This window comes from Stappia sp. G46H5W (assembly GCF_058448995.1).
In genome coordinates, this window is the sequence record NZ_JBZFLL010000001.1 from 1,188,423 (window position 1) to 1,244,626 (window position 56,204).

Here is a 56,204-nt window from a genome sequence, read left to right on the forward strand (position 1 = left end):
TCTCGGTCTTGGATTCGGCCGTGACCATGATGAACGGCGTCTTGCAGAGGCCGGCATCGGCGCGGACCTGCTTCAGCAGCTCGTAGCCGGTCATCGGCTCCATGTTCCAGTCGGAGATCACCAGTCCGTAACGACGCTGCTTCATCTTCTCCAGCGCTTCGGTGCCGTCGGCGGCGTCATCGATATCTTCGAAGCCGAGCTGCTTGAGCAGGTTGCGGATGATGCGGATCATGGTCTTGTAGTCGTCCACCACGAGGACCGGCATCTGAACATCCAGGGCCATTGTCTACTCCATACTGTCAATCTGCCCGACCCGCTTGAGCGGGCGTCTGATGCTTCTTCAAGTGTCCAGGAGGAAGACACTTGGCTGTGTCCCCGCCTCCCCACGCCTTGCCACACTACCCGGCTCCCCTGAAAACTCCGTTAATGCGGCCTGCCATATCTGACACGAAAGCTTAATTGCCGCGCCCGCCGCGAGCGTCTAGCGTCCCCTCCTGCCGAGGGAGCAAGGACGGAGGAGACCGATGCTGGCGTTGCAGACGCTCTATTACGAAGATCTCGCACCGGGACTCAGCGAGACCCTGACGAAGACTGTCAGTTCTTCCGATGTCATTGGCTTCGCGGAGGTTTCCGGCGACCGAAATCCGATCCACCTGTCGGAGCATTTCGCCGCGCGCACGCCGTTCCGCACCCGCATCGCCCATGGCCTGTACACCGCCAGCCTGATCTCCGCGGTGCTGGGAACACGGCTGCCCGGGCCGGGGGCGATCTACCTGTCTCAGACGCTGAATTTCCGCGCTCCGGTGCGAATCGGCGACGAGGTGACCGTGACGGTCACCGTCAGCGAGCTGATGGAGAAGGGCAACCGGGCCCGGCTCGACTGCCGCTGCGCCGTCGGCGACACGGTGGTCCTGGAGGGCGAGGCGGTGGTCAAGGTGCCGAGCCGGGCCGAGCAGGAGGCGGGCGACCCGCGCGGCTGAACCGGCGCGCCGACCACCGTGCCGGGACCTTGCGGAACGCTCGCGGCGCTTGACCTTTTTCGGGCGAATGGGCAGGGTCCGCCGGCAGTTTCGTGCCGCCTTGAGGGCGGCGCGCCCGTTCAGCCTCAGGCCGCGCGCCATCCAGCGTGTCCGGCAAGCCCTCGACGCCGATGACAGATCTCGTTTCCGAAGCCTTTCCCGTCGTCAGCGATCTGGCGGACTTTCCGGCCGCCCTTGCCGACGGCGTGGTGGCGATCGGCAATTTCGACGGCGTGCATCGCGGTCACCAGGCCGTGCTCGGCGAGGCGCTGGAGATTGCCCGCGCCCAGTCGGTGCCGGCCTTCGCGCTGACGTTCGAGCCGCATCCGCGCACCGTGTTCAATCCCGACAAGCCGGTCTTTCGCCTGACGCCGGAGCCGATGAAGGCGCGCGTGATGGCAGCGACCGGGCTCGACGGCATGGTGAGCCTGCCCTTCACCCGCGCCTTTGCCGGACTGGAGGCGGAAGCCTTCGTCCACGAGATCCTGCGGGACAAGCTGCATATCCGCCACGCGGTGACCGGATACGACTTCCATTTCGGCCGGGGTCGGCGTGGCACGCCGGACTTCCTGCGTGCCGCCGGCCGCTCCGACGGTTTCGGCGTCACCATCGTCACGGCGGCAACGGACGAAGCGGGCGAGGCCGTCTCCTCCAGCCGGGTGCGCGCAGCTCTTTCCGCCGGCGACATTGTGCTGGCCAATGCGCTGCTCGGCTATCGCTGGTCGGTTGAGGCGGAGGTGCGCCACGGCGAGAAGCGCGGCCGCGACCTCGGCTACCCGACCGCCAACCTGGCGCTGCCGGCCGAGACCGAGCTGGCCCACGGCATCTATGCGGTGCGGGCCCGCGCCAATGGCGGGGAATGGATCGACGGCGTCGCCAGCTTCGGCCGGCGGCCGACCTTCGACAATGGCGCGCCGCTGCTTGAGGTCTTCCTCTTCGATTTTTCCGGCGATCTTTACGGGCAAAAGCTCCAGGTCATGCTGGCCGCCCGGCTGCGCGCTGAAGAGCGGTTCGACAGCATCGAGGCGCTGATCGCACAGATGGACCAGGACAGCGCCGAGGCGCGCTCTGTGCTGGCGAGCCTTGCCCCGCTCGGCGCCATCGACCTTGCCGTGAACGGCCCGCCCAGATGAGCGACAGCGCGGGCAGCGTGCCTGCCGCCGAGGTCATGCGCGGCATCGCCCTGATGAGCGTTGCCATGCTGCTCGTGCCGATGATGGACGTCACGGCCAAATACCTGACGACGACCCAGCCGCCGCTGCAGATCGCGCTGGCCCGTTTCGGCTTCCAGATGGTGTTTGCGCTGCTGACCGCGGCCATCGGCCCTGGCCTGTCGGTGCTGCGCGCGCCGCGTCTGTGGCCGCACCTTTTGCGCGGCTTCTTCCTGTCGGGGGCCACGGTCTGCTTCTTCACCGCCGTGGCGACAATGCCGGTGACCGACGCCATCGCGATCTTCTTCGTCGAGCCGATGATCCTCACCGTCCTGTCGGCACTGGTGCTCAAGGAACAGGTCGGCCCGCGCCGCTGGGCCGCCGTGCTGGTCGGCCTTGCCGGTGTCGCCATCATCATGCGCCCGGGTTTTGCAACCTTCGGTCTGACCGCGTTGCTGCCCCTGTGTGCTGCCCTTCTCTTCGCGCTCTACCTGCTGATCACCCGCAAGCTGTCGGGCGAAGGCGGCATGCTGTGCGTGCAGTTCACCGCAGGCCTTGGCGGCGTGATGCTGCTCGGCGTGCTGTTCGTTTCCGCCAATATCGCCGGTTACGAGCCGGCCGCGGCGGTGATGCCCGACCTGCCCGGCTGGGGGCTTCTGGCACTCGTCGGCGCGCTGTCCTTCTTCGCGCACGGGCTGATCGTGAAGGCCTTCGCGGCCGCGCCCGCCTCCGTGCTGGCACCGTTCAATTATCTTGAGATCGTCAGCGCGACCGTGTTCGGCTATCTGGTCTTCGGGGATTTTCCCGATGGACCGACCTGGATCGGCATTGCCCTGATCGTCGGCAGCGGCATCTATATCGCCCATCGCGAGAACCGCCGCAGCCAGGAGGAACTGGCCGCCCTCATCAACCGTACCGGCCCGCCCGACTGAGCGAGACGAGAACCAGATGATCAAACGCCGCCTGTGGGGGCCCTCCAGCGCCCTGATCCTGACCGTTGCCGCGCTCGGCATGGCGATCGACCAAGGTTTCAAGCTGTGGATGCTCTTCGGCTTCGACATTGCCGCGCGCGGCCGTGTCGCCCTCACCCCGTTCTTCGATCTGGTGATGGTGTGGAACTACGGCATTTCCTACGGCCTGCTGCAGCAGGAGGAAGGCCTCGGCCGCTGGCTGCTGGTCGGATTGACCGTTGTGATCACCGTCCTGTTCTGGATCTGGGGCGCCCAGGCGACGCGCTGGCTGCAGGCCGCGGGCTTTGCGCTGGTCATCGCCGGGGCGCTCGGAAACGGCATCGACCGGATCGCCTATGGCGCGGTTGCCGATTTCTTCCATTTCCATGTCGGCGACTTCTCCTGGTACGTCTTCAACCTCGCCGATGTCTGGATCGTTGCCGGGGTGGCGGCTCTGCTGTATGACAGTTTCGCTGGCGGCCCTAATGATGCCGCAAAAACCTCGTCTGAGTAGCCGCAGCATCTGATGCGCCGGCTTGCCCGGACCCAAGCCGACGCAGGTTGTCCCAAGGACGACCGCACCGGCAAGACCGCCCGACCCGGCCAGTCCCACCCGGACAGTCCGGGTCCGAACTGCCGGAGAGGCGTTTTCGCCCCCGGGCCGCGGGTTTTCCGCGCAAGAGCCTTGAAGGATAGCTGACGTGTCGCGTCGACCCTGGACCGCAACCACCCTTCGTCATGCCGGCCGGCGCGGCCGCGCCCTGCTGCTCGCCAGCGCCGCTGCGCTCGTGCTCGCCGGTTGCCAGCACGGCGCCGACGGGTTCAACGACGGCTCGAGCAACGACGAGGCGCCGGACGTCGCGATGGTCCGCAAGCTCATGGAAGGCCTCGGCGCCGTCGATGCGCGCTCCGAACAGAAGATCGAATACGCTCCCCGCGCGCCGCTGGCCATGCCGACCAAGATGACCGAGCTGCCGCAGCCGGAGGAGAAGAAGGAGGTCGCCAACTGGCCCGAGCAGGGCGAGACCGATCTCCAGCGCATCCAGCAGGCCTATCGCGAGACCCGCGACATCGACGAGCGCGGCCGCAGCGACATCTACCAGTCGCGCGGCATCAAGGAGCTCGCCACCGGCAGCCAGAACCGCAATATCCAGCAGGAAATCCAGCTGGAGAACCGGCTCGAGGACGCGCGCATGAAGCCGAACGAGCTGCACCAGCGCGTCGGCGTCGCCCGCAAGGAGACAGCCGTTCTCGACGAGAACGGAAATCCGGTGCGCCGCTACCTGATCGAGCCGCCGGTCGCCTACTCGACCCCGGCCGCAGGCGCGCCGCTGCCGGAAGTTGGCAAGGTCGACGACCAGCCGAAAGTCACCGACATGGAGCGCCTGATGAGCGGCCAGTCGGCGCGTACCCTGCGCTGATCAGTCGGTCGCGACGGCGACACGTTTTTCCAAGGCCGGAGCCCCGCTCCGGCCTTTTTGTTTTTGCTGCGCGCGCGTCGCGGCGCGGCCTTGTTGTCGCCGCACGCACATGCGCTATCTCACGCGCCATCACCTGCAGCGGACCTTACGAAAAGTTCACGGGTCCTTTGCGGTCAGCCTGCCTATAAGTCATCGGCAGGGACAAACATTTCCGGAGATCGAACCTTGTCGCCTCTCTCAGGACAAACCCGCCAGATCCTGCAAGACACCCCGCTGGCCCGCCGCCTGCTGCGCGGCGTCTCGCTGTGCGCGGGTACGCTTGCCATCGCCGCCGTCCTCGCTGTCAGCCCGCCTGCCGGTGGCAGCGCCCGGGCCGAGGCCACGCAGGCCGCCGATGCCGCCGCCTTCGCCGACATCCGGATCGGCGGCGACATGAGCGCCTTCACCCTCGACAACGGGCTGGAAGTCGTGGTCATTCCCGACCGCCGCGCGCCGGTGGTCACCCACATGGTCTGGTACAAGGTTGGCGCAGCCGATGAGCCAGAAGGCATGTCGGGCATCGCCCATTTCCTCGAGCATCTGATGTTCAAGGGAACCAAGGCCTATCCGGGCAACACGTTCTCCCAGCGCATCGCAGCGATCGGCGGACAGGAAAACGCCTTCACCTCGCAGGACTACACCGCCTATTTCCAGCGCGTGGCGCGCGAGCATCTCGGCGAGATGATGGAGATGGAAGCCGACCGCATGCAGAACCTCGTGCTCAGCGACGAGGTGGTTCTGCCGGAGCGCGACGTCGTGCTGGAGGAGCGCCGCCAGCGCGTCGACAGCGATCCCGGCTCGATGCTCAGCGAGACGCTGGACAGCATGCTGTTCGTCAACCATCCCTACGGGACGCCGGTGATCGGCTGGCCGGACGAGATTTCCGCCCTCGACCGCCAGGACGCCATCGCCTTCTACGACCGTTTCTACACGCCGAACAACGCCATCCTGGTCGTTGCCGGCGATGTGACCGCCGACGAAGTGCGCAAGCTGGCCGCGGAGACCTACGGCAAGGTGCCGCGTCGCGCCGAGCCGGGCGCGCGCGAGCGGGCCAAGGCGCAAGTGCTGCCCGGAACGCGCGAGGTCACCTATTCCGACCCGCGCGTGAACCAGCCGAACATGCGCAAGGCCTGGGTCGTGCCCAGCTACAACACCGCCGACGGCAACGAGGCCGCCGCGCTCCAGGTCCTGTCCGAAGTGCTCGGCGGCGGCAGCACCAGCCGCCTTTACCGGGAGCTGGTGATCGACAAGGGCGTCGCCTCCTCGGCGGGCAGCTGGTACAATTCCGGCGCGCTCGACGACAGCACTTTCATGATCTACGCGGTGCCGGCGGACGGCACCGGCCTGCAGGATCTGGGTGCAGCCTCGCTCGACGTGCTGAAGCAGGTGGCACGCGAGGGCATCACCGCCGAGGAGCTGGAACGGGCGAAGAAAAGCCTCCTGTCCTCCGCGCTCTATGCCCAGGACAGCCAGTCGACGCTGGCCCGGATCTTCGGCGCTTCCCTGACCACCGGCGGCACCATCGAGGAAATCCGCAACTGGCCGTCGACCATCTCGTCGGTCACCGCGGACGACGTGAAGGCGGCAGCTGCCGCACACCTCGCCTCCCTGCCCGTGACCGCCTATCTGCGCGGGCCCGAGCAGGCAGTGGCCGCCCCGGCCGATGCCGCACCGCAGGAGCCGGCAGCCGCGCAGGAGGTGCAGCAATGAGCCGCCGCCGCCCCGCCACGTCCGCTTCCTCGCACGGGACCACCTCACCGATGACCCTGCTCACCGCCCTGGGCCGCGGGCTTCTTGCCTTCGCCCTCGTCGTTTCCGCCGTTGCCGCCACCCCGCGCCCACTCGCCGCCATGGAGATCCAGGAGATCACCACGCCCGGCGGGCTGAACGCCTGGCTGGTGGAAGACAACACGGTACCGATCGTCGCCATCAAGTTCGCCTTCGAAGGCGGCGCCTCGCAGGACCCGAAAGGGCAGGAAGGCCTTGCGAACCTGCTCTCGACGACCCTCGACGAGGGTGCCGGCGACCTCGATTCTCAGGCCTTCCAGACCCGCCTGGAGGACCTGTCCGTGCATATCGGCTTCGATGCCGGGCGCGACAATTTCTACGGATCGATGCGCACGCTAACGCCGAATGTCGACGACGCGTTCGAGCTGCTGCGCCTGGCTGTCACCTCGCCGCGCTTCGACGAGGAGCCGGTTGCGCGGATGAAGCGGCAGATCATCGCCGGGCTGCGCAGCGAGGCGAAGGATCCGGATGCCATCGCCGGCCGTCGCTGGACCGAGCTCGCCTATCCCGAGCACACCTACGGACGCCCTTCGCGCGGCACCGAGGAGACGGTCGCGGCCCTCTCGCCGCAGGACCTTAAGCAGCTGCATGGCAATATCTTCGCCCGCAAGGGACTGAAGATCACCGTCGTCGGCGCCATCAACGCCGAGCGTCTGGCCCCGCTCCTCGACAGCGTCTTCGGCACCCTGCCGGAAGCCGGCTCGCTCACATCCGTGTCCGACGTCACCATGGCAACCGGCAAGATGGAGCATGTGGCCCTCGACGTGCCGCAGACCGCCATTCGCATCGGCCTGCCGGGGCTGAAGCGCGACGACCCGGACTTCATTCCCGCCTTCGTGATGAACCACATCCTTGGTGGCGGCGTGTTCTCGTCCTGGCTGTTCGAGGAAGTACGCGAGAAGCGCGGCCTTGCCTATTCCGTCGGCTCCTACCTGGTGCCCTACCAGCACTCGGGCATGTGGATGGCGGTCACCGGTACGCGTTCCGACCGTTCCGACGAGTCCATCGAGGTGATCCGCGCGCAGATGGCGCGCATGGCCGACAAGGGGCCGAGCGACGAGGAACTGGCGAAGGCCAAGGCCTATCTCACCGGCTCCTACGCGCTGCGCTTCGACACGTCGGACAAGATCGCCGACCAGTTGCTGGGCCTGCAGGTCGAGGGCCTCGGCCGCGACTATATCGACAATCGCAACGCCATGATCGAGGCGGTGACGCTGGAGCAGGTGCGCGCCGTCGCCGCACGCCTGCTCAAGGGGGTCGACCCCTTGGTCGTCACCGTGGGACCGGAGAAGAGCTGAGGCCGGTCAGGTCTCCGTCCTCTCCTTCCCGAAGACAAATTGCCAAAAGGCCCCGCCGGATCCCATCCGGCGGGGCCTTTTCGTTGAGACCTCGAAGAGAGAGAAAGCCTATTCGGCGGCGCGGCGAAGGTTGCGCTGCGGCGGGCGCGCTTGCAGCACTTCCGGGCGCACGGGGCGCGGCGGCGAGAACAGGTAGCCCTGGCCGATGCGGGCGTCGTAGTCGAGGACCTCGAGCACCTGCGCCTCGGTCTCGACGTGATCGACGATCAACTCCATCGCATAGCGGCGCAGAAGATCGCCGAGATCGGCCGGATGGATATGGCTGGCCGGCATGTGCTCGTTGCCGATCAGGCGGCTGGCATGCAGCTTCATGTAGCGGAAGCCGCGATCCGACAGGACCTTGAAGTCCATCTTCAGGTCGCGCACGCGGTCCATCGAGAAGCGATAGCCGAGTTCGTGCAGGGCGGCGAGGCTCTCCAGCTCCAGCGCGCCCATCTCATTGACGTCGCTCTGGGTGAACTCGAAGGTCAACAGGCCTGAAAAGCCCTCGTTGGCGCGCAGGAAATCCAGAAAGCCCGGGAAGAAGCGCTCGTCCACCAGCGTCTGGATCGACAGATTGACGAAGAGGCCCGAGCGCCGGTTCCGGCTCGACAGCCGGCGCAGCACCTGGATGGCGCGGAACAGCATCAGGTTGTCGATGGCCGGCATCATGCGCGCACGCGTCGCCTCGGCGATGAAGTCGACCGGTTCGAGATAATTGTTCTGCGCGTCGCGAATGCGGGTCAGGGCCTCGTAGTCGCGGACCTGGCGCTGCGGCAGGGTCACGATGGGCTGCAGGAACAGATCGACCCGGTTGTTGTCGAGCGCGTCCTGGATGACCCGGCGCAGCTCAGGATCAGGCCTTGCGTCCTCCCGTGCCCGGGCCATGGCCGGCGAGCGCGACGCATTGGCGGCCTCCTGGGTGCGGCCGCCGAGCGGCCCGTCGCCGGGCGCCGGACCACGCACAGCCGGAGCGTCGCCGCCATAGGGCTGCTGGCCATAGCCCTGGGGCATCTGGGCCTGGGGAGCATAGCCTGCGCCCTGCTGTGCCGGATGCGGCTGCTGGGGCGCCGAAGGCTGGCTGTAGCCGAGAGCGCGCGGCTCCTCATAGGCAGCGAAGCGCTCTTGCGGCGGGGGCGGCGCGATCTGGCGCGCATCCTGCTCGTCGATGCGGTCTTCCATGCCGGCCATGGCCTCGGCCATCTGCTTGATGAGACTGCCCAGCACCTCCACCTCGGCGAAGAGCGGGTCGATCTCCTCGCGGGTGCGGCGCGGCAGGTTGGTCTCCATGCCGGACAGGCGACCCTCGATATTGCTGACGTCCTCGTCGACCTCAAGCACGCGCTCCTCGAGCGCGGCGACCTTCTCGGCGATGTCGCCGCGGTCGCGCTGGCGGGCGAAGACCAGATGCACGACGATCATGGTGCACAGCAGAGTCAGGCCGAGCGTCATCGCCTCGCCCACGGGGCGGGCGAACTGGAACATCATGATCGCAGCAACAGATGCCGCGATCACCCCCATGCAGAGGAAAATGAAGATGCTTGTCGCGCGTGCCATGCTCGTCCGGCCAAGTCCATGCTTCCGCCGAAGCCGAATCAAACCTACCTCGAATAGCTATTGAATACGACGATTCTTCCGAGTCTCCAGCCCCCAAGCCCCCAATGGAGGCGGGAAAGCGCCGTGACTGCCGCCACTTCCACCGGCAAACCGCCTCTTGACCTTCCCCTTGCTGGAAGCCGCATTCTCTCTACGAATGGCACTCACGCCCGCCATCGGCGGCAACCAGGAAAGAGAACGACCATGATCGAAGTGAAGATCGACGGCATGACCTGCAACGGCTGCGTCTCCTCGGTGAAGAAGGCGCTGACGGCCGCAGACCCTGCGTCCAGTGCCGAGATCGACCTTGCCAGCGGCACCGCGCGCATCGAGACGCAACTGCCCCGCGAGAAGGTCGTGGAGACGATCGAGGCAGCCGGCTACGACGTCGTCGCCGGCTGACATTGCCGCTACGGGTCGGCGAGCATTCCGTCGACCAGATGCAGGCGGCGATCCATGCGCGCCGCCATGTCGAGATCATGGGTCACGGCGATCACCGTCTTGCGGTGATCGTCGACAAGGCCGCGCAGGATCTCGAACACCTGTTCAGACGACCGGCTGTCGAGGCTGCCGGTCGGTTCGTCGGCCAGGATCGCGGGCGGCTCGTTGGCGAGCGCCCGCGCCACCGCCACCCTTTGCCGCTGGCCGCCCGACAGCTGGTCCGGGCGCTTGTCCAGGTGATCGCCGAGACCGAGATCGGCCAGCAGGCCGCGTGCCCGCTCGCGCATCTGGCGCGCGGGAAGCCGGCCAAGCTTGCGCATGGGGATCATCACGTTGTCGGTGACGGTGAATTCCGGCAGCAGAAAGTGGAACTGGAACACGAAGCCCAGCGTCGACAGGCGGATCGCCGCGCGCCGGCGCTCCGAAAGAAGATGCGTCGGCTCGCCCCCGATCAGGACCTCGCCCGTCGTCGGGAAATCGAGCAGCCCCAAGAGGTAGAGAAGCGACGACTTGCCGGACCCCGACGGGCCGGTGATCGCCACGAACTCGCCCTCCCCGATCGTCAGATCGATGTCGCGGACCAGCGTCACCGGCACCGCCCCGGGAAGCACCCGCGTCAACTTGCGCGCCTCGATGAGCGGGGCGCTCGCGGGCACTATAGCGGCGCCCGCCGCCGGGTCGCCCCTTGCCTCCCCCGCGCTCATGATGCCCCCCGGATGATCTCGACCGGATTGAGCTTTGCCGCGCGCCGCGCCGGCAGGTAGCCGGCGATGCCGGCCGAAAGCAGCGCGAACCCGCTTGCGATCAGATAGTGCAGCGGGCTGTAGGTCAGCGGCAGCGAGGTCATCTCGACATTCGTCCGCACCTCGAAGGCGACCGAATCCAGCCCCAGCGTGATCAGATAGCCGAGCACGGAGCCGAGCAGCGAGCCGGCAGCGCCGATCACCAGCCCCTCGATCAGAAAGATGCGGCGGATGTCGCCCTGACCGAAGCCGAGCGACTTCAGGATGGCGATGTCGCGGGCCTTTTCGTGGACGATGGTCGAGACGATCGTGAAGATGCCGAAGCCGGCGACCAGCAGGATGGCCCCGACCACCGTGTACATGATGACGTTGCGCACCACGAGCACCTCCATCAGGCTCTCGTTCGCCTCCTGCCAGGAGGTGGCACGGTAGCCGGTCATGCGCTCGATGCGGGCGGCGACGGCGCGCGCCGCGTTGACGTCGTCCAGCTTTATCGCGATGCGGTTGACGACCTCGGGCCGGGCGAAGAGCACCTGCGCGGTCTTCAGCATCGCATAGGCGGTGGCATCGTCCGCCTGGGTGACGCCGGTGTGGTAGAGGCCGACGATCTTCAGCCGCCGCACCCCGCCGGAAGAGGTGGAGGCGGCAATCGTGTCGCCGAGCCCGGCACCGAGCTTTTCGGCCACCCCGTCGCCCACGACGATGCCGTTGAGATTGGCGGCAAGCTCCTCGAAGGAGCCCCCACGCATGTCCTCGCCGATGGTCGAGACCTTCAGATAGCTGGTCGGCTCTACCCCCGTCAGCGACACCGCGACGTCGCGCCCGCCGTAGCGCAGCACCGCCTGGCCGGCCAGCGTCATCGTCATCCGGCCCGGCAGCCAGCTGTCGAGCATCGCCCGCAGCCGCGCCGGATTGCGCAGCCCGCGGGTGTCGTCGTCGGGCCGCGCGCCGATCACGTTCACCGCGCCATAGAAGCGGGCGGCCGGCGGCGGGGCGGGGTCGCGGGTCTCGTCGCTGACCTCCACATGCGGCATGGCGTCGACGAGCGTGGCGATGAAGTCTTCCTGCGAGCCCTGCATCAGGGCCGCCATGGCGATGGAAAAGCCGACGCCCAGCATCACGCCGAGCACCGAGACGACACTCTGGCGCAGGCGCCCCCTCACATGGGTCAGGGCGATGGAGAGGATGAGCGGCACGGCCTCAATCTCCGCTTGCAGCGGCTGCCGGTGTTGCCGCCATGCCGGCGGCGAGCCCTTCCGCCCAGGGCGAGACGACGCGCTCGCTGGCGTCCAGTCCCTCCAGCACCTGCACGTCCTCGATGCCGCGAATGCCGACGGAGATCCGGCGCTCTGCCAGACGGCCGTCGTCCTCCAGCACCAGCACCCGCTCCCCGTCGAGGGCGGCCAGCGGGATCAGCATGGCGTTCTCGACCTCGCGCACGACGATGTTGACGTCGCTGGTCATGCCGATCATCAGCGGGGTCGCCTGCGGGAAGGCCAGATAGACCCGGTAGGTCTTCAGCACCGGATCGCCCTTGGGCGTGATCCGCTCGACCTCCGCCTCGAAACTGCTGTCGGGAAACGCATCGGCGCGCACCACCGCCTTCTGGCCGCGGCGCACCAGCGGAATGTCCTCCTCGTTGACGTCGGCAACGATCTGCAACGGGCGCTCCTGGCCGACCCAGAAGAGAACCGCTCCCGGTTCTGCGACCTCGCCGACCTCGCCGTCGCGGCGCAGCACCTGGCCGTCCATGGGCGCGCGCAGCTCATAGTCGCCGAGCCTTGCGGCCTGCGCGGCAACCAGGGCGACATTGCGGGAATGATCGTTCTCGGCCTTCTCGAAGGCCTGCTGCGAGACAACGCGCCGCTCCAGCAGCCCGGCGGCCCGCTCCAGCTCCTGTTCCGACAGGCGGGCACGGGCCTCCAGCTCGGCAAGCGTCGCGCGGGCGGCGGTGGAATCCAGCCGGCCGATCACCTGCCCCGCCTCCACGGTCTCGCCCTCGCAGCTGCACAACTCGACGATGCGCTCGCGCAGAACGCTGGTGACCTTGGCCCAGCGGACCGGCTCGACAACGCCCGTGGCATAGACCACGTCGGCCGCGCGGCCCGTATGCGGCGTCACCACGGCGACCGGCACGGGCCTGTCGCGCCACCACATAAAGGCGCCCCAGGCGGCCACGCCGGCCGCCAGGACAACAAGCAGGATCACAATACGTTTCATGCGGCTCGCCCTTGCCGGCCTCGTGCGGTCGGCGACCGCTTCGGGGCGACCCTAGCATCCGCACCGGGCACAACCTATCCGCAGAAATTCGTGGGTCAGACAGCCCAAGAACGCCTTTCCGGCTGTGGATACCGGGCGGGTGGGCGCACGAGCTGTTTCACGGGGCCCGATCGGAAACATTTTGTTTACCATGTCCGATCAGAATCTGACGGCAAATCAAATCGATGCCGCCAGTCGGGCGGAAGCAAGAAGGGGGTCGCCAAAGCATGGAGTCCATGCATGGCGCTGCGGGGAAAATTCGGTTGGCCGTTCTCGACGGAGACGGAACGACCCGCGAGCTAGCCGGTTCGATCGCTCAAGCGATGGATCATCCCTGCGCGACGCCGGTCGCCTATCACAGTTTCGAGCCGTTTTACGCCGCGAGCACCCAGGTGCGCCCCGACGTGATGATCGTCGACCTGGAGACCCTCGGCCAGGATGGGCACCTGTCCCGGCTGGCCGCCGCGCAGCCGCAGGCTATGCTGATGGCCATCAGCCCCAGGGAGTCCCTGAGCCGCAGCCTCGCGGCGATGGAGGCGGGCGCCCATGACGTGATCAGCCTGCCGATCGATCCTGTCGCGGTTGCCGAGCGCATCGACCGCTTCCTGATCCAGAACACCCGTTCCCCGCGCGGCGAAAGCCTGCGCCGGCACTCCGCGCAAAATCCCGCCGAGCCCCGCGACCTCACCGCAACGCGCGAGCCCTTCCGCTTCGAGGGCTTTGTCGGCGGTTCGGCCCGCATGCGCGAGGTCTACGACCAGATCCGCCGCATCGCGCCATCCTCGGCACCGGTTTTCATCACCGGCGAATCCGGCAGCGGCAAGGAATTGGCGGCTACCGCGATCCACGCCCGCTCCCCCCGTACCGGGGCCCCCTTCATCGCCATCAACTGCGCCGCCATTCCTGGTGAGTTGATGGAGAGCGAGATCTTCGGCCATGTGCGCGGCGCCTTTACCGGCGCTTCGGAAAGCCGGCCGGGCGCAGCTGAGGCCGCCGACGGCGGCACGCTGTTTCTCGACGAGATCGGCGAGATGGATCTCGCCCTGCAGTCCAAGCTGCTGCGCTTCGTGCAGACCGGCACGGTGCAGCGTATCGGCGACACTCGCCCGCGGCCGGTCGACGTGCGGATCCTGTGCGCCACCAACCGCGATCCGCATGCGGAGATCGCCGCCGGGCGTTTCCGCGAGGATCTGTTCTACCGCCTGCATGTGCTGCCGATCCGTCTGCCGGCCCTGCGCGACCGCCGCGAGGACATCCTGCCGCTGGCCCAGGCCTTTCTGGCCCGCTATGCGCGCGAGGAAGGCCGTGCCTTTTCCGGCGTCGCCCCTTGCGCAGGCGAAAAGCTGCTGACCTATGACTGGCCGGGCAATGTGCGCCAGCTGGAGAACGCGGTCCGCCAGGCCGTGGTCCTGCACGAGGGCGATGCGCTGACGGCGCAGATGCTGCCGGCCTTCCTGCTTGGCGAGGGCGGCCTGTCCCATCGTCACGAGCAGGTGCGCGGTGCCGCCGCTCCCTTCGCCGCCCGTCGCCGCGGCGGCGAGATCGAGCCCCTATGGGCGCAGGAAAAGCGGATCATCGAGGACGCGCTCGACGCGTTCGACGGCAACATCGCCAAGGCGGCGGCGGCGCTGGAAATCAGCCCCTCGACAATCTACCGCAAGCGCCAATCCTGGAGCGACCGGATCGAGGGCGGCGACACCGCCCTGTTCACCGGTTTTGCCGGATAATCTTGTTGTTTTCCGCGCCCCGTTCTATACGGTGCGCCGCAAAATACGCATTGCGGGGCTTCAAAAGGGCGGGGCTTGGATGATCAGGGGCAAGTCGGGTCGCTTCGGCAGGGATGTCGGGGAAGCAATGACAATGGGCAAGCGGGCGCGCGCAGCGCGACCTGCTTCCCTTGCAAGGGCTGTGTCGCTTGCCGCAGGTCTTGCGCTGCTTCCCGCAGCCAGCCTTGCCCAGCAGGCCTCCCCTTCGCTCCCGCAAGGTCTGGCCGGCGCCTATGAGGCGCTGGATGCCGCCTGGCAGCAGGCACCGCTGACCTTCGCCGCCCTCACCTTCACAGACGGCCCTGCGAGCGGCTACGGACGCTACACGCCGCGAGCGGACGCGGTGTTTGCCGCCGGCGACACGCTCACCGTCTATGCCGAGCCGGTCGGCTTCGGCCACGAACAGACGGCGGAAGGGTACGGGGCCCGGCTGACCGCCGGGTTCGAGCTGCTGAACACGTCCGGCCAGGTGCTGGCCGAGCAGACGGGCTTTGCAGACCTGCGCGCCGACAGCCGCAACCGCCTGCGCGAATTCCACGCAACGCTCAGCTTCGCCTTCGAGGGCCTGCGGCCCGGCGAGTATCGGCTGGTGACCAAGCTCACCGACACGGTGAGCGGCAAGACGGCCTCGGGCGAGCTTCCCTTCACCATCCGCGCGGCGGAGTGACGCCCGCCGGCTGATGGTTGCTGAAAGGGCCTGGCCCTACATCTGCAGCCGCAGCTTGGTGATCTCCTCGGCGATCCGCTCGAACGCCTCCACCAGTGCGCTGTTGGACTTCGCGTCGAACGCCATGGCCGGCGTCGTCGCGCAGTTCTTCATCATGTTGATGGTGCTGCTGCTCGAGATCTGGAAGGCCACCGTGTAGACCTGCACGCCGCCCTTTTTGGCGTTGGCGCAGGTCTGCAGCAGCCGGTCGTCCATCTTGTCCTGGATTGCCCAGTAACTGTCGACGCCACGGCCGAGGCGCTCCTCGGTGCCGTAGCCATAGGCGTTGATGCGCGTCTTGTTGAACGAGTTCTGCCCCTGGTAGGTGTTCTCGCCATCGGTCATGACGATCATCACCCGCACGTGCTCTTCTTCTTCGTCCTTCTTCGGCTCGCGCCCCTTGGTGAACGGCTCGGAGGGCGACAGGACCCGCCACCCCCAGACCGCACCCTGGTGAATGTTGGTGTGGCCGTCTGCCTTCATCGTCTGGATGTCGCGCAGCACCTGCGACTTGTCGTTGGTCAGATCGGTGATCGGCTGGGTCTTGCACCAGTAGTTCGGCCCGTTGACGGTCGTGTTGCCGAGCGCTCGCGGCTGGTCCTTGTACTTGCACAGGCGCTTCTGGGCATATTCCCAGCGATCCATCCCCGAAGAGCCGTAAGCCTTTTTCGCCGTCTGCGTGCAGGCGCCGCGGTCATCGTCCAGATAGTTGTTGTAGTAGCTGTCGCCCCACTTCTTGTTGGCGTTCGACGGCTCGTCAGGAGCGAATTGCGGCACGAAGAGCGTTGCCGGATTGGAGCTCGACGGCGGCGTGTCGTCGACATCGTACGGCATCGGCCGGGCCTCGACGCATCCCATCCAGTCCGTATGCTTCAGCTGCTTGAACAGGGTGAAACGGCTCGGCTTGCCGTTGGTCAAAAGCTTGCTGTCGAACTCCGCCGGATCCGGCGTGCCGTTCGAGCGGGTCTCGAAATTCTTCCAGTGGATCGGCGAGGCGCCTTCCTGATCCATCCAGGAGGCCGTCGCCTTGTCGGCGCCGACATTGACGAAGGAGGTGAACGGCACGAGGCCGATCTGCACGCGGTCCTTCTTGTCGCCGTCCTCGTTGATCTTGAACAGCGTCTCGGTGAGATCCTTCGCGGCCTTCTTCAGGGTCGACATGCGGCTGCCGGCCATCGAGCCGGAATTGTCGAGCACCATCACCACGTCGAAGGTCGCCTTGCCGACCACCGTCTGCGACATGACGAGCACGTCGATCCGCGGCTTGTTCATCAGGCTGCCGAGCATGGTCTTGACCGGCTTTCCGGCGGTCACCGTCACCGTACCCTTGACCACCGAGACCTTCAGCTCGACATCGTCGATGTCGCCCGGGTAGATCGCCCTGAAATACTCCTCGGCATTGGTCTTCACCTTGGCCTCGGACAGGCCCTGGCTGCCGTAGTTGGCCGCCAGCGCGGTCGCATCGACCGCCGCCTGCAGGTCCACCTTGACGTTGTAGGCGCGCGTGTAATCGATCGCCGCGCCCGTCACCATCAGGCACACGCCGGTACACACGGCGAGTGGCACCACGATGCTGCCGCGGCGGTCGGATACGAAACGTCGTGCAAGCTGATGGATCTTGATCATGGTCGCACCCTAGCGGCGAGCCATTGCCAAAATCTTTTCGAAGATCGTTAACGCAGCAGAAACCTTAACTTTCTGCCGGGCCGACCAGACCCGCCCCACCATTCCGCAGGGCGACCGCCGCCACGTAAAAAAAGCGCTTTGGCAGACCATTGACAGGTGGGGGAGAGGCGCCTACATCAAGCTCGCTGTTAGCACTCTCATTCACAGAGTGCCAACGTGGTCGGCGACCGGGCGACCCCGACGGAGGGGCGCAGGCGCGACAAGTACCACGCTGGCCCCAAAAGGAAAGAGCACGACATGAAGTTCCGTCCTCTGCATGATCGCGTCGTCGTTCGCCGCGTCGACTCCGAAGCGAAGACCGCCGGTGGCATCATCATCCCGGACACCGCCAAGGAAAAGCCGCAGGAAGGCGAAGTCGTCGCCGTCGGCCCCGGTGGCCGCAAGGACAATGGCGATCTGATCGCCCTCGACGTCAAGGCTGGCGATCGCGTGCTGTTCGGCAAGTGGTCGGGCACCGAAGTCAAGATCGACGGCGAAGACCTTCTGATCATGAAGGAAAGCGACATCATGGGCGTGGTCGGCTAAGCCGCACCGCGCTTTTCCTGTCCTTTTCGCGGTCGCCAGCCGCAGGCCCTCTTCAGGCCGCAGGCGCGATACCGCGATGACCCAAACCACATGGAGACCTGAAAATGGCTGCCAAAGACGTCAAGTTCTCTTCCGACGCCCGCGACCGCATGCTGCGCGGCGTGGACATCCTCGCCAACGCCGTCAAGGTGACGCTCGGCCCGAAGGGCCGCAACGTCGTCATCGACAAGGCCTTCGGTGCCCCGCGCATCACCAAGGACGGCGTCTCCGTCGCCAAGGAAATCGAGCTTGAGGACAAGTTCGAGAACATGGGCGCGCAGATGGTCCGCGAAGTCGCGTCGAAGACCAACGACATCGCCGGCGACGGCACGACCACCGCGACCGTCCTGGCCCAGGCCATCGTCCGTGAGGGCGTCAAGGCCGTTGCCGCCGGCATGAACCCGATGGACCTGAAGCGCGGCGTCGACCTGGCTGCCCAGACCGCCGTGAAGGACCTCGAGGCCCGCTCCAAGAAGATCTCCACCTCCGCCGAAGTGGCGCAGGTTGGCACGATCTCGGCCAACGGCGACACCCAGATCGGCGAGGACATCGCCAGCGCGATGCAGCGCGTCGGCAACGAGGGCGTGATCACCGTCGAGGAGGCCAAGTCGCTCGAGACCGAGCTCGAGGTCGTCGAGGGCATGCAGTTCGACCGCGGCTACCTGTCGCCCTACTTCGTGACCAACGCCGAGAAGATGGTCGCCGAGCTGGAGAAGCCGTACATCCTGCTGCACGAGAAGAAGCTCTCGAACCTGCAGGCCATGCTGCCGATCCTCGAGGCCGTCGTCCAGTCCAGCCGTCCGCTGCTGATCATCGCCGAGGACGTCGAGGGCGAGGCTCTCGCCACGCTCGTGGTCAACAAGCTGCGTGGTGGCCTGAAGATCGCCGCCGTCAAGGCTCCGGGCTTCGGTGACCGCCGCAAGGCCATGCTCGAGGACATCGCCGTCCTGACCGGCGGCACGGTGATCTCCGAGGATCTCGGCATCAAGCTCGAGAACGTCACGCTCGACATGCTCGGCACCGCCGAGAAGGTCTCCATCACCAAGGAGAACACCACCATCGTCGACGGCGCTGGCGACAAGGCCGACATCGAGGGCCGCGTTGCGCAGATCAAGGCGCAGATCGAGGAGACCACCTCCGACTACGACCGTGAGAAGCTGCAGGAGCGTCTTGCCAAGCTCGCCGGCGGCGTCGCGGTGATCCGCGTCGGCGGTGCGACCGAGGTCGAGGTGAAGGAGAAGAAGGACCGCGTCGACGACGCCCTCAACGCGACCCGCGCGGCCGTCGAGGAAGGCATCGTCCCGGGTGGCGGTGTTGCCCTGCTGCGTGCCAAGAAGGCCGTCGAGGCGCTGACCTCCGACAATCCGGACATCATGGCCGGCATCAAGATCGTCCTGCGCGCTCTTGAGGCTCCGATCCGCCAGATCGCCACGAACGCTGGCGTCGAAGGTTCGATCGTGGTCGGCAAGATCCTGGAGAACAACGACGAGACGTTCGGCTTCAACGCCCAGACGGAGAAGTACGTCAACATGGTGGAGACCGGCATCATCGACCCGACCAAGGTCGTGCGCACGGCCCTCCAGGACGCGGCTTCGATCGCCGGCCTGCTGATCACCACCGAGGCGATGGTCGCCGAGCTTCCGAAGAAGGACGCTCCGGCTCCGGCCATGCCGGGCGGCGGCATGGGCGGCATGGACTTCTAAGAAGTCCTGTCCCCGAAAAGACACGGATGGGCGGCCCTCGGGCCGCCCATTTGCGTTTGAAGGTAGTGTCGCCCTGGGCCACGCGACGGAGCGGGTTGGCGGCGTTGTCTCGCCCCCCTCCCCCACATGGACAGGCGCGCGCGCAAGGGGTATGGCGGGGCCGGAGAGCCGCCCGCAAAGGCCGGCCCCCAAAACCCGCAGAAGATCTGAGGAAGAGTGCAATGGACCGCGAAACGCTAGCCCGTATCGAGCGGCTGGAAGAGCAGCTCGCCTTCCAGACGCGCACCGTCGAGGAACTGAACGAGGTGGTGACCCGCCAGGCCGACCAGATCGACGCGTTGAACCGCCGCCTGACGGCCGTGGTCGAGCATGTCGAGGAGCTGGAGGATGCGGCCGCCGGCAATGTGCCGGTGACCAAGCCGCCGCACTACTGAGCCGCGTGCGGGCCGCGCCGGCTCACGCGCCGACGCGGGCGGCCAGAGGGTCGTAGAGCGGATTGTGGGTGCCGAACACGTAGTCGAGCGTCGTGACGCTGACATGCGGTGCGCCGTGGTCGCGCAGCAACGTTGCGCAGTCGGCGGCGCGATCCGCCGGGCAGTGCAGCAGCAGGGGCTGGCCGACCTGCGTGCCGAAGGGCGCGACCGCGCCGAACTGCTCGGCCGCGGTGCGGGCAGTCAGTTCCGGCGCCTGCACCAGCGCGCGGATCTCGCGATGCGAGCGGGCGCGCTCCTCGGCCGCGATACGGTCGAGGATAACCCGCGCGGCGGCGAGCTGCGCCGGCGTCCACTCGGCCTTCAGCGAGGCGACGAGATGCGCCTGGCTCTTCAGGATGACGCCGTCGTCCAGCACCTTGAGATTGTTGGCGGCAAGCGTCGAGCCGGTGGTGGTGATGTCGACGACCAGCTCCGCCGTGCCGGCGGCCGGTGCGCCCTCGGTCGCGCCGGCGCTTTCTACGATCCGGTAATCGGACAGGCCGTGCTGCGCGAAGAAGGCCCGCGTCAGCGCCACATACTTGGTGGCGACGCGCAGCCGCCCGCCATTGCGCGCGCGGAAATGCGAGGCGACATCGACAAGATCGGCCATGGTCGACACGTCGATCCAGGCATCGGGCGCGGCCACGACCACATCCGCGAAGCCGAAGCCGAGCGGCGTCACCACATGCACCAGCTCCTCGGGCTGCGAGATCGTCTCGTGCACGAGATCGAGGCCGGTGACGCCCAGATGCGCCTGCCCGGTGCTGAGCTCGCGGGCGATCTCGGAGGCCGACAGGAAGGCGATCTCGACCTCGGAGGCGGCAAAGCGGCCGAGCCGGCCGCGATAGTTGCGCGCCCCGCCCGGACGGCCGACCGGCAGGCCGGCGCGGGCGAAGAAGTCGTGGGTGTTGTCCTGCAGCCGTCCCTTGGAGGGCACCGCGATGATCAGCGGCTGGGCAGCGGTTTCCGGCGAATGGGTCATGACAATGCGCCTCAGATCCGGTCGAGCCAGATGGAAAAGCCGGTCGCCGGGATGTGGGTCTCGGCGCCGAGCAGGGCGAGCAGACGGTCGTAGCGGCCGCCACCGACGATCTGGCCAGCGTCCTTGCGCGAGGCCGAATGGATCTCGAAGACGAAGCCCGTGTAGTAGTCGAGCCGGCGGCCGAAATCGGCTGAGAACTCAAGGTTCGCCACATCGACGCCGGCCGTCTCGAGCGCATCCAGCCGAGCGGTGAAGCCGGCAAGCGCCGGGGCCAGGTCCAGCCCCGAGCGGGCTGCGAAGCCTTCCAGCGCCGTCACCGCCTCGCGCGGACGCCCTCGGATCGACAGGAACGCGGAGAGCAGCTCGGCTGCCCGGTCGGTGCCGCTGTCATGGGTGGCGAGCGCCGCCTGTTCCAGCAGCCGCCCGGCAATGTCGGCGGCACTGCGGCCGGCGACCGGGCGCAGGCCCGAAAGCCGCAGCAGCTCGGCAACGGCCTCCTGTGCCGTCGCAGGATCGACACCATCGAGCGCGCGCATCAGGGCGGGCGCCGGCATGGCGCCATCCGGCACGCCGCCCGTCATGGCGGCGATGGCCGCGTCCAGCCGGTCGCGTTCGCCGAACAGCTCGCCGAGACGGCGATGCCACACGGGCGCAAGGTCCAACCCGTCGAGCACGGCGCGGAACAGCGCCTCGTCGCCGATCTGGATCGTCGCATCGTCGACGCCGAGCGTTGCAAGGCTCTCAAGCGCCAGCGCCAGGACATGCGCGTCGGCCTCGGCCTCGTCCGGCCGGCCGAAGCACTCGACGCCGGCCTGCATGAACTCGCCCGCGCCCTCGCGGCGCTGCCGGAACACCGGGCCGCAATAGGAATAACGCGCCGGAGTGGTCGCGCCGGGGCCGTCGAGATGGGCGCGGCAGACCGGGATCGTATAGTCCGGACGCAGGCACAGCTCCTCGCCGGCCGCATCCGAGGTCAGGTACATGCGGCCACGGATGTCTTCGCCGATCAGGTCGAGAAACAGACTGGTCGGCTGCAGGATCGCCGGCTCAACAGTGGGAAAGCCGGCGGCTTCGAACAGGGCGGTCAGGGCCGCGTAGCGCGCGGCCTGCGGGCGTGCCGGGCTCACTGGGAGGCCCCCGCGTCGCCATTCTGCCGGGCGCGGTCCTCGGCCTGCTCGGCCAGCATCCGCCGCACGGTGGCGACGATGTCGGCCTCGGGGATGCTGACCTGCGCCGGGCGGCTTTCGCGCCAGGTCACATTGTCCTCGATCTCGCCGGCAAGGCGGGCGCCCTCGATCAGGTCCTTGATCTGGACGGTGCCTTCGGCGCGCTCGTCGCCGCCCTGGATGATGGCGAGCGGGCAGCCGCGGCGGTCGGCATATTTCAGCTGGTTGCCGAACTTCTTCCAGTTGCCCTGGTACATCTCGGCGCGAATACCGGCGGCGCGCAGCTCCTGCGTCATCTTCTGGTAGCGGGCAAGGCTTTCCGTGTCGCCGTCCATCACCGTGACCAGCACGGGGGCGACGACCTCGTCGGTCTTCAGCTTCTTCAGGTTCTTCAGCGCCGTCATCAGGCGCGAGACGCCGATGGAAAAGCCGGTCGCCGGCACGTCGCGCCCGGTGAAGCGCTTGACCAAGCCGTCATAGCGCCCGCCGCCGCCGACGGAGCCGAACTGCACGACTTCGCCCTTCTCGTTGGTGACGTCGAACAGCAGCTCGGCCTCGTAGACCGGGCCGGTGTAGTATTCGAGACCCCGAACGACGGAGGGATCGATTACCACGCGCCCATCATCATATCCGGATGCTTCAACGAGTTTTGCAATCGTCTCGAATTCAGCGACGCCTTCCGAGAAGGACTGGACTGGGCCATATATTTCGCTCTGCCGCATAGCGGAGAGCATGTCCTTCTCTACTGGCTCCGCTGACGGATCGGTCTCAGACGCGTAGACGAATACCGGGTTTAGAACGAATGGCTGAGGGTTTTGATCGTACGGCCGACTTCTCAGCTGCGTGAACCAAATCAAATGATCGATTTGCTTCTTGCTCAGCCCCGCACCCTTGGTGAAGTCGCCGCTCTCGTCCTTGCGGCCTTCGCCCAGCAGCAGGCGCACGCCCTCGATGCCGAACTTGTCGAGCTTGTCGATGGCGCGCAGCACGGTCAGCCGGCGCTCGGCATTCTCCTCGCCGCCAAGGCCGATGGCCTCCATCACGCCGTCGAGCACCTTGCGGTTGTTGACGCGGATGACATAGGACCCGCGCGGAATGCCGAGGGCCTCCATCGTGTCGGCCATCATCATGCACATCTCGGCATCCGCCTGGACGCCCGGCGCGCCAACGCTGTCGGCATCGAACTGCATGAACTGGCGGAAACGGCCCGGCCCCGGCTTCTCGTTGCGGAACACCCAGCCGGCGCGGTAGCTGCGGAACGGAAGCTGGATCTCGTTGATGTTCTCCGCCACATGACGGGCGAGCGGCGCGGTGAGATCGTAGCGCAGGCTCATCCACTGCTCGTCGTCGTCCTGCACCGAGAACACGCCGGCATTCGGCCGGTCGGTGTCGGGCAGGAACTTGCCGAGGCAATCGGTATATTCGAAGGCCGGCGTCTCGACCGGATCGAAGCCGTAGCGCTCGTAGACCTCGCGGATCTTCGCCAGCATCGCCTCGGTGGCGCGGATGTCGGCGGCCGAGCGGTCGACGAAGCCCCGCGGCAGGCGGGCCTTCAGCTTGGACGGTTTGTTCTTGGCCATCGGCGTATCGGAATCCATCGCGGGCGCGCATCCTTTTTTGCTCATGGCTCAAAAGACGCGCGCGTTCTTGCAGTTGCCGGTTTCCTAGACGAAACGGCCCGCGCGGGCAAGGACGCCGGGGAGAGGTGCCGCCGGGGCGCGCGGGACGCTGCGGCGGATCGGCGCTTGCAATCGGGGGCGTTCCGACTATGGTCCCGCGCGGTTCCGCCTTGCAGGCCATCGGGTCGCGGGCGGTCAAGACAGACCGGATCCCCTTGATGTTCGGAGTTCCCATGCCGGGCGACGGCATTCAGCACACGGGCGAGGCCGACGCTACGGCGCCGCTAGCCGCAGCACGGCTTTCGGTCGTGCTGCCGACCTACAACGAACGCGACAACCTGCCCGTCCTGATCGACCGGCTCGACGCCGCGCTCGCCGGCATCGCCTGGGAGGCGATCGTCGTCGACGACAATTCGCCGGACGGCACCGCAGACGTCGCCCGCGCCATCGCCGCGCGCGACCCGCGGGTGCGCGTCATCCGCCGTGTCGGGCGGCGCGGCCTGTCGGGCGCCTGCGTCGAGGGCATGCTGGCCTCCTCCGCCGACTATGTGGCGGTGATGGATGCCGACCTGCAGCACGACGAGACCTTGCTGCCGAAGATGCTGGCGGCCCTGTCCAACGGTGCGGCCGACCTTGCGGTGGCCAGCCGCCATGTGGAAGGCGGCGACGTGGGCACCGGCCTGTCCGGCGTGCGCGCCTCCGGCTCCGGCCTTGCCAACCGGCTGGCGCGGGTGCTGCTGAAGGTGACCTTGTCCGATCCGATGAGCGGCTTCTTCATGATCCGCCGGTCCGAAGTCGAGCGGCTGGCGCCCGGCCTTTCCTCGCAGGGCTTCAAGATCCTGCTCGACATCGTCGCCACCGCGCGCGGCTCCTTGCGCATCGTCGAGCTTCCCTTCGTCTTCCGCGAGCGCCTGCATGGCGAGAGCAAGCTCGACACGCTGGTGGCGCTCGACTTCCTGGGGCTCATCTTGTCCAAGCTCGTCGGAGACCTGGTCTCGATCCGCTTCCTGATGTTCATGCTGGTCGGCGCGTCCGGCGTCCTCGTCCACATGGCGGCGCTGTTCGCCATGATGGAGCTGGGCGGCCTGTCCTTCCCGGTGGCGCAGACGGCGGCGACCTTCGTCGCCATGACCACGAACTTCTGGCTCAACAACCGCCTGACCTATCGCGACCGCCGGCTGCGGGGCTTTGCGGCCCTACGCGGCCTCTTCACCTTCTACGTGGTGTGCAGCGTCGGTGTCGTCGCCAATGTCGGCGTCGCCTCGCTGGTCTACCAGGAGGATGCCGGTCGCATCCTGATCGGGCTTGCCGGCCTTGCCGGTGCGGTCATGGGCGCGGTGTGGAACTATGCCGCAAGCTCGGTGCTGACCTGGCGCAAGGCCTGAGGCCTCAGCAGGCCTTCGCGGCGCGACAAGGACGACGAGATGGCGGGACTGACCCCCAACAACGAGGCGCTAAAGCCGGGCGGCACGGCAACGGACGCCCTGCCCCTGTGGCTGCGCCCCCTGCCCCTCGCCCTTCTCGTGGCGGGCCTCACCGTGCTGCGGCTGCTGGTCGCCGCCGATGCCGGCCTTGCGGAAGACGAGGCCTATTACAGGCTCTGGGGTCTTTCTCCCGCCACCGGCTATTACGACCATCCGCCGATGGTCGCCTGGTTCGCCTTCCTCGGACAATCGCTGTTCGGCGACACCGCGCTCGGCCTGCGTTTCATGTCGGTGCTGTCGGCCGCCATCGGCTCGGCCGCGCTGTGGCGCACCGGGCAGTTGCTCTATGGCACGCGCGTTGCCGGCCTTGCGGTCCTGTTCCTCAACGCCAGCCTGCTGATCGGCGTCGGCAGCCTGCTGGCAACGCCCGATGCGCCGTCCGTGCTGTTCTGGGGCCTTGCCATCTGGGCGCTGGCGGAGCTGACGGCGAGCGAGAACCCCTGGTGGTGGCTGGCGGTCGGCGTCTTCGCCGGGCTGGGCCTCAACGCCAAGTATTCGGTGCTGTTTCTCGGCGCCGGCATCGTGCTCTATCTCGTCTTCGTGCCGCAGGCGCGCCGCTGGTGGGGCGCCTGGCAACTCTGGGCCGGCGGGCTGCTCGCCGCCCTCCTGGTAGCACCGGTGGTCGGCTGGAACGCGGCGCATGAATGGGCCTCCTTCACCAAGCAGTTCGGCCGTGCCGTGCCGGAGGGCTGGAGCTCGCGCTACCTGCCGGAATTCCTGGGCGCGCTCATCGGCCTTGCCAATCCGCTGGTCGCGGTGCTTGCAGGCATCGGCGTGGTGCGCATCGTCCGCGCCGCCCTGCGGGGCGAGGCGGCCGGCGGCCTGCTGCTGTGGACCAGCCTGCCTTTCCTGGTCTATCTGCTGGCGCATTCGCTGCATTCGCGCGTGCAGGGCAACTGGCCCGCGCCGCTGTTTCCGGCCATCGCCCTTGCCGCTGCACTGGTCGCGGCAAACCCGCCGCTGCGGCCGGGCACAAGGTTCTGGCAGCGCTTCTCGGCCGTCGCCGTGGCGCTCGGGCTCGCCGTATCGCTGGTCGTCTACGTCCATGCGGTGGCACCGTTGACCGGGGCCTTCGCGCGCAAGGACCCGACGCACCAGACCCGCGGCTGGGAAGAGATCGGTTCGGCGCTAGAGGCTCTTGCGCGCGAACAGGGTGCGGCATGGATCGCCACCAACGCCTACAGCCTCAATGCCCAACTCTCCTGGCAGCTCGACAAGGCAATGCCGGTGGAACAGGTCGACCAGCGCATCCGTTACGCGATGCGGCCCGATCCGGACGCGGGCACGCTGGCGCAGCCGGCGCTGTTCGTCGCCGAGGAGCGGCGGGATCCCGGCCTTGAGCGCCTCTCGGCCCGCTTTGCCGAGGTGGAGCGCGTCGCCGTGCTCACCCGCAGCTCGCGCGGCACGCCCATCGAGAACCTGATCGTCTACCGGGTCGCCGAACCGCTCGCGGGCGGGCCTCTGGATCCCGTCTACCCGCTGCCGTGATCGGCACACGGTTGGGCCGCATATAATCGACAGAATAAAATTGGGACTGGCGTCGGCGCGCCGGTCCTTGCATAGAATTTCACCATGAAACGGATCCTCCTCACGTCAGCAGATTACGGCCTGGCCTTCGGTGTCGACCGGGCCTTGCGCGAGCTGATCTCGGCCGGCGCGCTCTCTGCCGTGGGATGTCTCGTCGTCTCCGACCTGTGGTCGCGCGAGTACCTGCCGCTGCGCGATACGGTCGACAATGTCCGCCATCGCACCCTGGTCGGGTTGACGCTGACGCTGACCCGCCCCTTCGCGCCGCTCTCCGTGCGGGCGCGCAGCCAGTTCGGCAACGGCTTTCCAAAGGCGCGCTGGTGGCGCCTGCGGGGCGCGCTGCGCCTGCTTCCCGACGAGATGCTGGCCGAGGAGGTGGAAGCGCAGATCACCTGTTTCGAGGAGTTCTACCAGCGCCCGGCCGACTTCCTGCATGTGGCCGACGAGCTGCTTGCCGTGCCCGCCGTCGCGCGGGTCGTGTTGAAGCAGGTGACCCTGCGCCGCTGGCCGCCGCGCATCGTGATGCCGCAGCTCACCCCGCGTGCCGCCGCGCGCTTCACCCGCACGGTGCGGGACGCGGGGCTCAAGGTGCTGGAGCGCGGGCCCGACTTTCCCGATGCCATCGACGAGGCTCCCCATGTCCAGCACCTGCGGCGCGGGCTCAACGGGCTCGCCGACCGCACCGTCGTCTTCTGCCGACCGGGCGAAGTCGACGACCGGCTGAGGCGGGTGGAGCCGCGTGCGCGCCTCGACACGCGCAGCGCCCAGTTCGCCTTTTTCAAGGGCGATACGTTTCCGCTGCTGCTGATGGAGAAGGACATCTTCCTGTACTGAGCCACGGTGCGCGAGGCCCGAAAACGCGAAAACCGGCCCCCCGCGGGGATGGGGGACCGGTTTTTCGGGAGGGGCACTGCGAGGTCAGGAGAGCAGCGCCTGTTATGTCTGATATAGGGTGGACTGCGCCCTGTTACAGTGACGACAGTCACACAATCCGCTTTGCTGCCGGCGAAACCGCCGTAATATGGCCCGACGGGGCCAGTTCGGCCCGACGCGACGGGGCAGTCGCGTCGGCGCATTCCTCCAATTCATGCGGCATTCATGCGCCGGCCCCGAGAATGCGCGTCCCAGGGGACGAAGAATCGAGGCAGGACAGATGGTTGAACTGAGGAACTTCCTCGAGAACAGCTTTTCCATGGAAGGGCTGGACTGCAGCCTTGCCGCCGGCCTTGCCGCACTGGCCCGGCCGATGTCGGTGAAGCCCGGCGCCATCCTGTTCGAGGCAGGAGATCCGGGCAACGGCTGCTACGCGATCCTCGAGGGCTCGCTGAAGGTCTCCATCGTCAGCGTCGAGGGCGACGAGCAGCTGCTGGCCGTGCTCGGCCCCGGCGCCATCGTCGGCGAACTCGCGCTGCTGGACGGGCGGGCGCGTTCGGCCACCGTCACGGCGCTGAAGCCGACCCGCCTCGCCTTCATCGAGAAGCACGCCTTCGAGCGCTTCGCCGACGAGAACCCGGCGCTCTACCGCCACATGCTGTCGATCGTCGGCCAGCGGCTGCGCCAGGCCAACGACGTGCTGGCCGCACGCTCCTTCCTGCCCCTGCCCGGCCGCGTTGCCCAGACGTTGCTGCAGCTGGCCGACACCTTCGGCAAGCCGGTCGACAAGGATCGCATCCTGATCCACTACAAGCTGTCGCAGGCCGACATCGCCAACATGGCGGGTGCGGCGCGCGAGAATGTCAGCCGCGTCCTCAACGACTGGAAGCGCGCAGGCACGATCAGCCGCATTTCCGGCTACTACTGTCTGGAAAACCCGGAATGGCTGCGCCGCGCCTCGGCGCTGTAGGAGGGCGTCTCTTTCCAGTTCGCCGCCCTTGGCATTCGCTGCGGAACATGTGACATTTCAAGTCCCTGGCGCTCGGGAGGCTGTTGCCTCCCGCCTCGCCACCCGCCCGTTTGCCGCTGTCGGCCACCACGTCCGCACAGCCGGCCTTTCCAGCCCGAAGGGTCCCGCCGATGCCGTCACAAGAGCTTCTCGAGCTTTCCGCCGTCGAGCTTTCCCGCAAGATCCACGCCCGCGAGGTGTCGGCCCGCGAAGTGATGGAGGCAACGCTCGCCCGGATCGCCGCCGTCAACCCGCAGATCAACGCCATCGTCTCGCTGCGCGACGGCGATGCGCTGCTGGCCGAGGCCAATGCGGCGGACGTCGAGCTGGCCGAGGGACGCTCGCGCGGGCCGCTGCACGGAGTTCCTCAGGCGATCAAGGACCTCGCCATGACCGCCGGCATCCCGACGACCATGGGCTCGCCGGTCTTCGCCCGCCAGGTGCCGGAGGAGGACGGCATCCAGGTGGCGCGCATCCGGGCGGCCGGGGGCATCTTCATCGGCAAGACCAACGTGCCGGAATTCGGCCTCGGGTCGCATACCTACAACCCGCTGTTCGGGCCGACGCGCAACCCCTACGACACGACGCGCAGCGCCGGCGGCTCCAGCGGCGGCGCCGCGGCGGCGCTGGCCGCGCGCATGCTGACCGTCGCCGACGGCAGCGACATGATGGGATCGCTGCGCAATCCGGCCGGTTTCTGCAACGTGCTGGGCATGCGGCCGAGCTACGGCCGGGTGCCGTCGGGGCCGGGGCCGGAGAGCTTCTTCGACGGGATGGCGACCGAAGGGCCGATGGCGCGCAGCGTCGACGATCTGGCGCTGCTGCTGTCGGTGCAGGCCGGATACGATGCGCGCGCGCCGCAATCGCTGCCGGGCGACGGGAGCGAATTCGTGCCGCCGATCCGATCCGACATCGCCGGTCTCCGGGTCGGCTGGCTCGGCGATCTGGGCGGCCACCTGCCGTTCGAGCCGGAAATGCTGGAGCTGTGCCGGGCGGCGGTCGACGCCTTCGCCGGTCTCGGCTGCCGGGTCGAGGAGCCGGCGCCGGGCTTCGATGCGGAGCGGGTGTTCCAGGCCTGGGCGGACCTGCGGAGCTGGCGGGTTGCCGGAAAGCTCGGCGGTCTCTACGAGGCTGCGGCAACCCGCGACAAGCTGAAACCGGCGGCAATCTGGGAAATCGAGCGCGGCCGCGTGCTGACGCCGGCGCGGCTGGAAGAGGCGAGCGTGGTGCGCAGCGCCTTCTACCGGGCGGTGCTGCGGCTGTTCGAGAAGGTCGACGTGCTGATCCTGCCGACAGCGCAGGTGTTTCCGTTCGACGTCACGCTGGACTGGCCCAAGGAGGTCGGCGGACGGGTGATGGACACCTACCATCGCTGGATGGAAGTCGTTGTTCCGGCAAGCCTTCTGGGCCTGCCGGTGGTGGCGGTCCCGGCCGGATTTTCGGCAGAAGGCCTGCCGGCCGGCATCCAGATCATCGGCCGGCCGCGCGACGATCTCGGCGTCCTGCAGGCCGCGAAAGCCTATGAGCAGGCGACCGACTGGCTGTCGCGCAAACCGGTGCTTTAAACAAAAAAGGAGGCCGCTCCGGGGGAGAGCGGCCTCCTGGCCGGGTAGCCGATCGGGTAGGCATTCCGGCTGAGACCCGTAAGCGTGGGTCGAGCGGCGGATCGGGAAAGCCGTCGCACTTCGGATCTCGGCAAATTTACGCGGGCCGCAGGAAAGCGGATCACCACGGACGGACTTCGCCGCACGATTCAGAACAAGCTACTGATTATAAAAAGAAATCAATTTCGAGAATTTTCGAGACGGATTTTGCAAAATTTCGAGAAATTTTGCGACGCAGGCCCCTCTCGCGTCTCAATTTTCCCGAAATCGGCGCACGGGTGCGCACTCCGGCCTTAAGTCTCGACTTATCCCCGCCGAGCGGCGCGGGCGGCAAACGGGCTTATCCCCGCCTGCCGCCCCGCATGCAATACTCTCAATCGCGACGGTCGGCGTAGTTCGCCTCTTCCTCGTAATAGGCGTCGAAGCCGACGGCCTTGCGCAGGGAGGGGAAGTCGAGCAGCGCCGCATCGGGATGCTGGCCGGCCTTGATCACCTGCAGCGCCTCCTGCATGGCGCGCGTGACGGCCGAGAGCAGCGTCAGGGGATAGGCGGCGAGCCGGTAGCCGATGCGCTGCAGCTCGGCATGCGACAGGAGCGGCGTGGCGCCGCCCTCGACGAGATTGGCCATGTGGACGCCGGGCACCTCGCGGCAGATCCGCTCCATCTCCTCGACGGACTGCGGCGCCTCGACGAAGAGCAGGTCGGCACCGGCATCGCGGAAGGCGGCCGCACGCTCCAGCGCCTCGTCGAGCCCGTGGCCGTGGCGGGCATCGGTACGGGCGAGGATGAGAATGTCGGCGCCCTCCTCGCGGGCATCGACCGCCGCCTTGATGCGGTTGACGGCTTCCGTGCGGTCGACGACCAGCTTGCCGCGGGTGTGGCCGCAGCGCTTGGGCGCCACCTGGTCCTCGATCATGATCGCGGCAAAGCCGGCCTGGGCGTAGCCGCGCACCGTGCGCTTGACGTTGAGGGCATTGCCATAGCCGGTGTCGCCGTCGCCGATGACCAGCGCGCCGGTCGCCGCGCAGACATTGCGGCCGGTGTCGACCATCTCGCCATAGGAGATGAGGCCGGTGTCGGGCGCGCCGATGCGAGCGGCCGAGACGGCAAAGCCCGACATGAAGGTGACCGGAAAGCCGGCATCGCCGATCAGCTTGGCCGACAGGCCGTCGAAGCAGCAGGGCATGACCGTGAGCGGGGTCGCGGCGAGATGGGCGCGAAGACGCGCGGCGGGAGAGGACATGGACTTGCCTTTTCGCTGGAAACCGGGCGCCCGGCGCGCGCCTACAGCCGGAAGGGGATGTAGAGCGCGACGGCGGGCCACCAGAAGATGATGGCGGCGCTGGCCAGCATGATCACGAGGAACGGCAGGACGCCGGTTGCGACCTCGCCCATGCTCGCCTTTCCGACCGCCTGTATCACATAGAGATTGAGACCGACAGGCGGGGTGATCAGGGCGCATTCGATCATGATGACGAAGAACACGCCGAACCAGATCGGGTCGATGCCGAGCGCCATCAGCGCGCCGGACAGCACCGGCACCATGATCAGGATCATCGACAGCGATTCCAGGAACAGGCCCATCACCAGCAGGACGAGGGCGACGACCAGCACGAACATGCCGGCGGTCGCGATATGTTCGGACAGGAACAGCGAGATGTCCTGGGGAATGCGGTAGAGGGTGATCGCCTTGCCGAAGACCTTGGCACCGGCGACGATCAGCAGGATCGCCACCGTCGTGGTCATGGCCTCGGCGACCGCGTCGCGGAACTTCGGCCAGTCGAGGGTACGCAGCACCGGCCCGACGACGATCAGCGAGCCGAGAAAGCCGATGGCCGCCGCCTCGGTGGGCGTGAAGATGCCCATGTAAATGCCGGAAATGACGAAGGCGGCGAGCAGCACGGTCGGGAAGGCGCGGATGGCGGTGCGTCGGCGCTCGTCCCAGGTGGCGCGTGGGCTCGGCTGGTAGTCGGCGGCGAAGCTCGCATAGAGCACCGACCAGGCGATGAACAGCACCATCAGCAGCAGGCCCGGGCCGACGCCGGCCAGGAACAGGGCGATGATCGATTCCTCGGTGATGACGCCGTAGACGATCATCGGGATCGAGGGCGGAATGAGAATGCCGAGCGTGCCGCCGGCGGCCAACAGGCCGAGCACGAAGCGGCGCGGATAGCCGCGCGAGGTCATCTCCGGGATCGCCACGGTGCCGATGGTTGCGGCCGTGGCGACGGAGGAACCGGAGATCGCCGCGAAGATGCCGCAGGACAGGATGGTGGCGATGGCAAGACCGCCCGGCCAATGGCCGACCCAGGCCTGCACGGCAGCGAAGAGATCCCGCCCGACGCCGCCCTTCAGCAGCACGTTGGACATCAGGAGGAACAGCGGCACGGCGATCAGCACGAAGCTGTCGGCCGCAGACAGCAGCCCCTGCGGCACCATCAGCGGCGAGAAACCGCCGAAATAGAGCAGGCCGAAGCCGAGGCCGGCCATGGTGAAGGCCACCGGCACGCCGACCAGCAGCAGGGCGAACAGCGCCAGAAGAATGATGATGGTGGTCATCTAGTGCTCCACCGAACCGCGGGGAAGATCGTCGGCCCCGCCAATGGCGACGCGCAGCGCCTCCGCCAGCGCCTGAAGGCCAAGCAGTGCGAAGCAGACCGGAAGCGAGGCCTGCGACCACCAGGCCGGCAGGTCGAGCATGGAGCCGGTGGTGCGGCCGCGATGGAAGGAATCGTAGGCAATGCCGGCACCGTCATAGACGATGAGCGCGGCAAGACCTGCAATGAAGAGCAGGACGAACACTTCCTGCACCTGCCGCAGTCGGGGCGAAAGGTGATCGGTCAAGAGGGTGATGGTGATGTGCTGGCGCCGGTGCAGCAGGATCGCCGCCCCGCCGAAGGTAGCCCAGACGAGCAGCATGCGCGCCAGTTCCTCGGCCCATATGGTCGGGGCGATGAAGACATAGCGCATCACCACCTCGTAGCCGAGCATCAGGGCGGTGGCGAAATAGGCCCAGCCCGCCACCGTCCCGGCCAGTCGGGAAACGGCGTCGATCACACGCAGCATCGGGTCAATCCCAGCTTGTATTGCGGAAGGTCCGGGTGCGCCGGGGCGGAACGGGCCGCCCCGACGCTCATTCCGGAAAAGGGGTCAGTTCCTGAGGGCGCGGGCGGCCTCGAGAACCTTGGCGCCAAGTTCACCCGCGTCGGCGAGGAACTGGTCGTAGACCGGCTGTGCGGCGGCTTCCCAGGCAGCGATTTCCTCGGCGGTCGGCTCGTAGATGGTCATGCCGTTCTCGCGAGCGGCCTTGTAGGAGGTGGCCTCGATGTCCGACATGCGGTCGCGCACGTCCTTCTCGGCGAACAGGGCCGCCTCGGTGATCCAGGCGCGGTGCTGCTCCGGCAGGCCCTGCCAGAACTGCTCGTTGATCACGACGATGAACTCGATATCGGCATTGTTGGTCACGGTGATCGTGTCCATGACCTCCCACAGGCGCCGGGCGTCGACGCCGGACACGCCGGTCATGCCGACATCCACGGTGCCGCGCTGGTAGGCGATGTACTGCTCCGAGCCGGAGACCAGGGTCGGCGCGCCGCCGGCGGCCTTGATCCACTCGCCGAGCGTCTTGCCGAACACGCGGACCTTCTTGCCCTTCAGGTCGGCCGGAGTGCGGATCGGCTCGCCCTTCGACAGCAGCACGGAGCCGCCATAAGCCTGCCACCACACGACGCGGGCGCCGGTCTCCAGGATCGCCTCGTCGAGCGGGCCACGCACCGGGCTGCCCGGAGCCACCGCCTTGCGCACCAGATCCTCGCTGTTGAGCAGGAACGGCATGTAGAAGACGTCCACCGCCGGCACGTCGCCGACATAGCGGGTCAGCGAGGCGACGCCCATTTCGATGGCGCCGGAGCCGACAGCCTGCGGCACCTCGTTGTCCTTGTAGAGCTGGGCCGAGTCGTAGATCTCGACCTTGATGTCGCCGGCGGAGATCTCCTCGACCTTCTGCTTGAACAGGCTGACGTTCTCGCCGAGATGGCTCTTGAGCGGCAGCTGCAGCGTGATCCGCAGGGTGGTGGTGTCGGCGAAGGCCGCGGAAGCGGTCATCGCAAGGCCGGCGGCAAGGCCGATGGCATAGCGCGCGAATTTCATGTCAGTCCTCCCATGGGCAGCGCGTCGCGCGCCCCAAGCGACGCCGTTTCCCGGCGCCTGTCGTTCCGACAAGGGTTCTGGCTGCGGAGCGGACGGGAGACGACAACCGCTGGGGCCGTCCCGGTCGCTCCATGGCAACCCCTTGTGGCAAATGCCATGCCAGCTAAGCCGAAGCGAGGGGACCGCGCAACCTCCATGTGCCCGCCACTCACAACTGACACCGGGAGAAACCGCGAGGGCGGCGGGCAAGGGGCGGTTTCGGAAACGCCGGGGTGCGAGAGGCAGGCACGGTGGCTCTCCGGTCACGGGTCGCGGCTTCGCCTTGCCCGGGATGACGCCGGAGAGGCTGGAGCGCCGAGGCCTTCCCTGACCGTTCGGGATTACTGGATCCCGGTCTTCGGCTTTGCCGAAACTGGGATGACAGCCTGCGAGTGGGGCGAAGCGAAGACGGCGGGCAAGGAGCGGGCCCGCGCTCCGCCTCACTGCTGCTGAGGGTGCCAATGGGTCCCGGCTCTGCGCTTGCGCGCGGCCAGGATGACGGCCGAGAAGGAGGCGCGATCCCGCATCCCCTCTGCCGTCACCTCATCCTCCGCGCGTCACCCCGGACGAGCATTGCGAGATCCGGGGGCTATTGGTTTCCAGAGCGATGTCGGGAGGCCGCTAACCTCTCCTCTCGTCATCCCGCACGCAGCGAAGCCGAGATGCGGGATGACGCCGGAGAAGCTGGAGCGTCGAGGCCCTTCCCTGACCGTTCGGGCTTACTGGATCCCGGTCTTCGGCTTCGCCGAAACCGGGATGACAGCCGAAGGGAGCAAAGGCCCCCGCCTTATGTCGGGCGGACGAGCGCCTGGCGCTGGTGCTCCGCCTCCTCGCGCACCCAGCAGCCCTCGAGATGGTCGTTGACCAGCCCCATGGCCTGCATGAAGGCATAGACCGTGGTGGGGCCGACGAAGCTCCAGCCGCGCTTCTTCAGGTCCTTCGACAGGGCGCGGGAGGCCGGTGTCTGGGCAAGAACCGACACCGACGCGTGGTCGCAATAGTCCGGCCGGTCCTGCGGTCCGGGCTCGAAGCTCCAGAAATAGGCGGCGAGCGAGCCGCGCTCGGCGACAAGATCGCAGGCGCGGCGGGCGTTGTTGATGGTCGAGACGATCTTGCCGCGATGGCGGACGATGCCGGCATCCTGCAGCAACCGCTCCACATCGGCATCGCCGAACCGCGCCACCGCCTCGAAGTCGAACCCGGCAAACCCCGCGCGGAAGCTCTCGCGCTTGCGCAGGATGGTCAGCCAGGACAGGCCCGACTGGAACCCTTCCAGGCAGATCTTCTCGAACAGACGCCGGTCGTCGGTGACGGGGCGGCCCCATTCCCTGTCGTGATAGGCGAGATAGTCGGGCTTGTTGCCATGCCACCCGCAGCGGCAATGGCCGTCCTCGCCGCGCAGCAGCCCGCGCGGCAGGTCGTCCCGCGCTTCGGTCCCACCGCCCTGTCCGTCTGCCGCCTCGCTCATCGCGCCTCCTTGCAGCGCGTTTCTCGCGCCCGATTGTTCACTCTTTGTTCGAGATAGCAGGAACGGCAAGGCTTGTGAAGCGATGCCGTTTTTTCGCTCGCGCCGGGCTCACTACGTTCGCCGGCTCCGCGGGGGCGGGCAAAGCCCGGGCCGCCGTTGCGGCCTGGTTCCGGCTCGCGGGGTCTCCGCTCGCCTCCCCAGGTGTTTCGCTCGCGCCAGGCTCACCACGTTCGCCGGCTCCGCCGGGGGCGGGCAAAGCCCGGGCCGCCGTTGCGGCCTGGTTCCGGCTCGCGGGGTCTCCGCTCGCCTCCACCGGTGTTTCGCTCGCGCCAGGCTCACTACGTTCGCCGGCTCCGCGGGGGCGTGGACGCGCTCAGGCGAAGAGCGCGTCGATGTCGTCCTGGCTGGCCAGACCCTCGTCGGTCTCCAGCGCCGGGCCGTTGAGCAGGGCCGCATCGCCCTCGCGGGTCGGCTGCTCCTCCGGCTCGATCGCCTTGAAGCTCTCGATGCCGCCCCAGATCTCCATCATGCGGATGATGCGGTCCTCGATGAAGCGCAGCGTGTTGATCACCTTGGTGATGCGCTGGCCGGTGAGGTCCTGGAAATTGCAGGATTCGAAGATCTGGACGACCTTCTCCTGGATGTCGTGGGCAAGCTCCGCGTCCTGGCCGCGCAGGCGGGCCGCCAGCGTGTTGGCCGTCTCGTCGATGAACTCGGCCGCCGACAGAATGCCCTCGGTCGCCCCTTCCGTGCCGCTGACCACCGCGTCGAGCTCGTTGGTGACGCGGCTCATCTCGTGGCTGTCCTGCCCGGTCGTGTGGTGCAGGGTGGCGATCTCGTGCTTGGTCTTGGCGATCGCCTCGTAGATCGAATCGAGCTCCGCCTTGAGCTTTACCGCCTCGCCCAGTTCCTTCTTGAACTGCTCCAGGACCTGGTTGCCAACCTCCTCGGCCGGGCGAATCATCGCCTTGATCGAGGAAATCTCGGCCATCAGGGTCTTGTATTGCACATCAGAACCGTACCCCGACCCTCCATCAGCATTCGACTGCTGCAAGAGGCTCTCGGCTCTAAAGGCTCTTCTGGTGGCCATCATGGCTGGGGTCGTCTCCACGTCTTCCGGGGCAGGCTGTACCGGGGGGCAGTGGGAATAACGTATAGCTCCAGAGATTTAAGGAATTGTTCCGGAGGCACTGCCGCAACGGCATTCGCCACCGACCGCGATTTTGCGTTCCGATCCCCTGCCCGGTTCTGTATGCTCCCTGATGGCGAGCGACGCCTGACCTGAAATGCCGTTACCGGAATCGCGATCTTGCGCCGACCGCTGTCGAGACTGTTGCTGCTGCTTTGCCTTGCCCTGCCGGCGTTTTCCGGCAGCACTTCCCCGTCGGCGGCCGCCCCGTACACCTTCTCCACCGAAGAGCTGATCGACGGCTTCATGAAGACGGTGTTCGGGCTGGAATACCGCTCGTGGAGCTGGCAGCCCTATCTCGTCAAGAAATACACCGGGCCGGTGCGCTTCTACGTCCACAATCTGGCGGCCAAGAACCGCAAGCCGATGGTCTACCGCTTCATCGAGCAGATGGGCACCGGGGTCCGCGGCCTGTCGACGATCGTCGTGCCGACGCCGGCGGAGGCGAATTTCCACGTCTATGTGGTCGACCGGGGCCAGTACCGCGACGTGGTCCGCCGGCACATCTACAAGGATCCGACCGCCGACGTGCCGGGCCGCTGCCTGGTGCGGGTCGTCTCCGACCGGCGCGGCATCTCGCAATCGGCGGCGGTGATCGTCTCCGACGAGGGCGACTTCCTGTTCCGCCGCTGCCTGGTGGAGGAACTGCTGCAGGGCCTGGGGCCGATGAACGACGACACCTCGCTGTCGCACTCGGTGTTCAACGACCGCTCCCGCCACAGCCGCTTCACCACGTTCGACCGGCTGCTGCTCAACATGCTCTACCACCCGAGCATCAGGCCGGGCATGAGCCCCGAGCAGGTCCAGCCCCTGCTGCCGGGGATCGTGCGCCAGGTGCGCCCGCTGGTGAACTGACGGCGCGCCGCCCGCGTTAACCGGCAAGCCCGCCCGATTCACGCGGCGTTGACCATGTCCTTCAACCTGGCGCTAACCAAGCGGAGAGAAAGCGGCGCGTCTTGCCGCAAGGTTTACGATTGACTGCCGCGCAGCCGCTACTTTCGAACGATCCGCCCGTGCCCTGCCGCCCCGGCGGTCCCCGTGGTGCGACGAAGAGGTTGCGAGTACGTCGATGCAGCGAACAGGATTTCTACTTGCCGCGGCGATGCTGGCCGGCGCGATGGCGCTGTCCCCTGCCAAGGCCGACTATCGCAGCGGCGCCGGCGCGCCGCCGCTTCTGCTGAGCCCCGACCTGACCGAGCCCTGGGTGCTGCAGTTGCAGCCCCATCGCCGCCAGATGCGCCCGCAGGTGACCACCCGCCCGGTGATGCGCCAGCCGCAGCGCATGGAACGGGTGCGCCACATGGGCGTCGCCCCGGGCGCGGCCACGCGCCCCAAGCAGGTGCAGCGCCAGGTCGACCCGCGCTTCCTGCCGACCACCGTCGCCTATGACGGCAAGCACAAGCCCGGCGACATCGTGATCGATACCGAGGCGCGCTATCTCTACCTGGTGGAGAAGGGCGGCTTTGCCCGCCGCTACGGCGTCGGCGTTGGCCGTCCGGGCTTCGAATGGGCCGGCACGCACAAGGTGACGCGCAAGGCCGAGTGGCCGGACTGGCGCCCGCCGGCGGAAATGCGCAAGCGCCAGCCGGGCCTGCCGGTGCACATGGCCGGCGGTCCGAAGAACCCGCTGGGCGCGCGCGCCCTCTATCTCGGCTCGACGCTCTACCGCATCCACGGCTCGAACGAGCCCTGGACCATCGGCCGGGCGGTCTCCTCGGGCTGCATCCGCATGCGCAACGAGGACGTGATCGACCTGTACAACCGGGTGCCGGTCGGCGCCAAGGTGCACGTTCTCTAACGATTTTTGCTGCAAGTTCCCCGCAAGCAAACCCCCGGACGGCCTGGCCGCCCGGGGGTTTTTCGTTTGGCTCAGGCCGTGGCGGCAAGACCCCGTTCGGCGAGGAGCGCCGGCTCGGGGCCGCCATAGGCCCAGTCGAGCAGCAGCACCGTGTGCATCACCGGAAGCTGCGTCCCGCTGCCGATCTGGGTGATGCAGCCGACATTGCCGGTAGCAACGAGATCGGGCGAGGTCTTCTCGATATTGGCGACCTTGCGGTCGCGCAGGCGCCGGGCGATGTCCGGCTGCAGGATGTTGTAGGTGCCGGCCGAGCCGCAGCACAGGTGCCCTTCCGGCACGTCGCGCACGGCAAAGCCGGCGGCGGTCAGAAGCGTCTTCGGCTGGCGGGTGATCTTCTGCCCGTGCTGCATGGAGCAGGCCGAGTGGTAGGCGACCGTCAGACCCGTGGCACGCACCGGCACGCCGAGGTCGAGACCGGTGAGATACTCGGTCACGTCCTTCGCCAGCGCGGAGACCCTCGCGGCCTTTTCCGCATAAGCGGGATCGTCCTTCAGCATGAAGCCGTAGTCCTTGATCGTCGTACCGCAGCCGGACGCGGTGATCAGGATGGCATCGAGCCCCTCGCCCTCGATCTCGCGCGTCCAGGCATCGACATTGCGGCGGGCATCGGTGAGCGCCTGCTCCTCGCGGCCCATGTGATGAACGAGCGCGCCGCAGCAGCCCTCGCCCTTCGGCAGAACCACCTCGACGCCGGCGCGGTTGAGCAGGCGCACGGTCGCCTCGTTGATCTCCGGCGCCAGCACCGGCTGGGCGCAGCCGGTGAGCAGGGCAACGCGGCCCTTGCGCGCCGCAGTGGCGGTGGGCGGATAGGCGCTCCCCTGCTTAAGCGAGGAGGGGGACGGCGCCTTGAGGGGCGCGAGCGAGAGCATGGCGCCGAGCGACTTGAACGGGCCTCCAACCGCACGCAGCACGCCAGCGAAGGGCCGGGCATAGAAGGCGGCGGCCAGCGACAGGCGGAAGCGGCCGGGATGCGGCAGCACGAAGGCCAGCAGCGAGCGCACCATCCGGTTGCCGAGCGGACGGCGATAGGTCTTCTCGATATGGGCGCGGGCATGGTCGACCAGGTGCATGTAGTGCACGCCCGAGGGGCAGGTCGTCATGCAGGAGAGGCAGGACAGGCAGCGGTCGATATGGCGCACGGTGCGCGCATCGGCCGGCCGGTCGTTCTCCAGCATCTCCTTGATGAGGTAGATGCGGCCGCGCGGGCTGTCGAGCTCGTCACCGAGCAGGGCGAAGGTCGGGCAGGTCGCCGTGCAGAAGCCGCAATGGACGCACTTGCGCAGGATCTTCTCCGACTCCGCCATATGCGGGTCGGCAAGCTGATGAATGGAGAAACTGGTCTGCATGTCAGTGTCCCGCCGTCATGCGGCCCGGGTTGAGGATGCCGTGTGGGTCGAACTGCTCCTTGAGCCGGGCCGCAAGGGCGGCGAGCGGGGCCGGCTGGGGCTGGAACACGGGGATGGAAGAGCGCAGCGGCGCGGGCGCGCGCACCAGCGTCGCATGACCGCCGCCGCAGGCGGCGATGGCGGCGCGGATCGCCTCGGCGCGGGCATCAGCGCCGGGCACTGCGAGCCAGACGAGGCCGCCGGACCAGTCGTAGAACGCCTTGCAGGCGAACTGATCGACAAGCTGCGCGACGACGGCGGCACCGGCGGTCGGGGCGACGGAGAGGCGCCAGACGAGATCGTCGGTGCCCACGAACGCATCCGCATCGCGCACCGCGCGCCACAGCTCGCGGGAGGCCTCCGCCTCCACCCGCACGACCGGCCGACCGGCACCGAGAAGGGCGCGCAGCCGCTCGAAGCGGTAGTCGACGGAGGGGCCGAAGCCTTCCAGCCGCAACAGGGTCGAGGGACCGGAGAGCGCATGGCCGCGCGCGGCCAGATCCTGCGCCGCGGCCGAGGGAAGATGGGCGGCGGCCGAGACCTCTGCCGAGGAGCCCATGGCGGCCGTCATCGCGGTGGCAGCCTGCGCATCGTCAAGGCCGGAGAGCAGGAAGGTCGCCTCGGTCTGCGCCCGCGGCAGCACCTTCAGCGTGATGCGGGTGGCAATGGCCAGCGTGCCCCAGGAGCCGGTGAGCGCGCGCGGCAGGTCGTAGCCGGTGACGTTCTTCACCACGCGGCCGCCGGAATGGAAGATCTCGCCGCGCCCGGAGACCGCGTCCATGCCGAGCACATGATCGCGCGCCGCCCCGTGCTTCAGCCGCTTGGAGCCGGCAAGATTGGCGGCGATGACGCCGCCGAGCGTGCCGTGCCCCGCCGGATTGCCGAGCAGCGGACCGTAGTCCAGCGGATCGAAGGCAAGCTCCTGGTTCCTGGCCGCCAGCGCGGCCTCAATCTCGGCGATGGGCGTGCCGGGCAGCGCGGTAAGGACCAGTTCCTCGGGCTCGTAGAGCTCGATGCCGGCAAGGCCCGACATGTCGAGCAGATGGCCGGCCTGCACCGGGCGCCCGATGGCGCGCTTGGAGGCCTGGCCGACGATTTCCAGCGGTTCGTGCTCGGCCATCGCCCAGCGAACGACGTCGCGGGCCTCCTCGTCCGTACGCGGCTTGAACGTGTCGGGCATCTTGATCTTCTCGTCCTGGCTTGCGGGTTCGAGACGTATTGGGGCGAAGCGGGCGCGCGTCAGGCGCGCGCACCGTCAGAAGCGCGGAATGTCCGGGAAGGGCAACTGGCCCTTGCTGACATGCATGCGCCCGAGCTCCGCGCAGCGGTGCAGCTCCGGGAAGACCTTGCCCGGATTGAGCAGCTGCTTGGGATCGAAGGCGCACTTGACCCGCTGCTGCTGCTTGAGATCGTCCTCGGAGAACATCACCGGCATCAGGTCGCGCTTCTCGATGCCGACACCGTGCTCGCCGGTCAGCACGCCGCCGACCTCAACGCAAAGCCGCAGGATGTCGGCGCCGAAATCTTCCGCCCGCTCCAGCTCGCCCGGCTTGTTGGCATCGTAAAGGATGAGCGGATGCAGGTTGCCGTCGCCGGCATGAAAGACATTGGCGCAGCGCAGCCCGTGCTTTTCGGAAAGCTCGCGCATGCGGGCGAGGACCTGCGGCAGGGCGCGGCGGGGAATGGTGCCGTCCATGCACAGATAGTCGGGCGAGATGCGGCCCACCGCCGGGAAGGCCGACTTGCGACCGGCCCAGAAGGCGAGACGCTCTTCCTCCGAGGTGGAGACGCGCAGGGAGGTGGCGCCGTTGCGCCGGGCGATCGCCTCGACCTCGGCGAGCAGATGGTCGACCTCGGCCTCCGGCCCGTCGAGCTCGACGATCAGCAGGGCCCCTGCCTCACGCGGATAGCCGACATTGACGAAGTCCTCGGCGAAGTTGATGGCGAGTTCGTCCATCATCTCCATGCCGCCGGGAATGATGCCGGCGCCGATGATCTCGGCAACGCACTGGCCGCCGGCCTCGCTGGAGGGGAAGCCGACGAGCGCGGCGCGCGCCGTCTCGGGCTTTTGCAGGATGCGCACCGTGACCTCGGTGACGACGCCGAGCAGGCCTTCCGATCCGGTCATCAGGGCGAGCAGGTCGTAGCCTTCGCTGTCGAGATGCTTGCCGCCGAGGCGGATCACCTCGCCGGTGATCAGCACCATTTCCAGGCCCAGCACGTTGTTGGTGGTGAGCCCGTATTTCAGCGAGTGCACGCCGCCGGAATTTTCCGCGATGTTGCCGCCGATGGAGCAGGCGATCTGCGAGGAAGGATCGGGCGCGTAGTAGAAGCCGAGATGCTCGACCGCGCGGGTGATGCCCAGATTGGTGACGCCGGGCTGGGCGACGACGGCGCGGTTGGCCGCATCGATGTCCAGCACCTTGTTGAACTTCATCATCGACATGAGCACGCCGTCGCCGAGCGGCAGGGCCCCGCCCGACAGCGAGGTGCCGGCGCCGCGCGGCACCACCTTCACCCCGTTCTCGTGGCAGTAGCGCAGCACGGCCGAGACCTGCTCGACGGTTTCCGGCAGGACCACGACCATCGGCATCTGGCGATAGGCGTTGAAGCCGTCGGTCTCGTAGACCCGCATGCCGATGTCGGTGTCGATGACGCCCTCGCCCGGCACCATCTCCTTCAGCGCCCGCACGATCTCGCCACGGCGCGACAGGACGGCCTCGTCGGGCCTTGGCATGGCAATGCCGCTCATGTCGTTTCCTCCCTCGACACAATCACGCCGAACTTGAGATCCGACGGGTGCCATCCCGCGTAATATCAAGGATAAGACAGATATGCGATGCCGGACGGTGACGGCACCTTGCAAAACATGCCAGACGGCTTGTCCGTTATAAAGCGTTGAAGATTTACAAGAACCAAGTCCGGTGCGTTGAAAATGACAGATTTTCCCGACATGGAAATCTTCGCCAGGGTGGTGGCCGCCGGCAGCATGTCCGCGGCCGGGCGAGAAATGGGCCTGTCGCCGGCCGTGGTGTCGAAACGGCTGCGCCGGCTGGAAGACCGGCTGGGCACGAGGCTGCTGCAACGCACGACCCGCCAGCTGGCGCTGACGGAGGCCGGACAGGGCTATTACAAGCGGGTGGTGGCGATCCTGGCCTCCATCGAGGAGGCGGAAACCTTCGTCACCCGCCGCTCGGCGCTGGCCCGCGGCACGCTGAAGGTCAGCGCCCCGACCGCCTTCGGCCGGATGCACATCGCCCCGCATCTGGGTGCGTTCCTGGCCGACAACCCGGATCTTTCGTTCAACCTGGACCTGTCCGACGAGTTCATCGACATCGTCGGGGAAGGCTACGACCTTGCCATCCGCATCGCCGAGCTGGAGGATTCCAGCCTCGTCGCCCGGCGGCTGGCGCCGGTGCACCGGGTGCTGTGCGCCGCCCCGTCCTATCTGGAGCGCTGCGGCGCGCCGCAGACCATCGAGCAGCTGCAGAACGAGCATGCCTGCATCTCCACCACCCAGCAGGAAATCTGGCGGCTGACCGGGCCGCAGGGCACCGAGATCGTGCGCACCGGCGGGCCTATCCGCACCAATTCCAGCGAGGTGGTGCGCGAGGCGCTGCTGGCCGGGCTCGGCATCGCGCTGCGCTCGACCTGGGACATCGGCCCGGAGCTGCGCGAGGGCAAGCTGCGCATCGTGCTGCCGCAATACCGCGCCTCGAAGAATGTCGGCCTGCACGCGGTCTATCCGAGCCGCCGCTTCCTGCCGGCCAAGGTGCGGGTGTTCATCGACTTCATGGCGAAGCTCTACGGCCCCTCCCCCTATTGGGACGAGGGCCTGGACCAGTGGCTGGCCCTGCCGGAAGACAAGCCCGCGGAAGCGCTGGTCACCGGCTGACACGAACGACGGGCACGCGGCGGCGCCCGCCGGCGACCGCCGCAACTCCAGCCGGCGCGCCTCCCCGCGCCGGCTGCTTTTTGTCCGCGGCTCTGGCGGAGGCGGAGAAAAAGCCATAGTTTCGAAAAATGCGACATGTTGCCTCGGTAGGGGCAGGATGACGCGTGCCGGGATCGTGCTAGTCTGCCGCGACTTGGACTCCGGGCCTGCCTGTCCCAGGCCTGTCTGGCATCCGGGCACAAGACGGACCCCGGTCCGACCGTTCAAATAGAGAAGTCTTGGGAGAAAAACCTATGAAACGTCTCGTTTTGCTGGCCGGCGCCGCCGTGCTCGCATTCTCCGCGGGCGCCCATGCCGAAGGCGATGCCGCCGCGGGTGAGAAGGTGTTCCGCAAGTGCATGGCCTGCCATGCCGTCGGCGAAGGCGCCAAGAACAAGGTCGGTCCGCACCTGAACGGTGTCGTCGACGCCGGCTGGGGCCATGTCGACGACTACAAGTATTCGCCGGCGCTGCTGGAAGGCAAGGAAGCCGGCAAGACCTGGGATGCCGAGACGCTGTCGGCCTATCTCGAGGCGCCGAAGAAGATCATCCCGAAGGGCAAGATGGCGTTTGCCGGCCTGAAGAAGGAAGACGAGCGCGAGAACATCATCGCCTATCTGTCGCAGTTCGCGCTCGACGGCACGAAGAAGTGACCCGCCCCGCCGCGGGCGGGAGCGCATGACGCGCGCATCAGCGACGACATGACAGTTTCAAGGGAGCCGTTCCCCCGAACGGCTCCCTTTTCTTTTGCGGGTATTTTGGGGGAGCCGTTCCCCCGGACGGCTCCCTTTTCCTTTGCGGGTATTAGGGGGAGCCGTTCCCGCGGACGGCTCCCTTTTCCTTTGCGGGTATTGGGGGGAGCCGTTCCCCCGGACGGACCCCTTTTCCTTTGCGGGGACTGCGGGAGGGGGGCAGGCCTCTCTGGCGTCCCCAATTCAGATCGTTGACGTAGCCTCGAGGTCCGGCGAAGGGGATCACGACAACCTTCCGAACCTCGGCGAGGAAAGCACCTCGTCCGCCCACCCGCAGGATGTCATCCCGGTTTCGGCGCAGCCGAAGGCCGGGATCCAGTAACCCCGAACGGTTCAGCCCAAGCCTCCGCTCTGCCGCCGGAACGCCGGTGGCGGCTGCCGTCGCGCCACCATCCTCCCCGGCGGATACTGGATACCTGCCTTCGCAGGTATGACAGCGGTGGAGGTGGCGATGCGCCGCCGCCTCATGCTTGCCGAGGGTGCCAATGGTTCCCGGCTCTGCGCTGACGCGCGGCCGGAATGACGGCCGCGGGAGTCTCCCCTCACCCTTCGCCGTGGTCTTCCTCGCTGTGATGGCTGCGAATGCGGCGGACCGTGAGGAAGACGGCGGCAAGAACCACCGGCACGGCAAGGCCGGTCATCAGCTCCGGCGAAGGCAGCCAGGCTGCCAGCGGCCCGGTCTTGGCGCCCTTGGCGAGATAGGCGATCAGCCCCACCACGTAATAGCTGACGGCGGCGACCGAGAGGCCCTCGACCGTCTGTTGCAGGCGCAGCTGCAGCCGGGCGCGGCGGTTCATGGCGGCAAGCTGCGAGCGGTTGTGCTCCTGCAGCTCGACGTCGACGCGGGTGCGCAGCAAGGTGGCGGCGCGGGCGAGCTTTTCCGACAGCTTGACCTGCCGCTCCTCCAGCGTCTCGCAGGTGCGCATGGCCGGCGCCAGCCGCCGCGACAGGAACTGGGTGAAGGTGAAATAGCCGTCCTGCTGGTCCTCGCCGAAGGTTTCCAGCCGCTGGCGGACGATGCCGTAATAGGCGCGGCTGGCGCCGAAGCGATAGGCACTCTCCGCCGCGCTCGCCTCCAGATCGGCGGCAAGGCGCATCAGCTCGCCGAGCAGGGCGCGGTTGGCCTCCAGCCCGTCGCTGGTGCGCATGCGCTCGGCCAGCGCCAGCAGCGCATCCTCGATGGCCGACACGCGCGGCATCTGGCGCTGCGCCTCGGCAAGGCCGAGCATGGCGAAGATGCGGTAGGTCTCCAGCTCCAGCAGCCGCTGGCTCTGGGCGCCGGCCTGCACCGGCGAGAGCGAGCGGTCGCCGACGAGAATGCGGGTGAGGCCATCGCGGTCCTGGCGGAAATCGGTGGCGATGACCGAGGCGCCGCCATCGGTCTGCGAGACGCACAAGCTGGTGCGGTCGAACTGGGCGAAGCGCCGGGAAAAGGCCTCCCCGTCCGCCGGCACCACGTCGCAGCGCACGGCGACCATCATCGGCCCAGGTGCGCGGAAGCGGGCCCCGAAGGGGTGGCCGGCGGGCGCGGCCTCGACTGGGGCGGCGGCATCGAGCGGCCCGTCCCAGGTATAGGTGAGGAACTCGCCGTGCCGCTCGCGGCGCAGCGCGCCCTCGCCGATCTCCACCAGATGGTGCCGCTCCGCCTCGCCCGGCCCCTGCAACCCGAGGGAGCGGCAATAGCCGGCGAACCAGTCGCGGTCGGCCTCCGCGGCCGCCGCATCGACAGTGAAGCCGTAGCGCAGGAAGACGCGCGGCCCGATGAGCGGGCGGAACGGGCGGGCATGCAGCTCGCCGAGGACGAGATCGCGGGCGGGATGGGGCGCGAACCCCGGGAGATGCGGCTCCGCACCTCGCGGCTGCCCCTCGTTGTCGCTGTTCGCCATGCCCAGCCCCTCGCTTGCCAGTGTCCCGTCCACGCAAAGAAATGCCCCGCCCGCGAGAATGACTTCGCGAGCGGGGCAGCATTAGGCCACAGACGTCAATTGCCGAGCAATGCGTTAGGTAGCCACAGGACGATGCCCGGGAACAGCATGCAGAGCGCAAGCCCCATGAGCTGCAGCATCACGAAGGGAATGATGCCCTTGTAGATGTGCTGAATCGTCACGCCCGGTGGCGCCACGCCCTTCATGTAGAAGAGCGCGAAGCCGAAGGGTGGCGTCAGGAACGACGTCTGCAGGTTCGTCGATACCAGGATCGTGAACCAGATCAGCGCCACCTCGCCGACGCCCTCGAACCCGGCCAGATGGTCGCCGAAATCGAGCCCGGCGACGATCGGCCCGAAGACCGGCAGCACGATCAGGGTGATCTCGACCCAGTCGAAGAAGAAGCCGAGGAAGAACACCATGCCCATCAGCACGAAGAGGATGCCCCAGGGACCGACGCCCGCCCAGGCGATGAACTCGTCGATCAGGGCATCGCCGCCGAGCCAGCGGAACACCAGCGAGAAGCAGGTGGCGCCGAGGAAGATGCCGAACAGCATGGCGCCGGTGAGCGCCGAGCGGTAGCAGACATCCTTCATCACCTCGAAGGTGAGCTGGCGGTTGACGAAGGCGAGCAGCGTGGAGCCGAGGGCACCGACGCCGGCCGCTTCCGTCGGCGTGGCGAGACCGGCGAAGATCGAGCCGAGCACCACCACAATCAGGAAGACCGGCGGGATGAAGCTCTTGAGGATCATCATCCAGAATTCGCCGCGGGTGGAGGGGCCGATGTCGTCGGGCAGCGGCGGGGCGAGCTGCGGACGGATGCGGCACAGCACGATGATGTAGATCGTGTAGAGCGCCGACAGCAACAGGCCCGGAACGATGGCCGCGACGAACACGGTGCCGACCGGGATCGACATCAGGTCCGACATGATCACCAGCATGATCGACGGCGGGATCAGGATGCCGAGGGTGCCGGAGGCCGCGATCGTGCCGGTCGCCAGCGGGATGTGGTAGTTGCGCTCCAGCATCACGGGCAGCGCCAGCAGGGTGATCATCACCACCGAGGCACCGATGATGCCCGTGGTCGCGGCCATGATCGTGCCCATCAGCGTGACCGACAGGGCAAGGCCGCCCGGCACGCGCCGCGTCAGCACCTGCAGACATTGCAGCAGGTCCTTCGCGACGCCGGATTTTTCCAGCATCGTGCCCATGAAGGTGAACATGGGAATGGCCACCAGCACCGGATTTTCCATGGTGCTGCCGAAGATGCGGCTGGGCAGAATGACCAGTCGGGCGACGTTGAAGGCGCCCAGCTCCTGCGCCAGGAATGCGAAGCCGAGGCCGACACCACCGAGGATGAAGGCGACGGGAAAGCCGGTGAACAGCAGCAGCGCGAGCGCCACGAACATGTAGATCGGCAAAAGTTCCACGAAAGTCATGTTTCGAGCTCTCCGATCAGTCCGTAATCGGCCCGTTGGTGGCCACATCCTTCGGCAGGTCCGCGTGATGCGTGCCGGCATAGTCGCCGGAGCGCTCGTTCAGGTAGGACGGTCCGAAGAGATAGACGACGCAACGCAGCGCAGCGGAGACACCGGCTGTGAACAGCAATGCGAAGCCGACGGGCAGCATGCCCTTGATGACCCAGCGATGGCTCAGGCCCGTCTGGGCGGCCGAGACCTCACCGATCTCGAAGGACTTGCTGGCATAGACCCAGCCGAACGAGACGATCAGGTAGCAATAGGTCAGCAGGAACAGGATGATGCCCGCCAGCTCCATCCACACCCGGGCGCGCTGGGACAGCCGGTCGCGGATCAGCTCGATCCGCACATGTCCGTCGGCACGGTAGGCGAAGCCGAGGCAGAGCAGGAACAGCGTCGCATGCAGATGCCACTCCATTTCCTGCAGCTTGGTGCTGTCGACGTAGAATGGCGTGTCCATGATCGACGTGTCGAAGTCGAGCCACTTACGCTGGCTGACATCGTAGAAGATGATCAGCATCAACGGCACGAAGATCCAGGAGGCCAGCTTGCCGGCGCCCACGACCACGCGGTCGAAGTCGTCGGAGGTCTGCAGCATGGTCTCGTAGGCCTGCGGCGCACGGGTGCGCATGATCAGCAAGGTGATCAGCAGGATCGCCATCGATCCGATCACGCCCGACAGGCCGTCATAGGTGCGGAAGAAATTGCGAGGGTTGACGTCCATCGATGTGAGGACGGCCGTCATTCCGCTATCGGTGACCGCAAAGACGAAGGCGGCCAGGACCATAGCGGCAATCGAAAGCGACACGCGCCCCCCGAGCAAGCCGCCGACGATGCCGAGCACGAAGCCCGCAGCACACAGGATAGAGGTATAAGTGTAGGTATCGGTATCGGCAGGAATGCCAAACTCGAACGCCGCGACGAGTGAAGCCGCGATGCCGGCAAGGCTTATCAGCGTTGACATGGGAACCCTCTCCCCGACCGGGTAATCGGTGGACCGTACGGCTGCGCGGTCGGCGTCCGGCTCGCCGTCGGGCGCGGAGACCTTACCGGCCACTCGCGCAAACGACGGGTCCGCACCACCAGTTCAGGCGGTGCGGACCCGCCCTGTCAGGCGATCCTGGTTACTTCTTGAGGTAACCGATGTTGGACCAGGTCTCGTATTCCTTGCGGAACTTGGAGAGCGACTCCCAAGCCTTCACGAAGTTCGGGTTCGCGGCCTTCTCTTCCTCGACGACCTCGTTCCAGGCGGTCTGGAGAGCTTCCAGGATGGCCGGGTCGAAGGTCTTGAGGTTGACGCCCTGCTTCTCCAGCTCGGCGAGCGCCGCGGACTGGATGGCTTCGCCCTCGGCGATGCCATAGATCATGTTGGCTTCGCAGACGGTCTCGAAGATGGCCTTGGTCTGGTCGTCCAGCGCGTCCCACTCGGCCTTGTTCATCATCAGGTCGAAGAAGGTCGACTGCTGGTGCCAGCCCGGGAAGTAGTAGTACTTCGCCACCTGGTAGAAGCCGAGCTTCAGGTCGATCGCCGGCATGGAGAATTCGGTGCCGTCGATGGTGCCGAGCTCAAGAGCCGGGAAGATGTCGCCGCCGGCGAGCAGCTGCGTCGACACGCCGAGCTTCTGCATGACCTTGGCGCCGAGGCCGAAGAAGCGCATCTTCAGGCCCTTGAGATCGTCGACGGTGTTGATTTCCTTGCGGAACCAGCCAGCCGCCTCGGGCGCGATGACCGCACAGACCAGCGACTTGATGCCGTAGGAGCCGTAGATCTCGTCGAGCAGCTCCTGGCCGCCGCCGAACTTCAGCCATGCGACATATTCCGGAGCGCTCGGACCGAACGGCACGGCCGCGAAGAGCGCGAGCGAGCTGTCCTTGCCGGTCCAGTAGCCCGGGGTCGACCAGGCCGCCTGCACGGCACCCGACGCCACGGCGTCGAAGGCTTCGAGCGCGGGAACGATGGCACCCGGCTCCTGGAACTTGAGGTTGATCTCACCGCCGGAAACCGCGGCAAGGCGCTCGGACACGAGCTTGCCCAGCGTACCGAGCTGCGTGAGCGAGCCCGGATAGGTGGACTGGAGATCCCAGTCCAGCTTGTCCAGCGCGACGGCCGGCGATGTCGCACCGATCGCAAGAGACGCTGTTACGGCAACTGCAGAAATGAAAGATTTCACGTTCAGGTCCTCCCTAGGAACATTGTGCGCTCCAGGGACCGGAAACCCCGATGGCATGGCGGACGCAATGCCCTGCATGCCCCGACGTCGAAACGCTCCCCATCGCGCAACAGGACGGACACGGATGCCTGCCTGTGCCGGCAGATTGTCGCCGCACAACCTGGCCTGGCAACACCCATGCCCATCTCCCGCGGACCGGAAACCGGCCTCCCAACCGGAGAAAACCGACCCGCGCTAATTGGATAACAATATTGACCACTCAACGCAATACGGAATAAATTGCCCCAACCTACTTCAACGCCAAGAAATTTATTGCGTTGCGATGAATTTCCGCTGCGTTGCAATAAACAAGATCGGGACGATGGTATTCCAGAAGATCCATCACAACCGGACGGCAGATTCCGTTGTCGATCAGGTGGAGGAACTGATCCTGCAGGGGGTTCTGCGCCCCGGCGACCGGCTGCCGGCCGAACGTGATCTGGCAAAGAAAGTTGACGTCTCGCGCCCCATCCTGCGCGATGCCATCAAGACTCTCGAGGAACGGGGCCTGCTGGTGACCCGTCATGGCGGCGGCACTTTCATCGCCGACGTGATCGGAACCGTTTTCTCCGAAGCCATCGTAGAACTGGTGCGCAGGCACCCGCCGGCCATTGCCGACTATCTGGAGTATCGCCGCGAGATCGAACGCACCACCGCCCGGCTGGCCGCCGAGCGGGCGACGGACGCGGACCGCGAGATCATGTCCCGGATCTTCCGCGCCATGGAAGCCTCCCACAGCAGCGAGGACTTTGCGCGCGAGGCGGAACTGGACGTGGAATTCCATCAGGCGATCGGCGAGAGCGCGCACAATATCGTGCTGCTGCACACGCTGCGCTCGTGCTACCGGTTGCTCGCCGACGGGGTTTTCTACAGCCGTGTGCAGCTCTATCGCTATCCGGGCTCCCGGGAGAAACTGCTGGAGCAGCACCGGGAAATCTTCGAGGCGGTGATGGCGGGAGATGCGGCGCGGGCGGGCGATGCGGCCAGTTCGCATATCGACTTTGTCGAGCAGGTCGCCTACGCCATGGCACGCGCAGGCAGCTGGAGCGTCGTCTCGGAGCTGCGGCTGGCGCAACGCCTGGAGAGCGAGCAGGACGACAGCAAGCGACGGCGGGCTCCCCGCCGACCGACAGAAGAAGCAGGAACGCTATGACAGCCACCGCGCAGACTGGCGCGCAGCCAGACGAGACACCGCAGGCGCCCAAAACCAGCCCGCGGGTCGGCCTTTTCGTGACATGCCTCGTCGACCTGTTCCGCCCGAGCGTCGGCTTTGCGGCGGTGAAGCTGATGGAAGACGCGGGCTGCATCGTCGAGGTGCCTGCGGCCCAGACCTGCTGCGGCCAGCCGGCCTTCAACTCCGGCGACCGGAAGGACGCCCGCGCCATCGCCGAGCAGGTGATTCGCGCCTTCGAGGGCTACGACTATGTGGTCGCGCCCTCGGGTTCCTGCGCCGGCATGCTGAAGAAGCACTATGAAGAGCTGTTCGAGGGCGACACGGCCGCGCAGAACCGGGCCTCGGCCTTTTCCGCCAAGGTGTTCGAGCTGGTCAGCTTCCTCACCGACGTGCTCGGCATCGCCAGCGTCGAGGCGCGCTTCAACGGCAGCGCCACCTATCACGACAGCTGCTCGGGCCTGCGCGAACTCGGCATCGCCCGCCAGCCGCGCAAGCTGCTGGCCTCGGTCGAGGGGCTGGAGCTGAAGGAAATGCGCGATCCGGACGTGTGCTGCGGCTTCGGCGGCACGTTCTGCGTCAAGTATCCCGACATCTCCAACAAGATCGTCGAGGAAAAGACCAAGACCATCCGCGAGAGCGGCGCGGGGATGCTGCTTGCCGGCGACCTGGGCTGCCTGATGAACATGGCCGGAAAGCTCAAGCGCGAGGGGTCCGCCATCGAGGTCCGCCACGTCGCCGAAGTGCTGGCGGGCATGACCGACCAGCCGGCCATCGGCGAAAAGCGGAGCCGCTGACCGCCTCCGGTCACGGGCCAGCGCACGGGAGCCAGCCTCACATGCAGATCACCTCGCCACAGTTCAAGAGCAACGCGCGCCACGCGCTGGACGATGCGCCGCTGCAGCGCGCGCTCGGCCATGTGCGCTCCGGCTTCATCGCCAAGCGCGCGACGGCGGCCGCGGCGCTGCCGGAATTCGACCAGCTGCGCGACAATGCGCGCGACATCAAGGACCACGTGCTGGCCCATCTGGACCTGTACCTGGAGACCTATGCGGAGAAGGTGGAGGCCGCCGGCGGCCACGTCCACTGGGCCGAGACGGCGGAAGACGCTCGGCGCATCATCCTCGACATCTGCCGCAAGCGCGGCGCCCGGACGGTGACCAAGGGCAAGTCGATGATCACCGAGGAGATCGGCCTCAACGCCTTCCTCGAGGAGCATTCGGTCGCGCCGGTGGAAACGGATCTGGGCGAATACATCATCCAGCTGCGCGGCGAGCACCCGAGCCACATCATCGCCCCGGCGGTGCATGTGAACAAGGACCAGGTCGAGGCGGACTTTCGCCGGGTGCATACCCATCTCGATCCGGACCGCAACCTGGAAGAGCCCACGACCCTGCTCGGCGAGGCGCGCGCGGTGCTGCGCGACAAGTATTTCCAGGCGGATATCGGCATCACCGGCGCCAACTTCCTGGTCGCGGAGACCGGCAGCTCGATCATCGTCACCAACGAGGGCAATGGCGACCTGACGCAGATCCTGCCGAAGACGCATGTGGTGGTCGCCTCGATCGAGAAGATCGTGCCGACGCTGGAGGACGTGTCGCAGATCCTGCGGGTGCTGGCGCGCTCGGCGACGGGCCAGGACATGTCGGTCTACACGACCCTGTCGACCGGGCCGAAGCGGGCCGGCGATCCGGACGGGCCGGAGGAGTACCATGTGGTGCTGCTCGACAACGGCCGCTCCTCGATGCTGGGCACCGAGTTCCAGGACATGCTGCGCTGCATCCGCTGCGGCGCCTGCATGAACCACTGCCCGGTCTATCACGCGGTCGGCGGCCACGCCTATGGCTGGGTCTATCCCGGCCCGATGGGCGCGGTGCTGACGCCCTCGCTGATCGGTGTCGACCAGTCGGGCCACCTGCCGAACGCCTCGACCTTCTGCGGGCGCTGCGAGAGCGTGTGCCCGATGCGCATCCCGCTGCCGAAGATGATGCGCCATTGGCGCGAGCGCGAGTTCTCGCGCAACCTCAACCCGGCGGCCGCCCGCTACGGGCTGGCGGCCTGGGCCTTTTTCGCCAAGCGGCCGACGCTGTACCGGATGGCGACGCGCGTCGCCATGACGACGCTCGGCCTGATGGGCCGGGCGCGCGGACGCTTCTCCTTCCTGCCGCTGGCCGGCGGCTGGACACGGCATCGCGACCTGCCGGCACCGCAGGGCGGCACCTTCCAGGCGCAATGGGCCAAGGCGAAAGAGGCAAGGGCACGGGGCGGAAACGGCCCGGCAAACGGCGAAAGGGCCTCCGCATGAGCGATGCAAAAGCCTCGATCCTGGCCAAGATGCGCTCCGCCATGGGGCGCAAGGGCGACGACACGACCCGCCGCGCGGCGGTGGCCGACCGGCTGCAGCGCGCGCCCAAGGGGCTGATCCCGGCGCGCGGCCAGCTGGCCCCGGCGGCACAGGTGGCGCTGTTCTGCGAGATGGCGGAAAAGGTGCAGGCGAGCATCGCCCGGGTGGCAAGCGCCGCCGAGGTGCCGCAGGCGGTGACCGACTATCTCAAGTCGAAGAACCTGCCGGCGCGGGTGCGCTTCGGCGAGGATGCGCGGCTCGCCGCGATGCCCTGGGCGGCGCAGCCGAACCTGGAGGTCGACCGCGGGCGGGCCGAGAATGCGGATCTCGCCACCGTCTCGCATGCCTTCGGCGGCATCGCCGAGACCGGCACCTTGATGCTGACCTCGGGCCCGGACAATCCGACGACGCTGAACTTCCTGCCCGAGCACCATATCGTCGTGGTGTCGGCGGCCGATATCGCCGGCGACTACGAGAGCCTGTGGGAGCGGATCCGCGGCGTCCACGGCAAGGGCACCATGCCGCGCACGGTGAACATGATCACCGGCCCCTCGCGCTCGGCCGATATCGAGCAGACATTGCTGCTCGGCGCGCATGGGCCGCGGGCGCTGCATATCGTGGTGGTGGGCGAGGCCCGAGGAGCCTGAGACCGGGGGCCGGGCCTTTCCGGCCGCACCCGCCCTCACGCCCGTGTGATTGCTCACCATTGCGGATGCAACCGTTGCTGCGAGCTGATACATTCCGAGAAAGGAATGTGTCGGGAGGAAACAGCATGATCACGAGACGCGACTTTTCGCTGGCCGCGCTGGCGGCGGGCGCTGCGGGGGCGAGCGCGCCTCTCCTCCGGCCGGGCGCGGCACGGGCGGCGACGCTGGGCGACGACGGGCTCTACAAGCAGGACTGGTTCGTCGAGAGCTTCCTCGATCTTGGCGACGACCTGGCCGAGGCGCAGGCGGCGGGCAAGCATTTCGTCGTGATGTTCGAACAGGGCGGCTGCCCGTTCTGCCGCAAGACCCACGAGGTGAACCTTGCGCGCGAGGACTACCTGCCCTGGATGAAGGAGAATTTCGCGATCCTGCAGCTCGACCTGTTCGGCGCGCGCGAGACCACCGATTTCGACGGCGAGGCGATGGAGGAGCGCGCGCTCGGCCGGCGCTGGCTGGTCAACTTCACCCCGACGATCCTGTTCTTCCCGCCCGACGCCGACGCCGTTGCCGGCAAGACCGGCCGGGAGGCGGAGATCGCCCGCATCCAGGGCTACCTGCCGCCTTTCTATTTCTACCATTTCTTCGAATGGGTGCGCAGCGGCGCCTATCAGAGCGAAGGCTTCCAGCGCTACTCCAACGACCGGGTCAACCAGCTGCGCGACAAGGGCGTGGAGACGGAAGACTGGCGGCTTGGCTGAGCGCGCCATGTCGCTGACCAACCGGGTGTCCGCCGACGGCGGCCTGCATGCCGTCGCCGCGCGCGGCACGATGATGGGCAATCGCGGCGGCCGGCTGCACGATCCGCAGACGCAGACGCTCGGCCGGGCGCGCTGGCGCTCGCGCGCCTGGATCTGCTGCGTGCTGGAGTTTCGCGGCCGCAAGCGTCAGGTGATGGGCGAGGGCTATACCGAGCTGTTCTTCCTCGACGAGGTGACGGCAATGGCCGCCGGGCACCGGCCCTGCTTCGAGTGCCGGCGGGCGGATGCCTTGCGCTATCGCGAGGCCTGGCAGCGGGGACATGGGCTCGCCGCCCCGCCCAGCGCGCCGGAGATGGACCGGCAGCTGCATGGCGAGCGCACGCGAGAGCACCCGGTTCTTTCCCTTGGCGATCTGGAGACGCTGCCCGACGGGGCGATGGTGCGGGTCGGCGAGACCATCCTGACGCGGCGCGAAGGGCGGTGGCTCGCCTGGAGCTTTACCGGATACCGCCCGGCCGAGCCGGACGCCCTTGCCGGCGCGCCGGAGACGGGCGCAGAGCTGCTGACTCCGCCGGCAAGCATTGCGGTGCTGGCCGCCGGCTTCCGCCCGCTCTGGCACGGCAGCGCGGAGAGCGCCTGACAGGTCTTGATTCTGGCAGGTCCTGATTGTCGCAGGGACGTCTCGCCGCATTCTATCCCGCGCGAGGCCGGCGCATCTGTTGCCGAGACGCGCCCTCAAGGAGGGCGGCCCGAGGGGGCCGTTCGGGCGCTGCGACAACAGGACGGTTTCCCATGGCAAGCAGGCTCATCCGCCTTCTGGAATATATCCCCGTGTTCGGCTTCATGCTGCGCAGCGCGCGCCGCGGCGGCCAGACCGAGCGATTCGCCTTCTTCTTCAACATCGTGGCGCTGTGGCTGCTGGCGGTCGCCTGGTACGGCTACCCGGTGCTGATCGTCACGATGCTGACGATGACGGGCCTGTATCTCTTCG

Annotated in this window: 51 protein-coding genes (2 of these 51 cut by a window edge); 29 read left to right on the forward strand and 22 right to left on the reverse strand. The window is 67.4% G+C overall.

The annotated features are described in order from the left end of the window. On the reverse strand, positions 1-283 hold the 5' portion of the coding sequence (locus ACVJ6E_RS04995) for a response regulator (RefSeq protein WP_067220588.1). The gene continues 101 nt to the left of window position 1, outside the view; only the first 283 of its 384 coding nucleotides appear in the window; the start codon lies at positions 281-283; the stop codon falls past the left edge of the window. 241 nt (positions 284-524) lie between these two features. Here ACVJ6E_RS04995 and ACVJ6E_RS05000 point away from each other — a divergent pair, with 241 nt between their 5' ends. The 7 genes from ACVJ6E_RS05000 (at position 525) to ACVJ6E_RS05030 (ending at position 7,666) form a co-directional block, all read left to right on the forward strand. Then, positions 525-980, forward strand: coding sequence for a MaoC family dehydratase (locus tag ACVJ6E_RS05000; protein ID WP_120268640.1), 456 nt, complete (start codon positions 525-527; stop codon positions 978-980). A gap of 170 nt (positions 981-1,150) precedes the next feature. Further along, positions 1,151-2,152, forward strand: a complete 1,002-nt coding sequence (locus ACVJ6E_RS05005; protein ID WP_120269235.1) for a bifunctional riboflavin kinase/FAD synthetase — start codon at positions 1,151-1,153, stop codon at positions 2,150-2,152. Next, positions 2,149-3,102, forward strand: a complete 954-nt coding sequence (locus ACVJ6E_RS05010; protein ID WP_199681151.1) for a DMT family transporter — start codon at positions 2,149-2,151, stop codon at positions 3,100-3,102. The genes ACVJ6E_RS05005 and ACVJ6E_RS05010 overlap by 4 nt, the downstream gene beginning before the upstream one ends. A 16-nt stretch (positions 3,103-3,118) precedes the next feature. Beyond that, positions 3,119-3,634 (forward strand): signal peptidase II, encoded by a 516-nt coding sequence (gene lspA / locus ACVJ6E_RS05015; RefSeq protein WP_120268639.1) that lies wholly within the window; start codon positions 3,119-3,121, stop codon positions 3,632-3,634. A gap of 187 nt (positions 3,635-3,821) precedes the next feature. Then, positions 3,822-4,541 carry a hypothetical protein gene (locus ACVJ6E_RS05020; protein ID WP_120268638.1) on the forward strand — a complete coding sequence of 240 codons (720 nt, stop codon included), beginning with the start codon at positions 3,822-3,824 and terminating at the stop codon, positions 4,539-4,541. A gap of 225 nt (positions 4,542-4,766) precedes the next feature. Continuing rightward, the gene (locus ACVJ6E_RS05025) at positions 4,767-6,290 is read left to right on the forward strand and encodes a M16 family metallopeptidase (protein ID WP_491676399.1); all 1,524 of its coding nucleotides are present in this window, start codon (positions 4,767-4,769) and stop codon (positions 6,288-6,290) included. Then, positions 6,287-7,666, forward strand: coding sequence for a M16 family metallopeptidase (locus tag ACVJ6E_RS05030; protein ID WP_245164968.1), 1,380 nt, complete (start codon positions 6,287-6,289; stop codon positions 7,664-7,666). The genes ACVJ6E_RS05025 and ACVJ6E_RS05030 overlap by 4 nt, the downstream gene beginning before the upstream one ends. Positions 7,667-7,774: 108 nt before the next feature. On the opposite strand, the gene ACVJ6E_RS05035 is transcribed toward ACVJ6E_RS05030, so the two are convergent. Then, complete coding sequence (locus ACVJ6E_RS05035; protein WP_120268636.1) at positions 7,775-9,262, reverse strand: EAL domain-containing protein; 1,488 nt, start codon at positions 9,260-9,262, stop codon at positions 7,775-7,777. Between the two features lie 243 nt (positions 9,263-9,505). Between ACVJ6E_RS05035 and ACVJ6E_RS05040 the strand changes: the two genes are divergently transcribed. Beyond that, on the forward strand, positions 9,506-9,703 hold the full coding sequence (locus ACVJ6E_RS05040; RefSeq protein ID WP_120268635.1) for a heavy-metal-associated domain-containing protein: 198 nt from the start codon (positions 9,506-9,508) through the stop codon (positions 9,701-9,703). 8 nt (positions 9,704-9,711) lie between these two features. On the opposite strand, the gene ACVJ6E_RS05045 is transcribed toward ACVJ6E_RS05040, so the two are convergent. Genes ACVJ6E_RS05045 through ACVJ6E_RS05055 form a run of 3 tightly spaced genes read right to left on the reverse strand, consistent with a single transcriptional unit; the run spans position 9,712 to position 12,705 of the window. Continuing rightward, entirely contained in the window at positions 9,712-10,446 is a 735-nt protein-coding gene (locus ACVJ6E_RS05045; protein WP_120268634.1) for an ABC transporter ATP-binding protein, read from the reverse strand. After that, positions 10,443-11,681, reverse strand: coding sequence for an ABC transporter permease (locus tag ACVJ6E_RS05050; RefSeq protein ID WP_120268633.1), 1,239 nt, complete (start codon positions 11,679-11,681; stop codon positions 10,443-10,445). Before ACVJ6E_RS05050 ends, ACVJ6E_RS05045 begins: the two co-directional genes overlap by 4 nt. A 4-nt stretch (positions 11,682-11,685) precedes the next feature. Beyond that, complete coding sequence (locus ACVJ6E_RS05055; protein ID WP_120268632.1) at positions 11,686-12,705, reverse strand: efflux RND transporter periplasmic adaptor subunit; 1,020 nt, start codon at positions 12,703-12,705, stop codon at positions 11,686-11,688. 302 nt (positions 12,706-13,007) lie between these two features. Between ACVJ6E_RS05055 and ACVJ6E_RS05060 the strand changes: the two genes are divergently transcribed. Both ACVJ6E_RS05060 and ACVJ6E_RS05065 read left to right on the forward strand, forming a co-directional pair. Beyond that, a complete protein-coding gene (locus ACVJ6E_RS05060; protein WP_199681149.1) occupies positions 13,008-14,471 on the forward strand; it encodes a sigma-54-dependent transcriptional regulator in 1,464 nt (487 codons plus the stop codon). A gap of 127 nt (positions 14,472-14,598) precedes the next feature. Continuing rightward, on the forward strand, positions 14,599-15,177 hold the full coding sequence (locus tag ACVJ6E_RS05065; RefSeq protein WP_147421849.1) for a hypothetical protein: 579 nt from the start codon (positions 14,599-14,601) through the stop codon (positions 15,175-15,177). A gap of 36 nt (positions 15,178-15,213) precedes the next feature. On the opposite strand, the gene ACVJ6E_RS05070 is transcribed toward ACVJ6E_RS05065, so the two are convergent. Beyond that, positions 15,214-16,842, reverse strand: a complete 1,629-nt coding sequence (locus tag ACVJ6E_RS05070) for a TadE/TadG family type IV pilus assembly protein (RefSeq protein WP_120268629.1) — start codon at positions 16,840-16,842, stop codon at positions 15,214-15,216. 297 nt (positions 16,843-17,139) lie between these two features. Between ACVJ6E_RS05070 and groES the strand changes: the two genes are divergently transcribed. From groES to ACVJ6E_RS05085, 3 genes are all read left to right on the forward strand, one after another. Continuing rightward, entirely contained in the window at positions 17,140-17,427 is a 288-nt protein-coding gene (gene groES / locus ACVJ6E_RS05075; RefSeq protein WP_067220552.1) for a co-chaperone GroES, read from the forward strand. Between the two features lie 104 nt (positions 17,428-17,531). Beyond that, entirely contained in the window at positions 17,532-19,169 is a 1,638-nt protein-coding gene (gene groL, locus ACVJ6E_RS05080; protein WP_120268628.1) for a chaperonin GroEL, read from the forward strand. A gap of 221 nt (positions 19,170-19,390) precedes the next feature. Beyond that, positions 19,391-19,603 carry a SlyX family protein gene (locus tag ACVJ6E_RS05085; protein ID WP_120268627.1) on the forward strand — a complete coding sequence of 71 codons (213 nt, stop codon included), beginning with the start codon at positions 19,391-19,393 and terminating at the stop codon, positions 19,601-19,603. Between the two features lie 22 nt (positions 19,604-19,625). On the opposite strand, the gene hisG is transcribed toward ACVJ6E_RS05085, so the two are convergent. The 3 genes from hisG to hisS are packed head-to-tail and all read right to left on the reverse strand — an operon-like array spanning position 19,626 to position 23,370. Continuing rightward, positions 19,626-20,624, reverse strand: coding sequence for an ATP phosphoribosyltransferase (gene hisG, locus ACVJ6E_RS05090; protein WP_120268626.1), 999 nt, complete (start codon positions 20,622-20,624; stop codon positions 19,626-19,628). 11 nt (positions 20,625-20,635) lie between these two features. Then, positions 20,636-21,751 (reverse strand): ATP phosphoribosyltransferase regulatory subunit, encoded by a 1,116-nt coding sequence (locus tag ACVJ6E_RS05095; RefSeq protein ID WP_120268625.1) that lies wholly within the window; start codon positions 21,749-21,751, stop codon positions 20,636-20,638. Continuing rightward, the gene (hisS, locus tag ACVJ6E_RS05100; RefSeq protein ID WP_120269232.1) at positions 21,748-23,370 is read right to left on the reverse strand and encodes a histidine--tRNA ligase; all 1,623 of its coding nucleotides are present in this window, start codon (positions 23,368-23,370) and stop codon (positions 21,748-21,750) included. The genes ACVJ6E_RS05095 and hisS overlap by 4 nt, the downstream gene beginning before the upstream one ends. Before the next feature lie 272 nt (positions 23,371-23,642). On the opposite strand from hisS, the gene ACVJ6E_RS05105 reads away from it, so the two are divergent. From ACVJ6E_RS05105 to ACVJ6E_RS05125, 5 genes are all read left to right on the forward strand, one after another. Further along, positions 23,643-24,794, forward strand: a complete 1,152-nt coding sequence (locus ACVJ6E_RS05105) for a glycosyltransferase family 2 protein (RefSeq protein WP_120269231.1) — start codon at positions 23,643-23,645, stop codon at positions 24,792-24,794. Positions 24,795-24,833: 39 nt separating this feature from the next. Continuing rightward, positions 24,834-26,381 carry a glycosyltransferase family 39 protein gene (locus ACVJ6E_RS05110; RefSeq protein ID WP_120268624.1) on the forward strand — a complete coding sequence of 516 codons (1,548 nt, stop codon included), beginning with the start codon at positions 24,834-24,836 and terminating at the stop codon, positions 26,379-26,381. 84 nt (positions 26,382-26,465) lie between these two features. Next, complete coding sequence (locus tag ACVJ6E_RS05115; RefSeq protein ID WP_120268623.1) at positions 26,466-27,254, forward strand: ChbG/HpnK family deacetylase; 789 nt, start codon at positions 26,466-26,468, stop codon at positions 27,252-27,254. Positions 27,255-27,573: 319 nt separating this feature from the next. Beyond that, a complete protein-coding gene (locus ACVJ6E_RS05120; protein ID WP_120268622.1) occupies positions 27,574-28,263 on the forward strand; it encodes a Crp/Fnr family transcriptional regulator in 690 nt (229 codons plus the stop codon). A gap of 170 nt (positions 28,264-28,433) precedes the next feature. Further along, on the forward strand, positions 28,434-29,867 hold the full coding sequence (locus ACVJ6E_RS05125) for an amidase (protein ID WP_120268621.1): 1,434 nt from the start codon (positions 28,434-28,436) through the stop codon (positions 29,865-29,867). 412 nt (positions 29,868-30,279) lie between these two features. On the opposite strand, the gene ACVJ6E_RS05130 is transcribed toward ACVJ6E_RS05125, so the two are convergent. The 6 genes from ACVJ6E_RS05130 to ACVJ6E_RS05155 all read right to left on the reverse strand — a co-directional run bounded on the left by ACVJ6E_RS05130 (position 30,280) and on the right by ACVJ6E_RS05155 (position 36,655). Further along, a complete protein-coding gene (locus ACVJ6E_RS05130) occupies positions 30,280-31,149 on the reverse strand; it encodes an isocitrate lyase/PEP mutase family protein (protein WP_120268620.1) in 870 nt (289 codons plus the stop codon). Between the two features lie 41 nt (positions 31,150-31,190). Next, positions 31,191-32,465 carry a TRAP transporter large permease gene (locus ACVJ6E_RS05135; protein WP_120268619.1) on the reverse strand — a complete coding sequence of 425 codons (1,275 nt, stop codon included), beginning with the start codon at positions 32,463-32,465 and terminating at the stop codon, positions 31,191-31,193. Further along, on the reverse strand, positions 32,466-32,972 hold the full coding sequence (locus ACVJ6E_RS05140) for a TRAP transporter small permease (protein ID WP_120268618.1): 507 nt from the start codon (positions 32,970-32,972) through the stop codon (positions 32,466-32,468). 84 nt (positions 32,973-33,056) lie between these two features. Next, complete coding sequence (locus ACVJ6E_RS05145) at positions 33,057-34,055, reverse strand: TRAP transporter substrate-binding protein (protein WP_120268617.1); 999 nt, start codon at positions 34,053-34,055, stop codon at positions 33,057-33,059. Positions 34,056-34,881: 826 nt separating this feature from the next. Then, the gene (locus tag ACVJ6E_RS05150) at positions 34,882-35,562 is read right to left on the reverse strand and encodes a DNA-3-methyladenine glycosylase I (protein ID WP_120268616.1); all 681 of its coding nucleotides are present in this window, start codon (positions 35,560-35,562) and stop codon (positions 34,882-34,884) included. A 373-nt stretch (positions 35,563-35,935) separates the two neighbouring features. Further along, on the reverse strand, positions 35,936-36,655 hold the full coding sequence (locus ACVJ6E_RS05155) for a protein phosphatase CheZ (protein ID WP_120268615.1): 720 nt from the start codon (positions 36,653-36,655) through the stop codon (positions 35,936-35,938). Positions 36,656-36,871: 216 nt separating this feature from the next. On the opposite strand from ACVJ6E_RS05155, the gene ACVJ6E_RS05160 reads away from it, so the two are divergent. Further along, entirely contained in the window at positions 36,872-37,606 is a 735-nt protein-coding gene (locus ACVJ6E_RS05160) for a DUF2927 domain-containing protein (protein ID WP_208996685.1), read from the forward strand. Between the two features lie 214 nt (positions 37,607-37,820). Then, entirely contained in the window at positions 37,821-38,549 is a 729-nt protein-coding gene (locus ACVJ6E_RS05165; RefSeq protein ID WP_120268614.1) for a L,D-transpeptidase, read from the forward strand. A gap of 71 nt (positions 38,550-38,620) precedes the next feature. Here ACVJ6E_RS05165 and glcF read toward each other — a convergent pair whose 3' ends face one another. The 3 genes from glcF to ACVJ6E_RS05180 all read right to left on the reverse strand — a co-directional run bounded on the left by glcF (position 38,621) and on the right by ACVJ6E_RS05180 (position 42,746). Further along, the gene (gene glcF, locus ACVJ6E_RS05170; RefSeq protein ID WP_120268613.1) at positions 38,621-39,955 is read right to left on the reverse strand and encodes a glycolate oxidase subunit GlcF; all 1,335 of its coding nucleotides are present in this window, start codon (positions 39,953-39,955) and stop codon (positions 38,621-38,623) included. A gap of 1 nt (position 39,956) precedes the next feature. Further along, the gene (locus ACVJ6E_RS05175) at positions 39,957-41,174 is read right to left on the reverse strand and encodes an FAD-binding protein (protein WP_120268612.1); all 1,218 of its coding nucleotides are present in this window, start codon (positions 41,172-41,174) and stop codon (positions 39,957-39,959) included. Between the two features lie 75 nt (positions 41,175-41,249). Further along, positions 41,250-42,746, reverse strand: coding sequence for an FAD-linked oxidase C-terminal domain-containing protein (locus ACVJ6E_RS05180; protein ID WP_097175764.1), 1,497 nt, complete (start codon positions 42,744-42,746; stop codon positions 41,250-41,252). Between the two features lie 183 nt (positions 42,747-42,929). Between ACVJ6E_RS05180 and ACVJ6E_RS05185 the strand changes: the two genes are divergently transcribed. Beyond that, positions 42,930-43,889 carry a LysR family transcriptional regulator gene (locus ACVJ6E_RS05185; protein ID WP_120268611.1) on the forward strand — a complete coding sequence of 320 codons (960 nt, stop codon included), beginning with the start codon at positions 42,930-42,932 and terminating at the stop codon, positions 43,887-43,889. Between the two features lie 293 nt (positions 43,890-44,182). Then, complete coding sequence (locus tag ACVJ6E_RS05190; RefSeq protein WP_120268610.1) at positions 44,183-44,581, forward strand: c-type cytochrome; 399 nt, start codon at positions 44,183-44,185, stop codon at positions 44,579-44,581. Between the two features lie 641 nt (positions 44,582-45,222). Here ACVJ6E_RS05190 and ACVJ6E_RS05195 read toward each other — a convergent pair. The 4 genes from ACVJ6E_RS05195 to ACVJ6E_RS05210 all read right to left on the reverse strand — a co-directional run bounded on the left by ACVJ6E_RS05195 (position 45,223) and on the right by ACVJ6E_RS05210 (position 50,254). Further along, positions 45,223-46,566: a DUF3422 domain-containing protein gene (locus ACVJ6E_RS05195; protein ID WP_120268608.1), complete on the reverse strand. Its 1,344-nt coding sequence runs from the start codon at positions 46,564-46,566 to the stop codon at positions 45,223-45,225. Positions 46,567-46,661: 95 nt separating this feature from the next. Then, on the reverse strand, positions 46,662-48,044 hold the full coding sequence (locus tag ACVJ6E_RS05200) for a TRAP transporter large permease (RefSeq protein ID WP_120268607.1): 1,383 nt from the start codon (positions 48,042-48,044) through the stop codon (positions 46,662-46,664). A 16-nt stretch (positions 48,045-48,060) separates the two neighbouring features. Further along, positions 48,061-49,047, reverse strand: coding sequence for a TRAP transporter small permease subunit (locus ACVJ6E_RS05205; protein WP_199681147.1), 987 nt, complete (start codon positions 49,045-49,047; stop codon positions 48,061-48,063). A 160-nt stretch (positions 49,048-49,207) separates the two neighbouring features. Continuing rightward, the gene (locus ACVJ6E_RS05210) at positions 49,208-50,254 is read right to left on the reverse strand and encodes a TRAP transporter substrate-binding protein (RefSeq protein WP_199681145.1); all 1,047 of its coding nucleotides are present in this window, start codon (positions 50,252-50,254) and stop codon (positions 49,208-49,210) included. Between the two features lie 322 nt (positions 50,255-50,576). Here ACVJ6E_RS05210 and ACVJ6E_RS05215 point away from each other — a divergent pair, with 322 nt between their 5' ends. The 7 genes from ACVJ6E_RS05215 to ACVJ6E_RS05245 form a co-directional block, all read left to right on the forward strand. Beyond that, positions 50,577-51,446: a FadR/GntR family transcriptional regulator gene (locus ACVJ6E_RS05215; protein ID WP_491676400.1), complete on the forward strand. Its 870-nt coding sequence runs from the start codon at positions 50,577-50,579 to the stop codon at positions 51,444-51,446. After that, positions 51,443-52,261, forward strand: coding sequence for a (Fe-S)-binding protein (locus ACVJ6E_RS05220; RefSeq protein ID WP_120268605.1), 819 nt, complete (start codon positions 51,443-51,445; stop codon positions 52,259-52,261). Before ACVJ6E_RS05215 ends, ACVJ6E_RS05220 begins: the two co-directional genes overlap by 4 nt. 41 nt (positions 52,262-52,302) lie before the next feature. Then, positions 52,303-53,769 carry a LutB/LldF family L-lactate oxidation iron-sulfur protein gene (locus ACVJ6E_RS05225; RefSeq protein ID WP_120268604.1) on the forward strand — a complete coding sequence of 489 codons (1,467 nt, stop codon included), beginning with the start codon at positions 52,303-52,305 and terminating at the stop codon, positions 53,767-53,769. Next, positions 53,766-54,455: a lactate utilization protein gene (locus ACVJ6E_RS05230; protein ID WP_120268603.1), complete on the forward strand. Its 690-nt coding sequence runs from the start codon at positions 53,766-53,768 to the stop codon at positions 54,453-54,455. Before ACVJ6E_RS05225 ends, ACVJ6E_RS05230 begins: the two co-directional genes overlap by 4 nt. Before the next feature lie 125 nt (positions 54,456-54,580). After that, entirely contained in the window at positions 54,581-55,213 is a 633-nt protein-coding gene (locus tag ACVJ6E_RS05235; protein ID WP_120268602.1) for a SoxW family protein, read from the forward strand. Beyond that, positions 55,206-55,853, forward strand: coding sequence for a hypothetical protein (locus ACVJ6E_RS05240; protein ID WP_491676401.1), 648 nt, complete (start codon positions 55,206-55,208; stop codon positions 55,851-55,853). The genes ACVJ6E_RS05235 and ACVJ6E_RS05240 overlap by 8 nt, the downstream gene beginning before the upstream one ends. A 152-nt stretch (positions 55,854-56,005) precedes the next feature. Further along, a protein-coding gene (locus tag ACVJ6E_RS05245) for a hypothetical protein (protein WP_120268600.1) crosses the window boundary here: on the forward strand, positions 56,006-56,204 show its 5' portion. Its footprint extends 59 nt past the window's final position; 199 of the gene's 258 nt are visible here — the first part of the coding sequence; the start codon lies at positions 56,006-56,008; its stop codon lies off the right edge, out of view.

Bases quoted from the DNA above. Each gene is read 5' to 3' on its own strand.
- ACVJ6E_RS05000 (WP_120268640.1), top strand. From the start codon at position 525: ATGCTGGCGTTGCAGACGCTCTATTACGAAGATCTCGCACCGGGACTC.
- ACVJ6E_RS05005 (WP_120269235.1), top strand. From the start codon at position 1,151: ATGACAGATCTCGTTTCCGAAGCCTTTCCCGTCGTCAGCGATCTGGCG.
- ACVJ6E_RS05010 (WP_199681151.1), top strand. From the start codon at position 2,149: ATGAGCGACAGCGCGGGCAGCGTGCCTGCCGCCGAGGTCATGCGCGGC.
- lspA (WP_120268639.1), top strand. From the start codon at position 3,119: ATGATCAAACGCCGCCTGTGGGGGCCCTCCAGCGCCCTGATCCTGACC.
- ACVJ6E_RS05030 (WP_245164968.1), top strand. From the start codon at position 6,287: ATGAGCCGCCGCCGCCCCGCCACGTCCGCTTCCTCGCACGGGACCACC.
- ACVJ6E_RS05035 (WP_120268636.1), bottom strand. From the start codon at position 9,262: ATGGCACGCGCGACAAGCATCTTCATTTTCCTCTGCATGGGGGTGATC.
- ACVJ6E_RS05040 (WP_120268635.1), top strand. From the start codon at position 9,506: ATGATCGAAGTGAAGATCGACGGCATGACCTGCAACGGCTGCGTCTCC.
- ACVJ6E_RS05045 (WP_120268634.1), bottom strand. From the start codon at position 10,446: ATGAGCGCGGGGGAGGCAAGGGGCGACCCGGCGGCGGGCGCCGCTATA.
- ACVJ6E_RS05055 (WP_120268632.1), bottom strand. From the start codon at position 12,705: ATGAAACGTATTGTGATCCTGCTTGTTGTCCTGGCGGCCGGCGTGGCC.
- ACVJ6E_RS05065 (WP_147421849.1), top strand. From the start codon at position 14,599: ATGACAATGGGCAAGCGGGCGCGCGCAGCGCGACCTGCTTCCCTTGCA.
- ACVJ6E_RS05070 (WP_120268629.1), bottom strand. From the start codon at position 16,842: ATGATCAAGATCCATCAGCTTGCACGACGTTTCGTATCCGACCGCCGC.
- groES (WP_067220552.1), top strand. From the start codon at position 17,140: ATGAAGTTCCGTCCTCTGCATGATCGCGTCGTCGTTCGCCGCGTCGAC.
- groL (WP_120268628.1), top strand. From the start codon at position 17,532: ATGGCTGCCAAAGACGTCAAGTTCTCTTCCGACGCCCGCGACCGCATG.
- ACVJ6E_RS05085 (WP_120268627.1), top strand. From the start codon at position 19,391: ATGGACCGCGAAACGCTAGCCCGTATCGAGCGGCTGGAAGAGCAGCTC.
- hisG (WP_120268626.1), bottom strand. From the start codon at position 20,624: ATGACCCATTCGCCGGAAACCGCTGCCCAGCCGCTGATCATCGCGGTG.
- hisS (WP_120269232.1), bottom strand. From the start codon at position 23,370: ATGGCCAAGAACAAACCGTCCAAGCTGAAGGCCCGCCTGCCGCGGGGC.
- ACVJ6E_RS05105 (WP_120269231.1), top strand. From the start codon at position 23,643: ATGCCGGGCGACGGCATTCAGCACACGGGCGAGGCCGACGCTACGGCG.
- ACVJ6E_RS05110 (WP_120268624.1), top strand. From the start codon at position 24,834: ATGGCGGGACTGACCCCCAACAACGAGGCGCTAAAGCCGGGCGGCACG.
- ACVJ6E_RS05115 (WP_120268623.1), top strand. From the start codon at position 26,466: ATGAAACGGATCCTCCTCACGTCAGCAGATTACGGCCTGGCCTTCGGT.
- ACVJ6E_RS05120 (WP_120268622.1), top strand. From the start codon at position 27,574: ATGGTTGAACTGAGGAACTTCCTCGAGAACAGCTTTTCCATGGAAGGG.
- ACVJ6E_RS05125 (WP_120268621.1), top strand. From the start codon at position 28,434: ATGCCGTCACAAGAGCTTCTCGAGCTTTCCGCCGTCGAGCTTTCCCGC.
- ACVJ6E_RS05130 (WP_120268620.1), bottom strand. From the start codon at position 31,149: ATGTCCTCTCCCGCCGCGCGTCTTCGCGCCCATCTCGCCGCGACCCCG.
- ACVJ6E_RS05135 (WP_120268619.1), bottom strand. From the start codon at position 32,465: ATGACCACCATCATCATTCTTCTGGCGCTGTTCGCCCTGCTGCTGGTC.
- ACVJ6E_RS05140 (WP_120268618.1), bottom strand. From the start codon at position 32,972: ATGCTGCGTGTGATCGACGCCGTTTCCCGACTGGCCGGGACGGTGGCG.
- ACVJ6E_RS05145 (WP_120268617.1), bottom strand. From the start codon at position 34,055: ATGAAATTCGCGCGCTATGCCATCGGCCTTGCCGCCGGCCTTGCGATG.
- ACVJ6E_RS05150 (WP_120268616.1), bottom strand. From the start codon at position 35,562: ATGAGCGAGGCGGCAGACGGACAGGGCGGTGGGACCGAAGCGCGGGAC.
- ACVJ6E_RS05155 (WP_120268615.1), bottom strand. From the start codon at position 36,655: ATGATGGCCACCAGAAGAGCCTTTAGAGCCGAGAGCCTCTTGCAGCAG.
- ACVJ6E_RS05165 (WP_120268614.1), top strand. From the start codon at position 37,821: ATGCAGCGAACAGGATTTCTACTTGCCGCGGCGATGCTGGCCGGCGCG.
- glcF (WP_120268613.1), bottom strand. From the start codon at position 39,955: ATGCAGACCAGTTTCTCCATTCATCAGCTTGCCGACCCGCATATGGCG.
- ACVJ6E_RS05175 (WP_120268612.1), bottom strand. From the start codon at position 41,174: ATGCCCGACACGTTCAAGCCGCGTACGGACGAGGAGGCCCGCGACGTC.
- ACVJ6E_RS05180 (WP_097175764.1), bottom strand. From the start codon at position 42,746: ATGAGCGGCATTGCCATGCCAAGGCCCGACGAGGCCGTCCTGTCGCGC.
- ACVJ6E_RS05185 (WP_120268611.1), top strand. From the start codon at position 42,930: ATGACAGATTTTCCCGACATGGAAATCTTCGCCAGGGTGGTGGCCGCC.
- ACVJ6E_RS05190 (WP_120268610.1), top strand. From the start codon at position 44,183: ATGAAACGTCTCGTTTTGCTGGCCGGCGCCGCCGTGCTCGCATTCTCC.
- ACVJ6E_RS05195 (WP_120268608.1), bottom strand. From the start codon at position 46,566: ATGGCGAACAGCGACAACGAGGGGCAGCCGCGAGGTGCGGAGCCGCAT.
- ACVJ6E_RS05200 (WP_120268607.1), bottom strand. From the start codon at position 48,044: ATGACTTTCGTGGAACTTTTGCCGATCTACATGTTCGTGGCGCTCGCG.
- ACVJ6E_RS05205 (WP_199681147.1), bottom strand. From the start codon at position 49,047: ATGTCAACGCTGATAAGCCTTGCCGGCATCGCGGCTTCACTCGTCGCG.
- ACVJ6E_RS05215 (WP_491676400.1), top strand. From the start codon at position 50,577: ATGAATTTCCGCTGCGTTGCAATAAACAAGATCGGGACGATGGTATTC.
- ACVJ6E_RS05220 (WP_120268605.1), top strand. From the start codon at position 51,443: ATGACAGCCACCGCGCAGACTGGCGCGCAGCCAGACGAGACACCGCAG.
- ACVJ6E_RS05225 (WP_120268604.1), top strand. From the start codon at position 52,303: ATGCAGATCACCTCGCCACAGTTCAAGAGCAACGCGCGCCACGCGCTG.
- ACVJ6E_RS05230 (WP_120268603.1), top strand. From the start codon at position 53,766: ATGAGCGATGCAAAAGCCTCGATCCTGGCCAAGATGCGCTCCGCCATG.
- ACVJ6E_RS05235 (WP_120268602.1), top strand. From the start codon at position 54,581: ATGATCACGAGACGCGACTTTTCGCTGGCCGCGCTGGCGGCGGGCGCT.